The organism is Shewanella sp. POL2 (assembly GCF_000282755.1).
GTDB lineage: Bacteria > Pseudomonadota > Gammaproteobacteria > Enterobacterales > Shewanellaceae > Shewanella > Shewanella xiamenensis.
The window spans coordinates 57,145-111,775 of the sequence record NZ_AKZL01000002.1; the positions used below are offsets into that span (position 1 = coordinate 57,145).

Consider the following 54,631-nt stretch of genomic DNA (forward strand, 5'->3'; position numbering starts at 1 on the left):
CAAGAGTTTGTACTCGGGCGCCAACATAAGTTCATTACTCAATCGTAGTGATTTCAATCTTATTAATACCGACATCCAAGGTGAAAACACCTTTGTTGCCAGCAGTTATATTCCGTCGATGGATTGGTATTTGGTTGCCCAAGTACCTGAAGCCGAAGTCTTCGCCCTGCTGACAGATGCCGCCTATCAGATCCTAATTTGGACCGTAATCATTGCCGCGGGCTTTATCATGCTCGCCATTGTGGTAGCAGGCTCCGTGAGTCGCCCTATCGCCCAAGTCGCAGCAATGTTCCATGATATCGGCGAAGGTGAGGGTGATTTACGCCAACGCTTACCTGTAAATGGTGAAGATGAAATTGCCCAACTTGCCCAAGGATTTAATAGCTTTATCAGCAAAATCCAAGATTCCGTGATTGAGGTAGCACAGACCAGTGAACAACTCGGCCTCTCGGCGAAAGATGTATCTAATCAAGCGCAGCAAACCCTTGAAGATAGTCATGAACAAAAAGACCGCACTATGATGGTGGTAACGGCCATCAATGAGATGGGGGCAACCGTAAATGAAATCGCCAGTAATGCAGCCCAAGCCGCTGTCGCCGCGAAAGATGCCGATACAGAATCCAATAGCGGCCAAGTGGTGGTAACGCGTGCCCGTGACACTATCAATCAGCTCTCCCATGATGTGGAACAAGTAGGTGAAGTGATTGAATCCCTCGCGACTCATACCAAATCTATCGGTGGCATCCTCGATGTGATCCGTGCTATTTCGGAGCAAACCAATCTATTAGCCCTCAACGCCGCGATTGAAGCTGCACGCGCAGGTGAAGCGGGACGTGGCTTTGCCGTAGTAGCAGATGAAGTCCGTAATCTGGCATCACGTACCGCAGCCTCTACTAACGAAGTTCAAGGTATGATCGACAAGTTGCAATCTGAAGCAAGCCGCGCAGTTAATGCCATGGCACAGAGCCGTGCTCGCTCACACGAAGGTGTAACAGCGGTTGATGAGGCTAGCCAGTCTTTGGTTGGCATTAGCGATCGTATTGGTCTTATCAGTGATATGAACATTCAAGTCGCGGCGGCAACAGAAGAACAATCAACAGTGGTCGAAGATATTAACCGTAACGTGACCGAAATTAACGACATTACCCAACGCACCGCGAGCACAGCCCAAGCTGCGGCGCAGGCCAGTTTAGCGTTAAATCAACTAGCCCACCGCTTGGATACCTTGGTAGCTAAGTTTAAAGTGTAATTGTCAAACACAAAGATATTGATATAGAAACAAAAACGCCTTAGTGGATCTTCCTAAGGCGTTTTTATTACACAACTTAAAAGGCGATTAGTTATCGGAGAGAAACTTGATCGTCAGTGGATAGCGATAAACCTGCCCTTCACTGGCCTTAACTATGCCTAGGATAGTACAGACTAAGTCCAAAATGCCGAGGATGATAAGCAAGATAAATCCAATGCCTACAAACGCTAATATCCCACTGATGATCACGTAGATTAGTAGGCTTAGCTTAAAGTTCAGACAGCTGCGCCCACATTGGTCGACAAAAGCCGACTCTTCACGCTTCATGAGCCACAAAATGAGCGGACCAAGGATGGAGCCTAATGGTACTAAATACCCGATTAAACTAGAGGCATACACCAGTAAACCAAAATCTTTCTCGCTCTTCGTCACTGACTCTATCATGACACTTTCCCTGTATTATTGTTTGAAATAAAAAAAGTTATTAGCTCTTTGGGCCATACAAACGCATTTGCCAATCTTCGACTTGCTGCGTTGCTAAGCGGCGCTGTAGGCTATTCACCCAGCTTTGTGCCAGCCCTTCACAGGAGGCGAGTCTATCATAGGCTTTAGCGTTATATTGAGGAGAAAAATACAGCGCCATCGCCTCGGCAACGCTGATATCAGTTTTACGCTCGACTAATTCTATCTTGTCGCTTAACTGAATCACACCTGGGATTAATACTCTGTAAAACCAACCGCATAACTGACTCTGCTGCATGGCAAGGGCAAAGTCTCTATGGCCAAATTGCAGGTTCAATTTAAAGCAAGGTGAGCGCGGCTGAGTCACTTGCACTGTGACGGCACCGATTTGCAGGATATCGCCGATATTGACCTCGGTTTCATTTAAGCCAACCGTGCTGATATTTTCACCCATGCTCGGTGCATCTTCGAGTTGGGTGATTAAATCCCAACGACGGTATTGACCATAATGCTCACGGGGAAAATGATGCAATACTCGGTCAAGTCCGCCATGATGTTTAGGATCAGCCTGTGCATCGCCTTCCACATGGTCGACATTTACCACTAACTGCTGCGCCGATTTTTTACCGTCAATGCCAGTTGAAATGCCGCTAATTTCTTGCAGGCTCGCCCCTAAATACAAACCCGATAATCTGTTTACCAATAAGGTCGACATTGGTTACTCCCATCATTGTCACCACACGGGGCCAAATAAAAACGCTAAGTATTACATACTCTAAACAAATAGAGCGTGCTCTAAAATCTGGGTATCACTGATTTAACACGACTTGATTACGGCCAGCTTCTTTCGCTTGATATAAAGCTAAATCGGCTCGTTTTATTAAATCCTCTGCCGGTTCAAGCTTTTGATATTCTGCAACACCAATACTGACTGTGATAGCAATATGTACTCCATTGACCTTCAACTCGCGCTGAGAAATCGAATCACGGAAACGTTCCGCCAACTCTGCCGCATGGCTTAAATCCATCTCTGGCAATAACACCAAAAACTCTTCCCCACCCCAACGGCAAAGTATATCTTGCTGTTTTAGCTGGCTACGTAGCAGGTTAGTGACCGTTTTGAGCACTAAATCACCAATACTATGACCATAGCTATCATTCACTTTTTTAAAGTGGTCGATATCGACAAGGAGAACTGAAATAGGAGTTTGCGACAAATTAGCTTTGTCTAATGCCTGATGGAAATACTCTTCAAAGACTTGTCGATTAGCTGCACCAGTGAGTTTGTCAGTTGATGCCATAACCTCAAGTTTGCGCTGATAGCGCCCTAAGGTCATGTTTGAAATAAACAAAATACCTATGGTCACGACCAAACTTAGGGCTAAGTTCCCCCAAAAGGTATTAAGCAGTTCTTGTTCTTGCGGAGCATCTTCTTGCTCAACAATTAAATACCACTTGAACTCAGGCACTAATCGACTGTTTAAGTAGACCGTTTTACCGTTGCGCTGATAGCTAAATGCGGCGCTTGGGCTAGTTAAAATGCGCGTTGATAGTTGCTCCAAGCCAGTGCTGGCTTGCAGTGAATTAGCGCCATCATATTCATCACCATGGAGAGTGACATTCCCCTGTCTATCGGTGAAAAAAACCCGACGGTTATAACGCTTTTGATAGAGTTCAATCAGCGCCTTGACCTTTTCAACTGCAAGGCCAACGCCAGTAACCCCCATAAACTTACCTTCAAAATCAAAAACTTTATAGTTAACAAATACGGTTGTTTTAGTGCGATCAGCGGTATCAGCATCGATATTAATTTCATAATGTTCTGATTCTGGTAACGAACGGACACGAAAATACCAAGCATCATTAGACTCAATATCTTGGATTTTCTTTAACACCCCCGATGAGTGGTAGTAGTTGCGACTCTGTTCTGAAACAAAAAAACTGGTGACAGTATCGTACTTATCCTGGATTTCTTTCAGATAACGGATCAGCTTTTCAGGCTCTTGCTCATGGTTTAATGTCCAATCACGCACAAAGGTATCCTGTGCCATAAGGGAGGAAATAAAAATCGGACGTAGTAGATCTTGTTGAATTTCTGAATAAATATTATCGCTTGTTAAAGGTAAAGTATTACTTTCAATTTGCTGACTCAAAGAGTCATGGGCCACTTTATAGCTAATACCACTGGTCACTAAAAAGGCAACTAGCAACAACACAGAAAGTAGCCAAATAAACTTCTTTTTATCATTCCAAACGTGATTGCCCATTTCCAACTCCAACAGCAGTAGGCTTATTATTTTGTAGTAGCGTGGTGAGTTACCTAAATGTTAACGCAATCCCTCAATGACCGCACAATATTTCCGCTATATGAATGTTCTTCGACGAAATAACATTATTCGAGGTAAAAAAATGCCCCGTTGGGGAAACGAGGCAAACAAGCGAACCAACAAAATGGGAGAAAAGCGCAAGCAAACGTTAAAGGACAAGAGCTCTCCGTCACTGTGCACACTTTATCAATCCAAGATGACAGAAAAATGACCTCCAAATTGTTTAACGGTTGCAGCCCATTTCCACATTATGCTTCTAAATACTGCTTTAAAGCTGCACCAGGAATAGAACTGTCTGTTGCGACTGCAAAAGCCGCCCAAACAGCACCTTCAGACATTGCTTGAGTGATAGATTTGCCAGCACAGAGTCCATGAATAAGCCCAGCAGCATAGGCATCCCCTGCACCCGTGGTGTCGACAACCTCAGCAGGCACCGCAGGCACATGCTGCACATCATCTTGGGTATAAACCTTCGCGCCACGGACACCATCAGTCACCACAAAATAACGTAATGATTCACCACCAATGCTTACACCGTAATCCCAAGAGGCGACATCACATCGTCCATGCATATCACTCATAGAAGCAAGTAGTACATGGCAAGGGCGTGGTCTATCATCCTTGGCAAGTTGCGCGATCACAAGGCAATGATCCAGTGCAGTTTTAGCCCAACTTACAGTCCCTTCCGCTGATGTATTAAAATACAACGCATCCCAATGCTGCCATTTTGGTGGAACCGATAACTCAAAAACTGGCCGCTGCGGGCGGATAATGGTGCGCTCACCGTCAGGAGTCATCACCAGCAGCATCTCACAGGTATTCCCTGCGCGGCGCTGCACTAAACGACAATCAAGCCCTTGGGTACTAGCCTCGGCGATAGCCCAATCCCCCATTTCATCCCTACCCACTTGGCTGACTAATGCAACTCTATGACCTGCCCAAACAAGTCCAAGCCCCGTATTCGCCCCACCGCCGCCTAGGCGTTGACCGCCATCTTGATAATGAAAGCGACCACCGGTTTTTAAAGGTTTATCAAGGATTAACACACGGTCACAGTTAAGGTTGGCCACCAGCAAAATATTTGCCATGACAAGGCTCCATTGAAAGAGAATACCACGCCCAACCGAGACACGTTTGGGGCTAAAAGAGCCCCCAATCTAGACCAAAATGCGAGGTGGCACAATCTGAGTATCTAATACCTATTATTCATCAAATGTCAGCTTAAACGGGCTTTTATTGTAAGACCTTGACCATAATCAAATTCAGTAACACAACACATTCAGGCTAAACAATTAAAGACGATGTTCGATTAAGAACATGATAAATAATATGAATAATTTTAAAAACCATAAGCTTTACTCATGAAAATATAACAATATCACCAAGATTCAAGCGCCCCTTAAATTAGAAAAAGGTTAAACTTGGTGCCAAGGATAAAGACGAAAGGAATTCGTATGTTAATGGGCTGGCTACATCAGGATATGGATGGCGAAGAACAATTACGCCGTTATCGACAATGCGTAGAGGAATTTAATCTGCTGGACTTTCATGATGATTATGTAGCTAAAATCCAATACGAATATCGATTACTACAAATCTTGTTTGAAGAGCAGTCGATTCAACAAAGTGAGCCTGACTGCTCTGAAAAATAACACGAGAATTAGTCAACCGCCTTAAATGGCGAAAGTGATGCAAACTTGACCTCAAGTTGCCAATCCTGAATGACCATCTCCGACGGTTGCCAACTGTCATCAACCCATTCGTAAAGTAGGCCAGGATCTTCCTCAGCATTCACCAATAAACGACGGCCATCTTTTAAAACAATTGTATAATCAAGCCCCTGTGCATCCACACTTTCAATATCCCCCAAGACCTTGTGGTGAATGCTTGCAATTGCCCCAGTCGCCTTAACTGCTTCAGTTTTATTCGCTCCGCTGTAAAGTCTTAATACCTCATTGGTAGCGGGTTTATGAAATAAAAACTCTTCAGTCACGCCCACAACGATCGACGGATCAAGCTCATACCAAGCGGGTATCCATAATGCGTTCATTGCCATCCCGTTATATCCTGCATAATAATTTTACGGACGTGAACATTCTGCCCTAACCTTGGCCGATAAAATACTGTCCAAGGATAAAATAATTTTATCCTTGGGCAGTCCTGTAAACGGCAATTCCTTTATCAAATACAGATAAAGCTAGCCGAACAAGCCCGCTCTTAACCAAAACGGCTTATCTCTAAACCACTGGGTACAAACCCATTTTTGCCCTGATATCACCTCACAGCCGCGGTGCAATGAGGAAGGAATGGGTTTGCCAGTTTGATCCGTATTGTCAAAAACCAAAATCGCGGCGGTCTCCGGTTTAACTTGTATGTAAGGTGCCTTGAACTCTGTTTCTCCTCCTTCAAAGTCATCATTAAGATACAAAATAGCCGTTTTTGACCTTTGGCCAAAACGTGCCAATTCGGCTTCAATTTCAGCCGTATATGCATGTATTGCATCATAATGCCATTGATAGAACTGGCCAGACTCGTACCTAAGTACAACTATGGGTTCCGCAAACGCCAACTTAACCCCTGCAAACTTGGCAATGACTCTTTCAACACAAGCCATTGCAAGATTGTCATTAGGAATCGGTGTTGGGTAATGCATGTTGTTGCGGATACCACTTTCGACACTCCCCTTTCCCTGATGTCCATACACAGTAATAGGCCGCAAATGGGGCAATGAACATCTCTTAATATCGTCTAATAAATTCACTGGGAGTTGTGAGTGGGACAGCGTTGCCGATTGCAGTTGCTTCCCGACTGAAGTCGGCCTGCGCTCAAAAGCCAATAGCGCAGCAAACACACTGATCGCATCAGCGTGGCGGGGCGTAATCGTTTTTAGCCAAGGTACGAAATAACAAAATTTCGCTTTAACCTCTTGCGCTTGCAGAGGCTCTTCCATCAAAACATAGGAACCCCAGAACGATTGTAAACTCGCTAGTTCCTCTAACGCCCACTCAGCACTGAAAAACAAAGCGATGGCCAGCTCTCTTTCAGAAACCATGCTACGCATGCAGTGAACTAACCAAAAACGCACAAAATCAGCCGACTCAGTTGCCAACTTAAGTACTAACGCCTCAGGCAAACGATTGAAATAACGCTCTTCTAATAATTGAACAAATAACTGCTGCATATAAAGACCTATTCACAACTCAACCCAACTATGCTCATTAAAACTGAATCACATCAGCGATGAAACATTTTATTTACAATTAATCGTTTGTCGTCTTTTGTATCTATCAATCTTGAGTACAAAAATACAATCCAAGTTTCATCTCAGGCTTGGTTTCTGTTAGCTTGAAAACTCAGATAAATAACTGCCACATTTTGTTGGTAAAGTGATCCGATAACCAACCATGACGTATTGAGCCTGACAACCCATGGCAACAACAATGGCACCCGCTTGCCCTATGGAGAAATCGAACATGCCTGTTTTGCAAACACTCAAACTTACGGGTGATAATGAAACGCTAAAACGTCAAGCGCTTAAGCACTACTTCAACCAAACTTGGGCGCTCTATGAGTCGCTCTTCGAGTTGATAAAACACGACCATGCCTATTATTTAAAAGCCGAGCCTTTACGCCATCCGCTGATTTTTTACTTTGGCCACACCGCGACCTTCTACATCAATAAGCTCAAACTGGGCAAATATCTTGAGGAGAGAGTCAACGATCATTTTGAGTCGATGTTTGCCATTGGTGTTGACGAGATGTCTTGGGACGATCTCAATGAAACCCACTACCAATGGCCAACGGTCACCGAGGTAAAAGACTATCGAGACAAGGTGAATCGCGTTGTTAACCAATTAATTGATACTATGCCAATCACCTTGCCTATCACTCAGGACAGTCCTGCTTGGGTCATTTTGATGGGAATTGAGCATGAACGTATCCATTTAGAAACCTCATCAGTCATTATCCGTCAGTTGCCTTTAGAGGAAGTATCCCCAAGTGCTCACTGGCCTGAGTGCCAAGACTATGGAACGATAGACGCTAACCAGCTGATTGCTGTGGCGGGCAAAAAAATCACTTTAGGTAAAAAAGAGCAAGATGAAACCTACGGCTGGGACAACGAATACGGCAATAAGAGTTTTAAAGTGGCAGACTTTAAAGCCTCAAAGTATTTAGTGAGTAATCAAGAATATTTAAGCTTTGTTGAAGCCGGAGGCTATCAATCGCCCGAGTTTTGGAATGAAGAAGGTCGTGCATGGCTGGCTTACACTCAAGCCCAGATGCCACGTTTTTGGCGCCGTTATGAGGGCCAATGGTGGCAACGAAATCTTACCAGCGAAATTCCACTTCCCCTTAATTGGCCAGTTGAAGTCAATCAACTCGAAGCTAAAGCGTTTTGTTATTGGAAAGCGCGCCAGACTCAAAGCAACATCCGCCTTCTGACTGAGGCGGAATGGTATATTTTACGAGAAAATATTCCAACCGATGCCCCCGACTGGCAAGAAGTACCAGGGAATATCTCGCTGGCCTACTACGCTTCCTCTTGTCCGGTAAATCGCTTTAAACATAATGAATTTTACGACATTGTCGGTAATGTCTGGCAATGGACCGAAACTGCTATCGATGGTTTTAATGGCTTTGCAGTGCATCCACTCTACGATGATTTTTCAACGCCAACTTTCGATGGTAAACATAACCTGATTAAAGGGGGCTCTTGGATCTCGACGGGCAATGAAGCCATTGCAGCCTCTCGCTACGCGTTTCGCCGTCACTTCTACCAACATGCCGGATTTCGATATGTGGAGTCCCTGCAAAACCCAGAGCAAATGGCCGAGGTTAATGTGTACGAAACCGATGAACTGATTTCTCAATATTTAGAATTCCATTATGGCGCTCAATATTTTGGCGTCCCGAATTTCTGCGTTAATGGCGTTCAACAGGCGTTAAACGAAATCCAACTTGAGCATACCGCGAAGGCATTAGACATCGGCTGTTCGGTGGGCCGAGCCAGCTTTGAGTTAGCTAAAGTGTTCGACCATGTTGACGGTATCGATTTTTCGGCTCGTTTTATTCAACAAGCCTACGCGCTGACTGAACAAGGCGAAAAACGCTATACCATCCGCACCGAGGGCGATTTACAAGAGTTTAAGAGTGTCAGCCTTGCTAAACTGGGCTACCAAGAAGAAGCCAAAAAAGTCAACTTCATGCAAGGTGATGCCTGTAATCTTAAGCCGATCTACACAGGTTACGACTTAGTTTATGCCTCAAACCTTATCGACAGGTTGAACGATCCCAAACATTTCCTCACCAGTATTGGCCAACGCATTAACCAAGGTGGCTACCTAGTGATTGCATCACCTTATACTTGGCTTGAGGATTACACACCAAAAGAGAAATGGCTCGGAGGCATCAAAGTAAAAGGGGAAAACTTCACCACTTTAGATGGGTTGACCGAAACCTTGATCGGCCAATTTGAGCTAGTCGCGGTTAAGGAAATCCCCTTTGTTATCCGTGAGACTAAACGCAAGTTCCAACATTCCCTCTCAGAAATGACGATCTGGCGTAAACGATAACCGAAAACATTTAAGAAAAAATCCGCCAGAGAATCACTTCTGGCGGATGCATAACAGACAGCTCTGTGACATTCGCGACCTCCAATGGCAAGGATCTGCTTTTGATATTGCTTACCGATAACCAAGTTGATTTACTAAGCCAATAAACTCTCTCTTCAGGAAGCGGCTAGGCTTATCACAGCACTGTATTCCTCTACTAGGGCGTGTTGACGTTTCAGTAGAATAACGACACATCATTCCTCGTTTCGCGAGCACGTGCTTGCCAGAACGAACAAAATCTAATCTCGAAACGTGAACACGCCCTAATACCAATGGCATTAAACATCTGTTCATTCAGCGCAAGTTCAAAGTGCTTTAGGCAAGTCGAAGCATAATGTAGCTCTATCAGAAGTCTTTAACCTAATATAAAGTACTTCATCCAGCCATCACCTGCACTATGGTTGCTAAGCCAGATTATTTTATTGGGTATGCCAGCACCAACGAGTAATAACATAGAATAACTTAGAAAGTTTATGCACTTACACCCCAAACAAATCCTGTGTGCACAACATCCTATTTATTAAACAGCTACAGAGTAAAAATCATATTGACGACAGAATTAAAATAACTTTGAATTGCATACATATTCACAAAACATAAAGTAATTGGAGCACGGGATGGAACGAATTGAGCAAGTAGCAGTAGCCAAAAAAGCCAATATCTATTTTGGGGGTAAGGTCGCCAGTCGCAGTATATTTTTCAGTGACGGTAGTAAACAAACCCTAGGCGTAGTGCTTCCAGGAGAATACGAGTTTTCCACCTCTCAAGGGGAAATCATGCAGGTTACCAGCGGCAGTTTCGAGGTGTTACTACCAAATAACACAACCTGGCAAACCTTTAGCGAAGGCAGCCAGTTTGAGCTTGCGGCCAATGTCAGCTTTAAAATTCGCAATAGCGACATAGCAGAATATTGCTGCAGCTATCTATAGCGTTCAAGTCGATGGAATGCTTAGTCAACTGAGCATTCCTCTATTTACATAATACGTCTGTATAAAAACCAACCACTAGACGACTGGTCTAATTTGCTATAGACTCATGCGCCATGAAAACAGAAACCCAATCAACCCGTCAGCATATTCTCGACGTCGGTTACTCGCTGATCGTTAAGCAAGGCTTTTCGTGTCTAGGGTTAGCCCAATTACTCAAGACCGCCCAAGTACCAAAAGGCTCGTTTTACCATTACTTTGAATCCAAAGAGCAATTCGGTGAGGCACTGTTAACCAGTTATTTTGAGCAATACCAAACAGAGCTTGATAGCTTATTTGCCAACCCACAGCTCTCTGGCTTTGATCGCCAAATGCAATACTGGCAAAGATGGTTGCACGTGCAGCAGGACGGTTGTGTCGATCAAAAATGCCTAGTCGTTAAGTTAAGTGCTGAGGTGGCCGATCTCTCTGAGGCTATGCGCCTTGTGCTTTTAAAGGGGTCGGCTGGCATCATTGAGCGCTTAACCCAGTGCATTCAAGTGGGGATTGCCGATAAATCCATCTGTGAACAGGATGCTCAGGCAACAGCAGAGTTGTTGTATCACATGTGGCTCGGCGCCAGTTTGATGAATAAACTCGGCCACAGCCGCGCAGCTTTAGAGCGCGCCCTTGCAATGACCGAATCTATTTTAAAGACCAAAACCATGGGTTAATGCCAGCAACACTGGCACACCAATTAATCAGCAACCCGTTAATGAACAATGAAATATCGCCTCGTAGGCTTGATTTATCATTTAGTAGTCAAACAAATATAGACGACTGGTCTACTAAATTCATTTTCCAACCATAGGACAAATAGCAGTATGTTTAATTTCACCTACTACAATCCAACTCGTATTCATTTTGGTAAAAATACCATAGCTGAAATCGACACCTTAGTGCCTAGCAATGCCAGAGTTATGGTGCTATTTGGCGGCAGCAGCGCCAAACGAACAGGTACCTTAGCTGAAGTAAAACAAGCGCTTGGAAATCGTTTTGTGGTCGAATTTGAGGGGATCGAACCCAATCCAACCTACGAAACTCTGATGCAAGCGGTCGCGCAAGTACGTGAATTACATATCGACTTCTTACTCGCCGTTGGTGGCGGTTCGGTCATCGATGGCACTAAGTTTGTTGCCGCGGCTGCGGTATTTGAAGGCGAGCCTTGGGATATTCTCACGAGCTGGGGCACCAAGGTGACCAAAGCCATGCCATTTGGCTCGGTATTAACCCTACCGGCCACAGGTTCAGAGATGAACAATGCCAGTGTGGTGACCCGTAAATCTTTGAAAGCAAAGCTGCCATTCCGTAACGATTTAGTGTATCCACAATTCTCCATCCTCGATCCCACCAAAACCTTTACCCTACCGGAAAGACAAGTGGCGAACGGTGTTGTCGATGCGTTTGTGCATATCACCGAGCAATATCTCACTTACCCAGTCAATGCCGCGGTACAGGACAGATTTGCCGAAGGTTTACTGCAAATTTTGATTGAATTAGGCCCACAAGCACTCACAAAGCCTGAAGATTACGATATCCGCGCTAACTTGATGTGGGTCGCGACTATGGCACTCAATGGCACGATTGCCACAGGCGTTCCGCATGATTGGGCAACTCACATGATTGGCCATGAGCTCACCGCACTCTATGATATTGACCATGCCCGTACCTTAGCCATTGTATTGCCAGCATTATTACGCTGCACTAAAACGGCTAAGCGTGAAAAATTACTGCAATTTGCAGACAGAGTATGGCATATCACCACAGGCTCCGAAGACGAACGAATCGAGGCCGCGATTGCGAAAACCCAAGCATTTTTCGAAGCCATGGGCATTGCAACGCACTTATCTGGCTATGATTTAGGTAAAGAAGCTGTCGATGCGGTTGTTGCTCAACTCGAGAAACATGGCATGGTTGCTTTAGGTGAACATGGCAATATCGATCCCGCCATGAGCCGCGATATTTTAACCCTCGCCTTATAGTTCAATCTCACACCTCTGCAATCCCATGCTGCCGTGAGACTTTACACTATCAACGCACCATAATGGTGCGTTGATATTCCCTCAAACGGGGCAAAGGGTACTCACACTTAGGGGCATCAAGTTTTAAAGAAATATTTGTAATGGCGTTAGCGACATCATTCAGTCACACCTTGTCATCTTGTAAACCCGTTTATCGCCGATAAATCCTCATTACTGATGCACAAACACCATGATTTTTGATGAAAAAACGACTACTCTTGGATAATCTTATCTTACTGATAAAAGGATTTTTGCATGCGTTTCTTTACTCTCATCAGCTTAGTGCTGCTTAGCTTATTCGCGCAGGCAACAGTATATAAGTGGGTCGATAAGAACGGTAAAGTTCATTATTCCGATGAGCCACATCCAAATGCTGAGATTGTTGAATTAAAAGAAAAAACGCTAAACCAAATTACTCTTCCCCCCGTAAACCCTGATACAAATGACTCGCAAGCCATTGAACAAACCAAATACCAAGTCGTCATAACTTCCCCTGAAGAAGAGGAAACCGTCAGGGATAATAATGGCGATTTCCAAGTCACAGCCACAGTCACCCCTGAAATCAAGAGCCAATATTTGATGGCCCTTAAACTCGATGGTAAAGCCATCGGCCAACCCCAAATTGGCGGCACATTTCAGTTGAGCAACATCGACAGAGGTGAACATACCATTGTTGTCGATGCGATGACTCAAAACGGCAAAGTCTTTGCATCTAGCTCACCAAGAAAGATATTTCTTCATCAAGCGGCGATGATTCCAGCACCTAAAAAGCAACCAAAATCAAATTAAGTTGTTTAATAATAATTAGTTAGGTTGTAAGAAATACATTAAGCCGTTTGACGAAGTCGAGTTGCAGCATGCACCAAATCGGTGCAACATAAGGGTGCAACCCTATTTTCAGGAACGGTAGATGGATAAAGAGACTCTGCTCAATCATTTAGTGACCGCGGTACTGGTCATCGATAAGGATCTTAAGCCTTGTTATGCCAACGCCGCTGCAGAGCAACTGTTAGGTGTCGGTAGCCACAGGCTAGTCGAACAAGCATTACCCGAGCATTATCAAGCGCTAGGTGTCGACGCTCAGCTCCTTAGCGATGCGGTAAAGGCTGGGCAAAGTCTCACCGTTAACACCGCGACGTTAGTCACCTTAGATGCCCAGCATCACACCGTCGATCTGACACTGATCCCGCTCGAGGATGAAGCACAGCTGAGCCTGCTTGAACTTAGGCAAGTCGACCAACAACGACGTATCCACCAGCAACTTAGCCAAGATGCACAGCAGCAGGCGGCACAATTCTTAGTGCGTAACTTAGCCCATGAGATTAAAAACCCCTTAGGCGGCTTGCGTGGCGCAGCGCAATTGCTCTCGCGGGAACTCGACGATCCCGCGCAAAAGGAATTTACCAATCTCATCATCGAACAAGCTGATCGGCTGCGTAGCTTAGTCGACCGACTGCTTGGCCCGCAGCGCCCCACTCAACATAGTCTGCATAACATTCATCAAGTGGTGCAAAAAGTGTACAAGTTGGTGGAAATCGCACTGCCAGCCAATATCCAGTTGAAGCGGGATTATGATCCCTCGATTCCCGATATCGAGATGGACCCAGATCAAATGCAGCAAGCCGTGCTGAATATTTTGCAGAATGCGGTGCAAGCCCTTGAGCATACAGGTGGCGAAATCCTAATCCGCACCCGCACGCAACATCAGGTCACTATCGGTTCGCAGCGCCACAAGCTCGTACTGACCCTGTCCATTATCGACAATGGCCCAGGCATTCCGCCTGAGCTCATGGACACACTTTTTTATCCCATGGTCACCAGCCGTGAGCAAGGTTCTGGGCTGGGTCTATCGATTGCCCACAACATTGCCAGATTACACTCGGGCAGAATTGATTGCGTCTCCAGCCCAGGACACACAGAATTTATTATCTCTCTACCGATTTTAAGCGCAAAATAATTAAGCAAAACAAACGCATACCGTATGAGGAAGCAAAATGCGAATCAGTGAACAAGTGTGGATCCTCGACGATGATAGCTCAATACGTTGGGTGCTCGAAAAAGCGCTCCAAGGCGCTAAACTCAGCACCGCCAGCTTTGCTGCGGCCGAATCACTTTGGCAAGCATTAGAGATTGCCCAACCAAGGGTCATCGTCTCGGATATTCGTATGCCGGGCACAGATGGCTTAACTCTGCTTGAAAGACTACAAATCCACTATCCGCATATTCCCGTTATCATCATGACGGCGCATTCGGACTTAGACAGTGCCGTGAGTGCCTATCAAGCTGGGGCGTTTGAGTATTTGCCAAAACCCTTTGATATTGATGAAGCAATTTCCCTCGTTGAGCGTGCGCTGACCCATGCAACAGAGCAAAGTCCAACGCCAGCGGCGCAGGAAACTCAAGTCAAAACCCCCGAAATTATCGGTGAAGCCCCCGCGATGCAGGAGGTGTTTCGTGCCATTGGTAGGTTGTCACGCTCTTCAATCAGCGTGCTGATCAATGGCCAATCAGGCACAGGTAAAGAGCTAGTTGCAGGCGCACTGCATAAGCACAGTCCGCGCAAGGATAAACCCTTTATCGCCTTGAATATGGCGGCGATTCCTAAGGATTTAATCGAATCAGAACTATTTGGCCATGAAAAAGGCGCCTTTACTGGTGCGGCTAACGTGCGTCAAGGGCGCTTTGAGCAAGCTAACGGCGGCACCCTGTTTTTAGATGAAATCGGCGATATGCCGCTAGACGTGCAAACCCGTTTGCTACGGGTTCTCGCCGATGGACAGTTTTATCGAGTCGGCGGCCATAGCGCCGTCCAAGTGGATGTGCGCATCATTGCTGCCACCCACCAAGATCTTGAGCAATTAGTCCTAAAAGGCGGATTTAGGGAAGACTTATTCCACCGCCTCAATGTGATTCGTATCCATTTGCCACCGCTGTCACAACGCCGTGAGGATATTCCTCAGCTTGCTAGCCACTTTTTAGCCTCCGCCGCCAAGGAGATTGGTGTCGAAGCCAAAATCCTCACCAAGGAGACCGCCGCTAAGCTATCGCAATTGCCATGGCCGGGCAACGTTAGACAACTCGAGAACACTTGTCGCTGGCTCACCGTCATGGCCTCAGGACAAGAAATCCTGCCCCAAGACTTGCCGCCCGAGTTACTTAAGGAACCTACCAGTATTAATCCAATGGCGAAAGGCAGCCAAGATTGGCAATCGGCACTCACCGAGTGGATCGACCAAAAACTGTCTGAGGGAAATAGCGATTTATTAACCGAAGTACAGCCTGCCTTTGAGCGCATATTACTCGAAACCGCATTGCGACATACACAAGGGCATAAACAAGAAGCGGCAAAACGTTTAGGCTGGGGAAGAAATACTTTAACGCGAAAACTGAAAGAATTGTCTATGGATTAACCATCCATTTAAAAGCAAAAAAGGGATATCACTATCCCTTTTTTATTATTTAGATTTAATCTAAATAATTAGAACTGGTAATGCACACCAATCGCCAGTTGTTTAATATCGGTATCGATATCTTTCACATTTAAATAATTGTGGTCAGCGTCTAAATCACCGCTAGTAACATCGTAACTCAAGCGAACATTTAAATGCTCTGTCACAGCAGCGTTAATACCAACACCGTAGGTCCAGCCATAGCCTGTGAAATCTTCATCAAAACCAAAACCGTCAATATTCATAGCCATAGATGCAACACCGACCTTTGCATAAGCTGAGAACATATCATTGATTTGCATAGTAAACTTAGGGGTAAAAGTAAGTGCACCCGCAGAAATATCGACATCGTTATCGCCTAAATCGCCAGTTGCAAATAAATTCGCCTCTAAACCAAACCATTCGTTAAAGTTGTAACCACCGTATACACCGAAACCTGTCCCTGTTTCTCCATCATCAAGCACATCAACAGTCACGCGATTTAGTGCACCACCCACATAAAAACCTGTGGTGTCAGCTGCCGCTACAGCTTGGCCTGTCACTAATACTGCTAGTAAAGAACCCGCAACTAAAGATAGTTTTTTCATTACATTTCCCTAATGAGTTAACTTAAGTAGTAAACGCCGCGAATAATATAACAAACACAAAATAAGAGTAATAGTTTGTAAAGGTTAAATACACTTTATACAGAAAGCATTCAGCTTTAAATAAAACGAGCATGTATGAGAAGAGACTTAAGCATTAACTAACGACTCGCAATACATTCATAATCGCGAAATAACACCAACGAATAAGGGAACGACGTTTTCGCTCATCGAGGCATTCACTAATCATGACTTTTCCCGATTGTGCACAAATTACCCGGCTGCGCCACATTAATAATGGCCAAACATGTAGTCGATACTCCCGCTGCGCAATATTGAACGGAATAATTCTCGGCCAATAATATAAGGATTGACGCAGGATAAGCTCGCTCCAAACGCCCATAGGAAGATTCACTAGATTATGATCAGAGAGGTTTGAGTCATGTCCCCCGCTCGCGCTGGGGACATGCTCGGCAATCAACTCAAAGCGAGTCGACAATCGATGATAACGGCAGATGAGCCGCGTATGAGCATCAAACAGGTGAGACTGCCGCTGCATCCATGGCATAACCACTCCTTTGGTATGTCAATAATCGCTTTAGTGTTTTACCGCGGTTATTGAGTCATTGGCTCCACTTGTACGGGATCTTGGTGAATAATCACCTCGGCATCTTCAAAGGCGGCCTTTACCCTAAGCCCTGTGGTATCAGCAATACTGTGGGCCTCGTTTAGGCTTAAATGGCCGTCTATCTCCAAATGGAATTGAATAAAAATGGTTTTACCTGCTTGGCGCGTCCGTAAATCATGAAGCCCTAATACTCTTGGATCTTCCTTAGCAATTTGTTTTATCCGCTGACGGGTTTCTTCATCTAACTCACGATCTAACAATGCTTGAATCGAGCGGTAACCTAAATCAAAAGCCTGCCGGCCTATGTAACAGGCAATCAGTACTGCAAATAGACCATCCGCCCACCACCAGCCATATTGAGACAATATGAGTGCTAAAAGCACCGCGGCATTGAGAAATAAATCTGACTTATAGTGCAACGAATCGGCTTCCACCACAGTGCTATTCGTTGCCGCTAGCGCCCGTTTTTGCAGCAAAACTAAGGCGAGTGTCAGCACAATTGCGACTACAGAAACCACTACGCCTAAGGTGGCATTTTCAACGGGTGAAGGATTTAGCAAACGTTCGCCGCCATAAAATAGCAACAGAAATGCCGATCCCATAATAAAAGCCGATTGCGCTAGCGAGGCTAATGGCTCAGCTTTGCCGTGACCATATCTGTGGTCATGATCTGCGGGAACGAGAGCATAGCGAATGGCAATAAAATTGATAATCGAGGCAAGTGCATCGGCGAATGAATCCGTCAAGGATGCCAACATACTGGCAGAACCGGAATACAACCAAGCTAACAGTTTGATTGTGATAAGGGTCAAAGCAGTAGCCACGGAAGCGCGACTAGCTAATTTGACCCAAAAATCGTATTGGGAAGTTTCAGTCATAGGGGTCTATATCGGGAAGCTATGACCCTATTGTATATCAGCTTACAAGCTTAACTGCGAGGTTCTTTAGCAGCTTGTGCTTCAAATCGCGCTTTAAACTTAGCTTGTTGCTCGGGCGTCAGCAGATTGTAAATTTGATTCTGCATCTTCATCCTTTCAATCGCTTGCGTTAGACGTTTTTCCTGCTGAGCACTCAGCAGTGCCTTAGCTTGCGCCTCATCGAAGGTGGCCGAGGTGATCAACCCATGCATTTCAGTTCGGTGCGCTAAACGCTCTTCCTTCGAAGGTCTATCATCACTACGTGCTGCACGTTGCTCAGCAAACAGTTTTTTAATGTCTGCTTTTTGTGCATCAGTTAAGTCTAATCCTTCGAACATTCTATGCATGCCATCATGCTCCATGCGATCGCCACGTTTATGAAACTCACCACGAGAATGATCACAGCCTTGGCTAGGCTCAGCACTCACTGCTGTCGCCAATACTGCGGAGCTTGCTAAGATGGCAAATAGACCTGCTTTTAAAGGAGATAATGTTTTCATCATATTAACCTCAATAATTCAACTTCATGTTGTAAAGATAAGAAATAGTGACGACCCTTTTAAAAGCCGAATCACTTTCGACGATAACAGTCTAAAGCCTCATATGTAAGTGAGGTCGTGACCTGAGTAAATCAGTGTAAAGTTGCGCCAATAACCATACCCGAACCACCTTAAAGAGCAGAAACTCGACTCTTGAACTCGCTTAGGTAAAACAGATTCTCTATTCTTTACTTTGGCTTACATTGCTACACAGCAATTGACATCAAAAGGGGTATACTCAGGCAAAGTACTAAAAGTGCCTGCGATTTACTGAGCCCATGCCGGTCTGCAGCACCCGTTCACCCAGATTAAGGAACACTATGAGTCGGATATTATTAATCGATGATGATCTCGGTTTGTCAGAACTCCTTGGACAATTACTCGAACTCGAAGGGTTTAAACTCACGCTAGCCTACGATGGCAAGCAAGGCTTAGAACTTGCCTTGGCTGCAGATTACGATTTGATCTTACTCGATGTCATGTTGCCTAAATTAAATGGCTTTGAAGTGCTTCGCGCCCTGCGGCAACACAAGCAAACACCCGTGTTGATGCTCACCGCCAGAGGCGACGAGATTGACCGAGTGGTAGGGCTTGAGATCGGTGCCGATGACTATTTACCTAAGCCCTTCAATGACAGGGAGCTTATCGCCCGTATTCGCGCCATTATTCGCCGCTCACACTTAACCGCCCAAGAAATCCACGCCACCCCGGCGCAAGAGTTTGGTGATTTGCGTTTAGATCCCACTCGCCAAGAGGCCTATTGCAATGAGCAACTGATCATCCTCACGGGCACAGAATTTACTCTGCTGCACACCTTAGCGCTCCATGCTGGCGAGTTGATGAATAAAGAAGAGCTCAATGAAATTGTGCTGGGTAAAAAATTGATGCCATTCGATCGCAGCCTAGACATGCACCTCTCGAATCTACGTAAAAAACTTCCCGAGCGCAGCGATGGCAGACCCAGGGTGAAAACTATACGTGGCAAAGGTTATATCTGGTTACCATAACGGCGGGAACAACTGTGCCTAATCGCTTATTTATCAAATTACTGCTCGGATTTTGGCTCTGTAGTTCGTTGATTATTGCCTTAGTCGGGCTGTTGCCTTTGTTGCAACAAAATCACGACCGCGCCCCAATACCGCCCCACCTGCAAAAAGTACTGGCGACCGTAGCGCAGCGCATTCAAGAAAATCCAACTCTGCTTAAGTCCGATTTTCTGCGCCGCTGGGAGAGGCATCGAGATATGGAAGGCAAACCACTGCGGCTGTATCTCACCAATAGCCAAGGCCAAGTGATTAACAACAATAGAATCAGCCGTGGTGTACGCAGTTTTATTCTGATGGCCGATGAAGAAAAACAGCCAATTAGCCACCAATTTAAAGATGAATTAGTATTTGGCCCACACCAATTTACTCTGGAGGGAGAAACCTATTTTCTCTATGGTCGACTGCCAGATATTCATCCTCGGCCCTGGTTCTTCTTCTTTATCGAAAACAAACTACTCACCCTCAGTTTGGCCATACTGCTGTCGGGATTACTCTGCGCCCTACTCGCTTGGCATTTGGGTAAGCCACTCAGTTCACTCAAGAAAAGTGCAGATGCCCTCGCAGAAGGTGATCTCAGCAATCGGGTGGATAAAGCAACCACCCAACGTAACGATGAAATCGGCCAACTCGCCACTGCATTTAACAGCATGGCGGACTCGATTGAGGCCATGGTCAAAAATCAACAACGTTTGATGGGTGATATTTCCCACGAACTGCGCACCCCACTGACCCGCCTGCAATTGTCACTGGCACTGGCCCGCAAGAAAGGCCAGCAGACCACTGAAACCGACCGCATTGCCTACGAGGCCGAGCAATTAGAACAACTGATTGCCGAGCTGCTGGAGCTATCGCGGGTCAAACTTAGCACCAATGAGACTAAGGTACGCCTTGGCTTAGCCGAGTCGCTAAGCCAAGTATTGGACGATGCCGAATTTGAAGCCGATCAACAGGGCAAAAAGATCACTATCGATATCGATGAAGCCATCGAACTCAGCCATTATCCGAAATCCCTGTCCCGGGCGATAGAAAACCTGCTGCGCAACGCGATTCGTTATGCCCAGAGCGATATTCACCTGCGCGCGAGCCAAGCCAGCGGCCAAGTACAGATCACAATTAAAGACGATGGTCCGGGGATAGATCCTGCTGAACTTGAAGCGATTTTTAAACCCTTCTATCGCCCCGATTCGGCAAGACAGCGGGAAAGTGGGGGCTGGGGCCTAGGACTCGCCATTACCGAAGCCGCCATTAGCGCCCATAAAGGTAAAATCAGAGCCGAGAATCGTCAGCCACACGGCCTTGAAGTCAATATCAGTTTACCGACCTAAAAACATAAGCCCCGCTAACACCGTCAGCGGGGCTTATATTATCAACAGTCAACTACCGTTAATCCTTAATACCGAGCTGTTTTAATTTGCGATACAAGGCATTACGACTAATCCCCAAACGCTTAGCACATTGGCTCACATTGCCCTCGCAGGCGCGGTAAGCCTGCAACACGTTCAGATTTATGGTTCCATGGAGCGAGTCGATGGTGGCGGAGCTAGACTCGGCCAGTTCGTGCGGATGCGCCGTGGTTTCGGCTTCAACAACCTCAGTTAAGGTGTGCGGCTCAAACGCCAGATCCATTAGCTTTTGAGCAAGGTAATCGGGGAGATGATTGATCTCGAGTACAACCTCACCTTCGGCCATTAAACACGCCACCTGCATTAGGTTATCCAGCTCCCTTAGATTGCCGGGCCAATCGTAACGCATCAGCTGCGCCAATAATTCAGCACACAGGGTTTGTGGGCCGCTGCGGTGACGGCGGTGTAATTTATGGATGATGCGCTCAATATCCTGCCGCTCACGCAGCGCAGGCAAGCGCACCTGCAATCCATTCAGGCGATAAAACAAATCCTGACGGAACAATCCCTGCGACACCAGCGACTCTAAATCCATATGGGTCGCGGCGATGATCTGAATATCGACCTTAACACTTTGATTACTGCCGACAGGAACGACCTCACGCTCCTGCAGCACCCGGAGTAACCGGCTTTGCGCCGCCAGCGGCATCTCGCCAATTTCATCGAGGAACAAAAAACCACCGTGGGCTTGGCGGATCTTACCGATAAAACCAGTTCGATTAGCGCCAGTAAAAGCCCCTGCCTGATAGCCAAATAACTCAGACTCAACTAACTCCGCGGGCAAGGCGGCGCAATTCACCGCCACTAACGGCTGCGCGCGGCGGGCACTCTGGGCATGGAGCTTTTTGACAAACTGCTCTTTACCCACCCCAGTTTCACCGAGCACCAGCAAAGGGATTTGTTTAGTGATGACCTTGTTCGCTTGCTGCCAAGCCCGCTCAAGCAAGGGATCGCGAAACCTTACCCCCAATTGACTCTGCGGCTGATCTTGAATCGTCTTCGCACTTTTGGTCTGCGTAACACCCAACGCCTGAGTCTGTAAGTGCAGAGCCAAATCCCGATTGAAGCCCCCCGCTCGCGCCCAGCTATCTCCCAAATGCAGCTCTAGGCTATCGCCCAGCTTGGCTTGACTCAGCAATTGTTTTGCCATGGGATTACAGCCCACAATCCGTCCATCACTGTCGGCGATCACTATGCCTTGCCAGCCAGAACTTAATAAACTCGGCTCGGCGGCTAAATCAATCCGATAATGGCTATCGGGCAGATGACACAGCAGCGCCGTTTCGACCTGCTGCGCCAGACTCGACACTAACATTAAAGTCTGCTGTGAATGCCGCTGTTGCTCACTGGTGATATCGAGCACTCCGAGCATCTCGCCTTGGGGTGAAAAAATCGGGCAAGCAGTACAACTCATAAAACGATTTTGGCGGATAAAATGCTGCTCGCCAACCACTGAAACCGCCTGCTTGGCCGTGAGCGCCGTGCCTATTGCATTGGTGCCCTTATACTTTTCGAGCCAGTTGACCCCAATATCGAGCGCCACATCAGCTAACTTACTGGAATAACGACTCACGCCCCAATGTTTCAGCACATAACCGTCAGCATCGGAGAGCAATAATCGACTATTGGAGTGTGCCATCAGTTGATTAAACAGCGGTAAGGCATGGGATTGTACTAATTCGATGAGCTGCTGATATTGCTCATGTTTATGTTTGAGTTCCGCGCGAGTGAGCCTGAGATCCTCACCAGCATGAAACTCTGATAAGCCAGCACCTAAGCTGCGCTGCCATGAATCGGCTAACCATGCCTGTGTGGTTGGAAAATGCGGTTTTACTGTCATAGCCATGCTCCCCGAGCGCTGCTCCATTTCGGCACACCCATGGTGTGTCGTTGGATGACAAAATGACCACAGGGCAACTTTCCATCCTTGAATGCCCTATTGATTTGGATCTGCAAAATTAGCTTTTCATCATACTGTTAGCTCAACAAGTGTACAACTCCTGCCAGTTTGGCACTGTCCTTGCGATACCCGTTTATACGCAGTACTCAAGTGTTGCGTAAGAGAACACCAACTTAATCAACAACTTTGTCAGTCAATCCGATTGGCAAAGGATAAAAATAACAACAGTGCTCAAACCTATTTCAACAAGACCCATGCTGAGACGCTACACATTTAGCGTTTTCGGCAGCCACAGAAGGAATAACACTATGATTTATGCTCAACCCGGAACTCCTGGTGCCATCGTTAACTTTAAAGAAAAATACGCTAACTTTATCGGTGGCAAATGGGTCGCCCCAGTTAACGGCGAATACTTCGATAATCGCTCCCCCGTCAATGGTCAAAACTTCTGTAAAATTCCCCGCTCCGACTATCGCGATATCGAACTGGCGCTCGATGCGGCCCATGCCGCTAAGGATGCATGGGGAAAAACCTCGGTCACCGAGCGTGCGAATTTACTGCTGCGTATCGCCGATCGCGTTGAGCAAAATCTCGAATACTTAGCCGTTGCCGAAACCTGGGAAAACGGCAAAGCGGTGCGTGAAACTCTCAACGCCGACTTGCCTCTGTTTGTAGACCATTTCCGTTACTTCGCTGGCTGCATTCGAGCACAGGAAGGCAGTGCTGCTGATATTGATGGCAACACCGTCAGCTATCACTTCCCTGAACCTTTAGGTGTCGTCGGGCAAATCATTCCGTGGAACTTCCCGCTGTTGATGGCGGCATGGAAAATCGCCCCTGCGCTCGCCGCAGGTAACTGTGTGGTGCTCAAACCCGCCGAGCAAACACCCGTCTCTATCCTTGTGCTACTCGAACTGATTGAAGATCTGCTGCCGCCCGGCATCCTCAACGTCGTCAACGGATTTGGCGCCGAAGCGGGCCAAGCCCTCGCCACCAGCAAACGCATCGCTAAACTGGCCTTTACTGGTTCCACCGAAGTGGGTTACCACATATTAAAATGTGCCGCCGAATCACTGATCCCATCGACAGTAGAACTCGGCGGTAAATCGCCTAACCTCTATTTCGCCGATGTGATGGACCACGAAGACGAGTATTTAGATAAGGCCGTCGAAGGCATTTTGCTGGCCTTCTTCAACCAAGGTGAAGTCTGCACTTGCCCATCAAGGGTGCTGATCCAAGAGTCGATTTACGATCGCTTTATCGAAAAAGTGCTCGCCCGTGCGCAAACCATCAAGCAGGGCAACCCGCTGGATACTGCCACCCAAGTGGGTGCGCAGGCCTCACAGGAACAATTCGATAAGATCTTAAGCTATCTCGCGATTGGTAAAGATGAAGGCGCGCAGGTGCTCTTAGGCGGCTCGCTCTGCCAGCTCGAAGGCGATCAAAGCAAAGGCTATTACATCAGCCCAACGATCATGAAAGGCCATAATAAGATGCGGATTTTCCAAGAGGAAATCTTTGGCCCAGTTATTTCGGTCACCACCTTCAAGGATGAAGCCGAAGCCTTAGCAATTGCCAACGATACCGAATACGGCCTTGGTGCGGGTGTATGGACGCGGGACATGAACCGCGCCCAGCGTCTAGGTCGAGGCATTCAAGCGGGTCGCATTTGGATTAACTGCTACCACGCCTATCCTGCCCATGCGGCCTTTGGCGGTTATAAGAAGTCGGGTATCGGCCGTGAAACCCACAAAATGATGCTCAATCACTATCAAAACACCAAAAACCTATTGGTGAGTTACGATATCAATCCGCTCGGGTTCTTCTAACCGAGCAGAAACCTTGCCTTGATAACAAGAAAGGGCCATTGGCCCTTTCTTTATTTTTATCGGGTAGAACTATAAGAACATACCGCCAGATGCCTCGATACGTTGTGCGTTTATCCACGCCGCAGCGGGTGACAACAAGACACTGATTGCACCGCCAATATCCTCGGGTAACCCCACCCGCCCCAACGCCGTTTGCTGCGCTAAAAACTCATTCATCTGTGGATTATCCCGCACCACACCGCCGCCAAAGTCCGTTTCGATTGCACCGGGAGCCAGCACATTAACGCGAATGCCCCGTGGACCAAGCTCCTTCGCCCAGTATTTGGTCATGGTTTCGACCGCGCCTTTCATGGTGGCGTAAGCGCCAAACCCTGGGATAGCAAAGCGCGTTAACCCTGTAGAGACATTGATAATACTGCCGTTATCAGCAAGCAGAGGCAGCAGTGCCTGAGTTAAAAAGAAAGGCCCTTTGACATGAATATTCATCAAAGTATCGAACTGCTCCACACTGGTTTCAGCCATGGGCACATGGATACCAATCCCAGCATTATTAACTAGATAGTTAAAACTATCCCGCTGCCAAGTCTGTTCGAGTGCGGTTTTAACGCGTTGAGAAAAATCACTAAAGGACTGGCTATTACCCACATCTAACGGTAACGCGACAGCCTTGCGTCCGTGCCATTCAATTTCCGCTACCACCTCGGCGGCCGCAGCGGCATTACTTTGGTAAGTTAGAATAATATCAACACCTTGTGCGGCTAAGGTCAGGGCCGCATTTTTACCTAAGCCACGGCTTGCACCGGTGATCAGCGCGATGGGAGTTGTGTTCATTGTGTATCCTCTTCATTCATCTATGTTAATGCCGCCGCACAGCATGGCGATTCCACTGCACACAGCTTATTACTTGCACAAAGAGGGATAAACACACTATAAATGGCAAGACTGTTAGCTATTAGAGAACAATTGCAATGCAAGATAGACTACAAGCCATGCAAATTTTTATGCGGGTGGCTGAATTAGAGAGTTTTACTCAAGCCAGTATCAGCCTAGGTCTGTCGAAAACCCATGTGTCGAATGTCGTAGCTCAGTTCGAAACCGCACTAGGGGCACGCTTACTGCAACGCACCACCCGCACAGTGCGCCTCACTCAAGACGGTATAAGTTGTTATGAGCGCTGCAAAAACTTGCTCACCGACTATCAAGAATTAGAAAGCCTCTTCCAACTGCAGGCGGCGCAAGTTTCGGGTCGCTTAAGAGTCGATATGTCCACGGGGATTGCACGTAACTTAGTGCTTCCTCATCTTCCTGACTTTATTGAGCAATATCCCCAAATTGAGTTGGAGCTAAGCAGTACCGACCGCAAGGTCGATATCGTCGCCGAAGGTTTTGACTGCGTGATCCGCGTAGGCAGTGTGCAGCAAGAAGGTGTTATCGCTAAAAAGATTGGCCACTTTAAGATGCTTAACTGCGCAAGCCCAAGCTATATCGCAAAATACGGCAAACCATCGAATATAGAAGAGCTTAGCCAAGGGCATAAGCTCATCCATTACGTTGGCCAGTTAGGCGGTAGCGATTCAGGATTTGAGTATCTAAGCCAAGATAATCACGAACTATGCGCCCTAGCCTTACCCAAGCTAATCACAGTCAATAATGCCGATGCCTACAGCGCGGCCTGTCTGGCGGGTTTAGGGATTATTCAAGCGCCGAATATTGGGGTGGCAAAATATCTCCAAACTGGCGAACTGATAGAGATCTTGCCAGATTACCCTGCACCCTCAATGCCAGTGAGCTTGCTCTATCCCCATAGACGCCATCTTTCTAAACGCCTTCAGGTATTTATGGCTTGGTTAACCGAGTTGCTGACGCCTTTTTTAGTATCGCGTTAACGGTCAGTCTCGATATTCGCTAACCGCTGCGACAGTTCTGCCATCGAGCTTGCCGTGCGGGGATCACTCTCGGGCTCGGTTACTGGATTAAATTCGAGACGCGGACCGCCGAACCGACCGAAACGGCTCGGCAGAATATGCAAATCCCAAACTAACTGATCGTAGTAATGCAGCCGCAGGCCATTATCGGCAACTGGCCAATGGGCATAGAGTAAAAACGAATGATAGCTCTGCGAGAGGGAGCGACTCGCCACTAATTTAAAGGACGCATCGAGCAGGCTGCACTCAGTCGATTCTTCAAAGGGGCAATCGTAGGAGGTCAGCAGTAGATAGCCTTGGGTGCCATTGGGTAAAGTGCAGCGGTACTGGGCCTCAAGCTGCCTTCCCGCAATATTGACCCCAGTAGCTTGCTGATTGAAATACAAAGGCTGAGTGAGCGCCTCGGTATCAGATGCTCGCAGTGTGAAGGCTGTTATCGGCTGCATGCTGTATCCTTCCTGTGCCTTGAAATAGCTAATTTCGCTTCCAATACAAGCCTATCAATATCAGGTATCCCACAAAGTAAGCCAGCAAATCGAGTGGATCGAAATGGCTACCAATCACGATTCGCGCCAAGCGATTACCGCCAAGACCCAACTTGTCCACTAAGCCCCAATACTGACCAAATTCGATACCGAAGGCAAACAGCAACACAGCCAGTGCCAGCCATGGCGTGTGCCAAAAGCGATTGATTGACTCCCCTTTTGCATTCACGACGGGGACTAGCGTTCGCGCCATGCAAAACAACAGGATCACCACTAATACGTCACCGACAAAACCGCGAATAAACCCCGAAGGCACAAAACGCGCAATCAAGACTTCGATAACAAACAGCAACACCGCATAAATTAAAAAAGATTTTCGATCGGGCTGACGGCTAAAAACGTTAACAGGCATAAACAGGTTGCTCCCTTACCTCTCGAAGATGAAGCGGCAAAATCTAGCTTAATACCAATACCTTAACAAGCTTAGTTCGATGGATTTCTCACTTATTTGCCCAGTTCACTCAACAGAACAGCGGGCAAGTTCACTCCGCAAAATTTAAGCGTCGTTTAAGTTTGGCTTTAGTAGCCTGCAAGCACACCACCTTAGGAGCAACAGATCATGTCCTCAAATATGCAGCAAAACATCAACGTCTGGGATCCCTTGATCCGTATCTTTCACTGGTCATTGGTGGGCTTTTTTACCTTAGCCTACCTCACCGAAGGCGAAGACGAATGGATGAACATCCACAGTTACGCCGGCTACAGCATCTTAACCCTGCTGGTATTTCGCCTGTTGTGGGGCGTGATTGGCACTCACCATGCGCGTTTTATCAACTTTGTCACCCGTCCGAACATCGCTTGGACTTACCTGAAGGAACTCTTCACGGGCAAGGCTAAGGATTACATCGGCCACAATCCCGCAGGCGCACTGATGATAGTCGCCCTAATCCTCAGCATAGGGTTCACTGGCTTCTCCGGCATGGCACTTTATGCCACCGATGGCCAAGGTCCACTGGCCACAAGCTTTTTCGCTACTTGGCCCGAGGGCACACTGAAGGAAGTACATGAGTTTTTCGCCAACTTCAGCCTGTTTCTAATAGCTACCCATATCGGCGGCGTGATTGTCAGCAGCCTGCTGCATAAGGAAAACCTCGTCAGAGCCATGCTGACAGGTAAAAAGCAGCGCCCGCTGATCCAACAAGATGAACATCAATAACCGCCGCAACTCGACCGTTCAAAGGAGTCAGAAATGAACTACGTGAATAAACACAGCATCGGACTAGCAATCACTGCGCTACTACTCAGCAGTGTTAATGCCAGTGCCGCCAATACCAAGGTCGCCAGCTTGCCACTCAGTGCCGAGCGAATTGGCTTACAACTGCAACAATATCAAGCACAAGGTGCAGGCCCCTTTAGCGCAGATGCAGGACAAGCGCTGTGGCTACAGCAGAGTGAGGATCGCAGCTGTGCCAGCTGTCACACCGCCAAAGTGACAGACCCAGGTATGCATCAAAATACCCGAAAACCCATTGAGGCCATGGCACCATCGCTCACCAGTAACCGTTTAACCGATGCGGCCAAGATTGAGAAATGGTTTAACCGCAACTGTAACTGGACCTTTAAACGCGAGTGCACGCCTCAAGAAAAAGGAGACGTACTGCTGTGGCTAAGTTTGCAATAAAGGCGTTATCCACATCCATTTTAGTAAGCAAAACGTAAGGAAATACCATGACTAAACAAGCCCATCCCCTAAGCTGGATTGCTGGCTACACACTGACTGTCCTCGCCCTGGCGATAGGCGTCGTAGGGCTCAGCTTAACCTTTACCAGCACAGGTTATGCCGACGATGGTCGCGAGCTGAATCAAGCCATCCCACAAAATGCAGAGTATTCGGCAGAATGTGGCAGCTGCCATATGGCGTATCCCGCAAATTTACTGCCCGCAGACAAGTGGCAGGCAATTACCAACAACCTAAACAATCACTTTGGTGATGATGCCAGCCTGACGCCTGAAGCAACGGCGAGAATTGAGCAATATCTCGTTCAACATGCCGCGCAAAATGGTAAGGTGATGAAAAATAGCAAACCTTTAATTGCTGATATGGGGCCACAAAAAATTACCGAGCAGGCATTTTTTATCCGTAAGCACGATGAGATCCCAAGGCGCATGGTGCAAGATAACCCCAAAGTCGGCTCATTCAGCCAATGTAGCAATTGCCACAACCTCGCAGAGAAGGGCATATTCGATGAAGATACCGTTAATATTCCTGGCTTTGGCCGCTGGGATGATTAACAGCCCAAGCTGTCTAGCCCATGATGACGACCTCTCTAACAAAGTGGTCGAATGGGTGAAGGAGGGTAAAGTATTACCCTTCGACACCATCATGCAACGCTATGAATCACGGTTAAAGGGACGTTTGCTCGACCTTGAAGTCGAGCAAAAACACGGCCGCATCATCTATGAACTCGAAATCCTGCGCGACGATGGCATTGTCTATGAGATTAAGATTGATGCCAAAACGGGTGAATGGCTTAAGGAAAAGGTCGACTAATGCGCTTACTCTTGATTGAAGATGATGCCGACTTAGTAGCTCGCCTCATTCCCGCCCTTAACAAGGCGGGCTACACCGTTGAACATGCCAATAACGGCATCGATGGCGCCTTTCTCGGTGAGGAAGAAGCCTTCGAAGCGGTGATCCTCGATTTAGGCTTGCCCGGTAAGCCGGGTTTAAGTGTGCTGAGCCAATGGCGCCAAAAGGGCCTGCTGATGCCAGTGTTAATTCTTACGGCACGCGATGCTTGGCACGAACGCGTCGATGGCCTTAAGGCCGGCGCCGACGATTATCTCGGTAAACCTTTCCATGTTGAGGAGCTGCTCGCCAGATTAGAAGCGCTGATCCGCCGACACTTTGGCCGCGCCGATAATCTGCTGCAACATGCTGGCGTCTCTCTCGATGTGGATAAACAAGCAGTGACCAATGCCGAAGGGGAAGTTATCGAGCTCACTAAGATTGAGTATCGCCTGTTGCATTATTTAATGGCCAACCCGACTAAGATTGTGTCCAAATCCGAGCTGAGCGAGCGCATTTACGAAGAGGAACAAATCAAAGACAGCAATGTAATTGAAGTGTACGTCAACCGACTCCGCCAACGCTTAGGCAAAGATTATATCGAGACGCGGCGCGGCCAAGGTTATCGACTCAAGGATGCATAAGCGTGTATTCACTCAAAGCCTATCTCACTAGAAACCTGCTTATCACCCTCACCTGCGCCATGGCGCTATTACTGTATTTGCTATTTCAAGGCATTCAAATCTTAACCCAAGACTTTGTCGCCTCGCGCCTGCAACACGATGCCGATAGCCTGATCTCCGCCCTCGAACCGCAAGCCGATGGCACTTGGTCACTGAGTGCCGACAGGCTCCCCAATGTGTATCACAGGGTCAATTCTGGCCACTACTTTGCGATTAACATCGGTGAGCAGTTATTACGTTCCCGCTCGCTGTTTGATCATGCCGTTTCACTCCCCAATCTTAACGTTGGAGAACAACAACAGGCCACTCAATACGTGGGCCAAGAACACTGGCTGATGCTCAGTCAGACAATCGTCAAGAATGGGCAAACCATCACCCTCTGGGTGACCGAAGACATTAGCTCGCTCGAGCAAACCCAATTACGCTTTTTAGGCTTTGCCGCGGTTGTGGTGCTGCTAACCATTATGATCCTGCTATTTGCCCAACATCTGTTGCTCAAGCGGGGCTTTAAACCGCTAGAGCAAATGCCAGATGCCATCAGGCAACTGCGGCTCCAGGGACAAGAAATCGATACCCAGCACACGCCAACAGAAATTAGCCCTTTGATTGAGGAAATCGAACGCCTCATGAATCAACTGGGGCAAAGGGTACAACGCTCACGCAATGCCTTGGGTAATCTTGCCCACGAAATGAAACGCCCTCTGCAAGGGCTACAATCCTACCTCGATAGCCTAGCGCCAGAGCAAAGACGCGAAGGCAGCAAGGTGCTCGCAGATCTGCACCATATTATTGAGCGAGAGCTTAAGCGCACTAAAATCGTCGGGCTCTCCACTCCGGGGCGTTTCACCGTGCTCAATGACGATCTGCCGCCACTCATCCAAGTGATGCAGCGCATTTATCCAGAGCGCAAAATTGATTATCGGCTTGATAAAGCACTGGTGATTCCCTTTGACCGGGACGACTTACTGGAACTGCTTGGCAATCTGCTCGATAACGCCTGCAAGCATGCGCGTCGACAGATACAGCTTTGTATTGAACAGACAAATACCAGCAATCGAGCGTATCTGATTGAGGTCAGCGACGATGGCGAAGGCGTATCGGATACTAATTTAGAGGTGATTACTGAGCGAGGAATTCGGCTCGATGAGAGCATTCAAGGCCATGGTTTAGGTCTGTCGATTTGCAAAGATATTGTCGAGAGTTATCAGGGAGAACTTAGCTTTACGCATTCAACACTTGGCGGGTTAAAAGTTAGCGTGATATTACCTCAGCCGCATTAAACGCACAGCAAAGCAAATGCTCGCTGTGCGATGGGAATTACGACTTATAAGGCATAGGGCCGAGATAATCTTTCTTACCCACATCCACACCGTTATGGCGCAAAATCGCATAAGCCGTCGTCACATGGAAATATAAGTTCGGGATAGCATGTTCAATCGCAAACTCATATCCCGTTAAATACTTACCTTCCCAACGTGGTTGAGAGACGTGAATTGTTGACGCATCGGCAAAATCTGCCTCGGTAAATTGAGCTAAGTACTCGATAACAGAAGCAATACGCGCTTGCAACTCTGGCAGAGTCGTTTCAGTATCATCATGCTTAGGTACGGTATCTAAATTCCCCGTGAGACGCGCGACCCCTATCTTGGCGGTATCACAGGCAATCTGGATCTGACGGATCAGGTTAAATTGATCGGGTGCTAAGCGGGAATTCAATAATACCGCCATATCCACCTTCTTCAAGTTGGCAAAAATCTCACCCTTTTCCAGAATAAGACTCAAGTTTTTCAGCATCTTGCTAAATTGAACAGCCGTTAAATCATAAAGCATGACATAAACTCCTGTGATAAACGCCACCAGATTGCAGCACTAGAGACTATATTGGGGCAAAAGGGATGATTTCAACAGAGTTAAAATTTCAGCTTTGCTAGGGCGTGTTGACGTTTCGAGATTAAATTTTGTTCGTTCTGGCAAGCTCGTGCTCGCGAAACGAGGAATGATGTGTAGTTATTCTACTCAAATGACGAGCGGCTCTTATGACAGAAAGTAACATAAAAACAATTTCTTAGCATTTATCCAGAAGCTTAACTATCAATCTTCTTTATGCATCAATTAATCGTATTGCCTGAAAAATAAAAGGCCTCGCATTGCTGCGAGGCCTTTTACTTTAAAGAGGTTGAGTTGGCCGATAAGCCGGGTCCTGTCGTGGACAGTCATTCATCTAGGCCTGCAATCGCTCACAGGCTCAAGCGACCTACCCGGTTCCAACGCGAGCCACGCCATACGGAACCCTATTTGGTCTTGCTTCGGGTGGAGTTTACCTTGCTACGGACTATTGCTAGCCGCACGGTGCGCTCTTACCGCACCCTTTCACCCTTACCACCTTAGCCGAGGCTATGATGGCGGTCTCCTCTCTGTTGCACTTGTCGTCGGTTCACACCGCCCAGGCGTTACCTGGCACCCCGCTCTTTGAAGCCCGGACTTTCCTCCCCGTTCTTGCGAACGCGGCGACTGTCTGGCCAACTCGGCGCGGATTATAGCCTAAGCAATCTGCGCGTACCACTGTTAATCCAGCTGGTGTGCTCCTATCGGTTAGATTTGCTTATAAATCAGACTCTAAACCGAACTTATACAGAGCATTCTTTTTAAGACCGTGAATTTGCGCGGCAATGGCAGCGGCCTTTTTAAGCGGCAATTCTTCACAGAGTAACTTGAGTGTGTTGATGGCAACGGTTGGGATAGCTTCATCATCCTCGGCCGCGCGGTGACCGTGCACCATCAGCACTATCTCGCCTTTTTGCTGGTTAAGATCGCTGCTGACGGTAGCCAATACCTCAGCCACTGGGCCGCTAAGGAAGGTCTCGAAGGTTTTAGTCACTTCACGCGCCATCACCACTTGCCGCTCGCCGCCTAACACTTCAACCATAGTCGTTAGGCTATGTTCGATACGGTGGGGAGATTCATAAAAAATCAGCGTGCGCGGATCTTCCTTAAGTTCAAGCAACTTATCGGCGCGAGCTTTTTCTTTCGAAGGTAAAAAGCCTTCAAAGGAAAAACGATCCGACGGCAAACCTGAGGCACTTAACGCCGTAATCGCCGCACAGGGGCCAGGCAGGGGGATCACCTTAAACCCAGATTGGCGCACATGGGAGACCAAGTGATAGCCGGGGTCTGATATCAGCGGCGTGCCCGCATCGGAAATTAGCGCAATCGACTGCCCTGCGGCTAGCTGATCCACAATCCACTGGGCGCGAGCACGCTCATTATGGTCGTGCAGTGCGATGGTTTTAGTTGAAATGCCAAAATGACTCAATAACTTGCCGCTATGGCGGGTGTCTTCACAGGCAATTAATGCAACCTGGCTGAGCACGTCAATAGCACGTGGGCTCATGTCCCCCAAATTACCAATAGGAGTGGGAACGATGTAGAGTGCGACGCTTTGGTCCATATATACCTCTGTAATGACAGTGCCAAGACTTTCGTCAAGCGCAAGAGAAGGTTAAACTAGAGGCAGCATCTTACCAGAGTGAAGCCCAGTGTTAAAAAGCCTGAATACAACTAAGTTAGTTTCCGTGGCCATTTTATCCGCAGTATTGGCGGGTTGCGGCAGTCAAGCGCCCAGCAGCTCTACCAGTACAGCGCCCACCGTGGCCACCTCATTAGCCTCTGCTCCATTGGCGCCAAATGTGTATTTAGCACAGGCCGCTAATAGCAAAGATCCTCAGCAACGTGATACTTACCTGCTGCTGGCGGCACATGCGCATATTAATGCGAACGACTATGCGGCGGCGCAAAAGCTGCTCAAGTCGATGCTGCCAAGCCTGACTCAGGTCCCGACGCTAGTGGCTGAACATAAATACCTGACTGCGCGGGTGCTAGAGCATACATCGACGCCGCTTGATGCTCTGAAAACGCTAACTTACCCAAGCACTTGGGTATTACCCGGCTGGCAAATGGCAGCCTATCATCAATTAAGAGCGCATTTATTCCAACAGAATAAACAGCCTATCGAACAGGTGCGCGAATTAAGTTTATTGACCACCTATTTACCTCCCGCCGAGGCGAATGAAGTCAATAATCAGATCTGGCAAGTGTTGCAACCGATGCACGAGCAAACCTTGCTCGCATTCACCAAAGATGCCAAAAGCCCTGTTTTTGCAGGTTGGTTACAACTGGCGTATATCGCTAAGCATTATGCGGTCGATCCCAACCAACTGGTCCGTTATTTAGGCGACTGGCAAAAACAAAACCCTTATCATCCTGCGGCGGCGAAGTTGCCTGCGGATTTAGATCAAGCGTTAAACGCCAAACCTTATACCCCAAAAAATATCGCTGTACTCTTGCCGCTCACAGGCCAGCGCGCCACTGCCGCCAATGCGATTCGCCAAGGCATTTTGGCCAGTTATTTAGCCAAACCGAATGAGCAAGTCTCGGTGAATTTTTACGATACCGCTAACGATGCCGTTTCCGCCTATCAGCAAGCGGTAAATGCAGGCGCTGAGTTTATTATTGGCCCGCTACTGCCAAATGAAATCGATCAATTATTGGCATTAAACACTGGTACTGCGGCAACCAACACCACTGGCACGCCAGCAACACCTGTTGCGGCAAGCGCGCCGATCCCGCAACTGTTTTTAAATCAAACAGACAAGTTTGTCGCTGATGCTAATAAGTTTTACTTTGCATTATCGCCAGCACAAGAAGCAGCCGATGCTGCAATACGCATGTATCAAGATGGCGTAACTATGCCGCTGCTACTCGCCAGCAACGATGCTATCGGCAAACGTATGGCCGAGAGCTTTATTCAAGCCTGGAAAAAGAAAAGCGATACGCCCATCGAAGTCTATTACTACGACAGTGGCGATAAGATGAAAACCACGGTGCAAGATGCGCTCGGCGTTCGCGATAGCCAAGCCCGTATTGCGCGCATCAAGGAACTACTGGGCAATTCAGTACAGGCCGATTTTCGCTCGCGCCAAGATATAGATGCCATCTATATGATCTCGACGCCGCAGGAGTTAACCCTGCTCAAGGCCTTTATCGATGTCACCTTTAGCGTCTTTACTCAGCCCGTGCCGTTGTACACCTCGAGCCGTAGCCGTATCGATAATGAATCGAGCCAAACTGCACAGGATTTAAATAACCTCACTCTCAGTGACGCACCTTGGTTGATGCAAAATGGCGAAGAAAACCTGATGGTTAATACCTTATGGCCCGGCTGGAACAACGGCCAAAAACGCTTATTTGTGATGGGTTATGATGCGATGGATTTGATCAGCAAACTCGCACAAATGCGCTCATTTACCGGTTACCAGTTCAATGGTCGTAGCGGCGTGTTATCGGTCAATCCCGATGGCGTAATTAACCGCCAATTAAGCTGGGGACGCTATCAAAGAGGCAGTTTCCGCCAACTATGACACTCGGACAGCAGGCAGAGTCGCTCGCCCAAGGTTACCTTGAACAACAAGGTTTGACCTTTGTTGAGCGTAATGTCCGCTATCCCTTTGGTGAAATAGACTTAATCATGCGCCACAAAAAATACTGGGTATTTGTTGAAGTAAAATACCGCTCAGCAAATCAATTTGGCGGCGCAATACAAGCACTTAGCAAAGCACAAATCGGCAGGATCCGCATGGCGGCCAGCCATTATTTACAGAGCCATAAATTGGATGTACCCTGCCGATTCGACGTTGTCGCCATCGAAGATACGCAGATCCAATGGCTGGTCGATGCCTTTTAAACGAGGCTCTCGACTCAGCTAATCGAATAATTTTTAACGCTTATGCCTCAACTCCACCGTGGAAATATGGCATCATAGCCACACTTTATCCTGAAAGGATGTATCCATGTTAGAACGCATTAAAGACAGCTTTACTGAATCTATCCAGACTAAAATCGATGCAGCCGAAGCACTGCCAGAATCCATCGCCAAAGCGGCGGAGATGATGGTGCAATGTCTTTTGGGTGGCAATAAAATTCTTGCCTGCGGTAACGGTGGTAGTGCCGGTGATGCTCAGCACTTCTCGGCCGAGCTATTAAACCGCTACGAGATTGAACGTCCACCACTGCCAGCCATTGCCCTGTCGACAGACACATCGACTATCACGGCAATTGCTAACGATTACAGCTACGATGAGATTTTCTCAAAGCAAATCTTAGCCTTAGGTCAGCCTGGCGACATCCTGTTAGCCATTTCCACCAGCGGTAACTCTGGTAACGTGATTAAAGCGATGGAAGCGGCACTGAGTCGCGATATGACTATCGTAGCCTTAACCGGTAAAGACGGCGGCGCGATGGCGGGATTACTCAGCGTGGGTGACGTCGAAATTCGCGTTCCTTCGAACGTGACGGCACGTATTCAAGAAGTGCACTTACTGGTGATCCATTGCCTGTGTGACAATATCGACCGCACACTCTTCCCACAGGACGAACAGCAATGAGATATGCTGCCCCACTGTTAATGGTTTGCATGCTACTGCAAGGTTGCGCCGGTGCCGTTATGGTGGGCGCAGTCAGCGGCGCCATGATGGCCAACGATGAGCGTTCGGTAAAAACGCAGCTCGATGATACTAATACTGATTTTAAGATCACCAGTGCGCTACTTGAGCATGAAGATCTTAAGAAACAAACCAATATCACGGGTGTATCGGTAAACGGTAATGTGCTGATGATAGGCCAAGCCCCCAACTCGATGTTGAGGGATAAAGCGGTTAAGGTCGTACAAGACCTTAAGCTGGGCGGTAAAATCCACAACCAGATCCGCATCGGTAATCCAACGTCTTTCACGACTCGCAGTAACGACACTTGGGTAACAACCAAAGTGAAGGGACGGATGCTCAACGAGAAAGAATTGGATGTGACCCGAATTAAAGTGATCACTGAAAACGGTGAAGTCTTCCTGCTAGGGCTGATCCACCGCTCACAGGCAGAGCTTGCTGTTGACATTGCCCGTCATACTGCTGGTGTACGCAAAGTCGTTAAGGTTTTCGAATATATCGAATAACCGATTGAGCCTAAACACTTAAAGTTTAGGCTCGCCTTTTACCGCGGTATCAATTCCTAAAGACTTCACCTGTATGTTATCCATCATCTTGGGTGACTTCTCCACCAACGCTCCTATCCAAGGTAAAAACAGCGAAGGCAGCACAATCAAAGCGGCACCCAGCCAACTTAAGCTATCCAGCCATTCATCAAACAGCAGCCAGCCTAATAAGACGATAAATAACAAACCAGTATATTCGGCAATCGCAATATCACTCGCCTGCGCTTTACGGTAAGCCAGTACACATAACCAATGATAAATCAGTAAAAAGGCATTACTAAGTAGTGCAACCGCGAGCAATTCCCAGCTCAGTCCCTCCAGCCCCTGAAAGGCCGCAATGACTAAGGTCGCGGGGATTCCCAGCAAGTTATAGAGCATTAAGGTTAATACCGGATGCTCAGTATTAGGCACTTTTTTAAGCATCAACTGATTGATAGCAAAAGTAAATGCTGAAAATAACACCGCTAATCCAAACCAGTTCATCTCGCTCGGCCTGAGGATAATTAAGATCCCCACAAAGCCTAACAGTGTGCATATCACCTGCCCTGTGGTAATCCGCTCCTTTAAAAACCAGTATCCCATCAAAATAATCATCAGGGGGGCAGAATAAAACAGGGAACTGACTGTGGCTAAAGGCAATGCCATCAATCCAATAATTAAAAAAAGCGCGCCAACCGAGCCTATGTTGGCACGCCAAAGGTGAACCGAAATATATTCCGTCTGCGGTCGCTGCGAGTACAACCAAATCGGGGTTAACATGAGTACTGAAGTGATTTGTCTCACGAGTAGAAAAGTGGCTGCATTAGCATCTTCTGGCAACCATTTGATCGATACATCGTAAAAAGCACTAAATAGATTACCCACTATCAATAAAATCAAACCGATAACAACAGGGCGCTGCATTTTAACTATCCGTAAATCTCAATGCTGGCATGATAATCCCCGCAAAACTTAAGCTGAAATGATGCTTTCTCATGCTAGATGAATTAAATTCATACTAAATCGTTTAGACTTTGAAAATCATGAGAAAGCTTCCACCCTTACGTGCGCTGCAAGTATTTGAAACTGCCGCGAGGCAACAACATTTTTCCAAGGCTGCCGCCGAGCTTTGCATTACCCAAAGCGCGGTTTCACACCAAGTGCGTGTATTGGAGGAGTACTTTGGTGAACAACTTTTTGATCGTCAGGGACGTAAACTACAGCTCACGCCCAAAGGCCAGAGCTTATTTATTGAGTTAGAAAGAATTTTTAATGAGTTAAGCGATCTTAATCTCAAAATCCGCGACACCCCAAATCAACAACTCTGTTTGGCGGTATACAGCTCATTTGCGGTGAAATGGTTGATCCCAAGGTTAGCGGATTTTCGGCGCCAATATCCCAGCGTTAAAATTCGCCTCGAGATGATCACTCAAGACCCCGATCTCAGCACCAGCACGGCCGATATCTTTATAGCAGGCAAACTCAATCAACGGGGTTATTGGCAACAATTACTGCACAAGGAACGCCTGATCCCCGTATGTAGCCCTAGCCTTTATCCTAAATGGCGCGAGATTAACTTGGGCAATTTTCAGCAACAAGCATTACTGATTGTGGATGAAGGCCCACTTGGACTCGATTGGCATAAGTGGTCATCGGCCCATAAAATCCCCCTGAATAACGAACAACAGCATATTTTTAGCCACATAGTGATGGCAATTGAGGCGGCGATTGCCGGACAAGGTATCGCCCTCGCCCCTGATTTTATGGTGGCCGGTGATATCAGTACTGGACGACTGGTAGCGGTAAATCTACCCGATGTTCATACGGGTTTTGAATTTTGTTTTTTATGCAAACAGCGACGCCTAAATGAACCCGCCATTGCAGCCTTTGCATCTTGGTTAAAATCGCAGGCCTAAACGCTTAGCTACAGCCCAATAAATAACAGACATAAAAAAGCCGACCTAGGAATAGGTCGGCTTAATAACGTGTTGTGTAATGCGCTTTTTAGGGCAAATTACACCAATAAACCAATCTTCTCGTACACCTTTTTCAGCGTCACTTCGGCGCGAGCCTGGGCATTTTCAGCACCCGCTTTCATCACTTGATCAAGGTAAGCACGGTCGGCACGCAGCGCACGGTAACGCTCTTGTAGCGGCTCTAACATGCCCACTACCGCCTCACCTGCGGCACCTTTTAAATGACCATACATCTTACCTTCAAACTCGGCTTCGAGGCTGGCAATGCTTTGACCTGTAATACCCGACATTAAGCTCAACAGGTTAGATACACCAGGCTTGTTTTCCATATCGAAACGCACGACTGGCGGCTCATCACTGTCGGTCATGGCTTTTTTCAGCTTTTTCATGACCGCTTTAGGATCTTCAAGCAAACCAATTACGTTGTTACGGTTGTCGTCCGACTTAGACATCTTCTTCAGCGGATCCTGAAGCGACATCACCTTAGCGCCATGCTCAGGAATAAAAGGCTCAGGAATGGTAAATGTCTCGCCGTAAGCGTTGTTAAAGCGAGTGGCGATATCACGTGTTAACTCAAGATGTTGCTTCTGATCTTGACCAACTGGAATTTCATTCGCTTGATACAGCAGAATATCCGCCGCCATCAGTACAGGATAACCAAACAGACCGACGTTAATATTGTTGGCGTGCTTTTGTGACTTATCCTTAAACTGCGTCATACGGCTCAGCTCACCCATTTGGGTATAGCAATTTAACGCCCAACCCAGCTGAGTGTGCTGCGGCACTTGAGATTGGATAAATACCGTGCTCTTTTTAGGGTCGACGCCGCAGGCTAAATACAGTGCAAGTGTATCTAAGCAGGCTTCACGCAATGCTTGAGGGTCTTGGCGCACGGTAATGGCATGCAAGTCCACCACGCAATAAAGGCAGTCGTGGCTATCTTGCATGGCAACCCATTGACGCAATGCACCCATGTAGTTACCTATGGTTAATTCGCCGGACGGCTGTGCACCGCTGAGTACTATGGGTTTGGTCATTACGTCATTGCTCCAAATAAAGATAAAAAGATTCGATTAAACTGCCTGGCCGACATTTAGCCAGCTAAGGATCTCGGCAAACTGCTCGCACACCGCGTCAGGGCCAGTGAGCCCAATATCTTCACCGTAGTTGTAGCCATAGGTCAAGCCGATTGATGCAACACCTGCTGCTTTCGCCGCTAAAATGTCATTTTTAGAATCGCCTACCATCAACAACTCACTTTTATCGAGTTGCCATTGCGCTAATAAATGCTCTAGCGGTAATGGATCCGGCTTCATCTTCGCCAGCGAATCGCCGCCAAGCACTAAGCTAAAGAAATCATTAATCTTAAAGGCCTCAAGCAGCGGCAAAGTAAAGCGGTAGGGTTTGTTTGTCACCACTGCCAGCTTAAATCCAGCGTCAAACAGAGTTTGTAGCACTTGGTGCACATCGGCATAAAGTGCACTGTGCTTCTCAAGATTTTCTTGATAGTGATGCATAAAAATCGGCATAGCCGCATCTAATGCCGTTTGCTCAACGTCTGCGCCTAAAGCGTGGCTCATGGCACGGCGCATAAGCATTTCAGCCCCATTACCCACCCAAGTTCTCACCTGTGCCTCGGTACACGTTGCCAAACCTAACTCGGCGAGTGCCGCCTGTGTCGCGACCGCAAGATCGGGCACACTGTCAATCAGTGTGCCGTCGAGATCAAAGGCAATCGCCTTAATCTGTTTCCGCATCATTTGGCCTCAACTTTTGCTAACTCGGCACGCATTTCATCGACAACGGCTTTATAGTCTGGTTGACTAAAAATAGCCGACCCAGCGACAAACATATCGGCACCTGCGGCAGCAATTTCGGCAATGTTATCCACTTTTACGCCACCATCGACCTCTAAGCGAATATCAAAACCGCTCGCATCGATACGCTCACGCACTTGGCGTAATTTATCTAAGGTCGAAGGAATAAAGGATTGGCCACCAAAGCCTGGGTTGACCGACATCAGCAGGATCACATCTAACTTATCCATCACATGGTCAAGATAATGCAGCGGTGTTGCAGGGTTAAACACTAAACCTGCCTTACAACCGGACTCTTTAATCAGTTGCAAAGTACGGTCGATATGCTCAGAGGCTTCGGGATGGAAAGTAATAATAGAAGCGCCAGCCTTAGCAAAATCAGGCACGATGCGATCAACAGGCTTAACCATTAAATGCACGTCGATCTCCGCCGTAATGCCATAGTCGCGTAACGCTTTACACACCATAGGACCAATGGTTAAGTTCGGCACATAGTGGTTATCCATCACATCAAAATGCACTACGTCAGCCCCTGCATCTAACACGGCTTTAACGTCATCCCCTAAACGGGCGAAATCGGCGGATAAAATCGATGGAGCAATTAAAAATGGGCGCATAGGACACTCGCTGCTATTGAACAAAAAGTGCCTTATTTTACCCTTAGCTAGACCATGCCTCTATAGCAAATGCCACATTTATCGCGATTGAGGCCAGATGGAAGCTCAATTCCAGTACTCACAACCTACGGTAAGTCCAAGGAGAAGCTGAAGCGTTAGAAAGATTTTAGTGAAGATTGATAAATTATTGTTCATAAACTAAGCGAGTTTGTTATACTCGGGCAGCTAGCGTGGATCATTTAATGATTTCAAGGGAAGTATCATGAAAGGGCGGTTAACACAGTTTTCACACATTTTAGGCTCGGTGACATTTAAGTCGTCGATGATGTTGGCATTTACCGCAGTGGTAGTCGCCTCCTTAGCCTTTGGTGTCGAAAAACTGACCGCAGGTAACGATACCTCCGCCTGCGCTTGCAGTAGTGATACTCGTTACAACAATAGCTTACCTAGCAGCCATCCGAATAACCGTTGTGCTGAACAGGCGCAAACTTTAAGTTGGAAGACCTGGCTTACTGGCAAAAATCGCTCTAGCCAGTTCCATTTTGTCGACTTGCTTGAACTGCTCCATGGTCATCAAGATAAACCTATCGATGACATGAAACCTGCCAATTCACAACAGTCCTATTGATGCTAAGCCGGATCTGGCAAGTCTTTCACAGTACGATAGCCGCCTTCTTTGGGGTGCAGTCAGATAAAAATCGCCAAAAAGACTTCCAGACCAATTCACCATTACCGTACATTTTGATGGGAATCGTGTTAGCGATAGCATTAGTTGCAAGCCTTATTTTGCTGGTTAGCCAAGTCGTTAGCTAACTCGCGCGAGATCAACAATCTGCTAGACCAAAGTAATCAACTAGACCACAGTAATCACTCATCCTGCGGATCGTAAGTCTCATCGTATAAAGCAATCAACTCGTCAACTTTATTGCGGCCACTACCATTTTGGCTAATGTTGCGTTGCACTTGGATCTTAGCGAGATGCGCACCGCGATACAGTTCGCGCGTCAGCGGAATATCATGGTTGCTAATCACAACAGGAATGCGCTGTTCAAGAGCCATATGCCGCGAATAACGCGCGAGCAACGCCTGATCATCTAAGCTAAAGCCTGCACCGACATAGGTAGTAAAACTCGCCGTGGAGGATAATGGCGCATAGGGTGGATCACAATAAATCACATCACCAATTCGGATTTGTTCAAAGGCTTTTTCATAGCCAATGCACCTAAATTCGGCGCGTTGCGCTTTCTTTGAAAAGGCCAAAATTTCCTTTTCGGGGAAATAAGGCTTCTTGTAGGAGCCAAAGGGTACATTAAAGCCGCCTTTGCGGTTATAACGGCACAAGCCATTAAAACCATGACGATTCAAGTACAGAAAATAAACCGAACGCAGGAAAGGATCGCGAGATTTATTAAAGTCTGTACGCACGCGATAGTAGGCTTCCTTCTGATTCATCTCATCAACAAATAGCTTCTTAGCAGCCGCAATGTACTCCAAGGGCCTTTCTTTGACTATGTTGTAGAGATTTATCAGGTCTTGATTGATATCGCAGAGTAAATAGCTGGGGTAGTCAGTATTTAAAAATACCGAACCTGCGCCAACAAAGGGCTCAACTAAACGTTCACCCATGGGTAAATAGTTCGAGAGCTCATCCACCAATTTAAATTTTCCGCCAGCCCATTTCAGGAAGGCTCTATGTTTTTTGATCATTTAACTTGATGAATGCCGACAAAAATAAAGGCCATGATTGTACTCTGTTTATTCTGAAATTTCACCGCTTGGAAGCGCATCTTGTAATTGATAACCACCGAGCTCAGCCCATTTTTTTATCATGGGTTGACTCAAACGATATTGTTTGACCAATTCTGCGGCAGCCTGTTGCGCCGATTGACTGTCGCTAAACTGCCCCACCAGCACCACCCAAAATTGTTTGTATTTAGCGACTCGAATATCCGGCACAGAATGCAGTTTTTTCAACAGCGACTCAACTGTGTCACGCTGGGAGACTGTAGCTATTTGGATGGTATAACCGGACGTTGGCCGAGTTTTTACATTAGTTATTGATGCTGCCGTGATGTTCTTCGCTGGATGAACGTTATCGTTCTTAGCGATATCTTCATGTGATGTATTGTTACTAGCAGTCACAACATTGTTTTCGGCCTTACTTGTGGCTTCATCAATCGGTTGTGTTATGGCGGACTCATTCTCGGCTGGAGTCTCACCATGAAATCCCGCCAAAGGATCAGCTTGCTGCGCCGCTTGCAATAATAAAGACTGTGCTAACGACTCCTCACGTTGTTTAAAATAGGGCGTTAATATCCGTTGACCATGGGCTAAAAACTCGTCGGAATCCAACGCGGGATAAGTGACCACGTCAAGCACGGGCTCATCGGAAAAGGGTTGAGCCAATCCAAACCAAATCAAAATGGTAATCAACAAGCTGCAAAGTCCAATCAACGCTAGCTTATATTGTACCCAGGCTGACTTCTTCTCACTCTGGCCATGTAGCGCCAGTTCCAGCAAGGTAACAACTTCCTGAGGAGTACCCGTTTGTTTTTCAAGTTGTGCGCGAACAATGTCTCTTGGAGTAAATGGATTTTGGTCACTGTATCGCAGCAAGGTTTGATACAGTGCTTCCCGCTCAGGCAAACTTAGCGGTTCAATATTAATAGGCAGGATCTGCCGCCGGAGAGAATCGGGTAATTGTGGCAATAAATCGGCTAAAAATGCAGGAGGAACCGTCAAGGTCACAGCTATCCGCTGTCCCGCACACTGAATTTGATTGAGTATGATGCATTCTGCCCATAGCTCTTTTGAGAGCAAATGAGCATCATCGATGATGATATGTAACGGTTTACTTTGATTTTGAGCTACACGCAGAATAGTTTCGGCTAGGGGTATCTCATCATCAAAAATGGGGGATGACATCAACTGCACTAAAATCTTGCGACGAATCTCAGCGTTATCGGCATGCATGGGACAAATAACCAGCGCCGCATTTGAATCATCAAAATCGGTAGCTAATGCAGTGAGCAGCGTTGTCTTGCCCGAACCTTGGCCGCCAACAAGCACCAGCAATTGGTCGCTATAACTGGCAACATGATGCAATCTTTGTATGAGGGCTTCCTGTGAGGGAAGCAAGACTTGCCCCTGAAATGTCACTCATCCACCACACAAGGTTTATGCGCAGCAGATAACCTGTTCTAGGGTAGATTCAGAGACTTGACTAAATACTTCCGCTCGACCAATGGCCGTTGGAAGTACCAGCCGGATCTGACCGCCTAACACTTTCTTATCGCGACGCATATGTTGAATAAAACTGTCGAAATCCATTGATTCCGGCGCTTTTACAGGAAGATCGAAGGCTTGAAACAATTGCACAATACGACGGACAATTGACTCATCAACCAATCCTAAAGACTTAGCGGTTTGAGCAGCAAGGACTGTGCCAGCCGCAACGGCCTCACCGTGCAACCAGTTACCATAGCCCATCTCAGCCTCAATAGCATGACCAAAGGTATGCCCAAGATTCAAAAGCGCGCGCACGCCCTGCTCTGTTTCATCTTGGCTGACCACATCAGCTTTAATTTCGCAGCAGCGGGAAATCACATAGACTAAGGCTTGAGTGTCTAAGCTTTTTAGTGCTTGAACATTATGCTCAAGCCATTGAAAAAACTCAGCATCCCACATAATGCCATATTTAATAACTTCCGCCATCCCCGCAGCAAACTCACGCGCCGGCAAGGTCTTTAAACAGTCAGTATCAATAATGACAATTTGTGGCTGATAAAAAGCCCCTATCATATTTTTACCCAAAGGATGATTGACCGCCGTTTTGCCGCCAACCGAAGAATCCACTTGGGATAAAAGCGTTGTAGGGATTTGAATAAAATCGATACCACGTTGATAACATGCCGCGGCAAACCCCGTCATATCACCAATCACCCCTCCACCGAGGGCAACCAACACAGAATCTCGGCCATAATTACGTTGCAGTAAAGCCGAAAAAATAGCATCTAAATGCGTTAAATCTTTAAATTGTTCGCCATCGGGAAGGATGACACTAGATACCTCACCAAACGAAGCCATCGTGTCTTGAACCTGGTTTAGATACAAGGGCGCGACGGTTTCATTGGTGACGATAAGGATACGTTTTTTCAGCAGATAGCGAGACAAAGTCTCGCTATCACTCATCAAACTCTGGCCAATGTAAATGGGGTAACTACGTTCACCTAAATTAACCTGAATTTGTTGTGTCATTCTGCCTAGAAACCTAATTTCTCAACGATTTGATTCGCAACAACCTTTGCACTTTGATCATCAGTTTTAACGATCACATCAGCAATTTCTTCGTACAGAGGGTTACGGATTTCTGCGAGGCTCTCTAATACTTCTCGCGGATCATCTACTTGCAGTAATGGGCGACGCTTGTCTCTTTGAGTTCGCGCAACCTGTTTGTCGATAGTGGTTTCGAGATAAACCACAATACCGCGAGCAGATAAATGATTACGGATATCTTTGCTCTGAACTGAACCACCACCAGTGGCAAGGACAATACCCTGTTTTTCAGACAGATCAGCAATAACCTGAGCCTCACGACGGCGGAAACCTTCTTCGCCTTCTACATCAAACACCCAAGCAATATCAGCGCCAGTGCGTTGCTCAATCTCTTGATCTGAATCGTGGAATTCTAAATGCAGCATTTGCGCCAGATGGCGACCAATTGTGCTTTTACCTGCGCCCATTGGGCCTACCAGAAAAATATTACGTTTTTCAGCCATTTCTTGTACGTCTGAATCTTAATGAAAAGTATGCCTATATCGACTCATGATCAAGCCGACCTACTGTATGTTACCTTGCTCTTATGAGACTTGACCGAGGATTATCTCAGTTTAATGTCTAGTCTGGCAAGTGATGCTCGCTATTTATGGTAAGAATTGTATTTTATAAATAATAAAGCCAGCAAGTGGTGCTGGCTTTATCCGAACGACTACATAGAGTTAGAGTTTCTCATTCACAATTTTAGGTGTTACAAAAATCAATAGCTCTTGGCGCTCATTCTTGTCGGTACTGTTACGGAATAAGAAACCGACCAAAGGAATGTCTCCCAAAATAGGTACCTTGCTAACCCGGCTAATCAAATTCTGCTGGTAGATACCACCTAATACAATGGTTTCGCCATTATCGACAAGTACTTGAGTACCAATACGCTGTGTATCAATCGCTACTGCTGGACCTGTCGGCGTATCCACCGTTTTGCCCTGTGAGTCTTGCGTAATCTCAAGATCCAGAATCACACGATTGTCCGGTGTAATTTGTGGTGTCACCCTTAGTGACAACACCGCCTTTTTAAAGGTCACCGAGGTCGCACCGCTTGACGTGGATTGTACGTAGGGAATTTCAACACCCTGCTCAATATACGCCGATTTTTGGTTAGAGGTCGTGATACGAGGGCTCGCGATAATCTCACCTTTGTTTTCTTGCTCTAGTGCACTGAGCTCTAGATCCAAGATAGTACCGTCAGCGAGCTTAGCCACATGGAAGGCGATGCTAGTTGGGTTAGTGACGGCCGCAGGCAAGTTCACATTCAAACGATTATCTAAACTCGGTATCGTACCATTGGCAATATCACCGGCCCCTTCTAGAGAGCCAGAGGTCCCTTTATCACCCTGCTGATCAGTCACTCCCCAGCGGATACCCAAATCTTCGGATACGTCATCCTTTACGGTAACCATACGTGATTCAATCAACACTTGGCGGATCGGAATATCAAGCACCTCAACCAAACGATGAATATTTTCGATGATTTCAGCGGTATCTTTGACGAGTACCGTATTGGTGCGCTCATCAACGGCCACAGAACCGCGAGGAGACAATAAACTTGAGTCAGTGCCTTTTAATAGCTCGGCAATGTCGGTCGCTTTGGCATAGTTAATCTGCAGATACTCAGAATAAAGCGGCGCAAGCTCTTTAACTTCCTGTTTACTTTTGAGATTTTGACTTTCGCGAATCGCAAGCTCTTCACTCGGCGCCACCATCAAAATATTACCTTCGATGCGTTTATCGAGTCCTTTGGTTTGCAAAATCAAATCCAGTGCTTGGTCCCAAGGTACATCGTCAAGCCTAAGGGTAATATCTCCCTCAACAGTATCACTGGTCACTAAGTTAAAGTTGTTATAGTCAGCAATAATCTGTAATACGGTACGAACAGAAATATTCTGGAAGTTTAATGAAAGGGTCTTACCGTTATATTTCTTAATATCTTTAGTCGCTACAGTACGTTCAACCTTATTAATCGACAACCTAAAGAGGTTATCTTCCTGCTTATAATTGAACTCATAATTACCCGATACATCGACTATGATGCGAGTCGTTAAGTCATCTTTAAAGGTTTCAAAGTTTTTAACTGGCGTAGAAAAATCCTGTACATCCATCACATACAACAAGTCATTGTTGATGTCAGTGTTGTAAAGCTGAACCTCAAGTTTGGCACCAATTTGCTCAACGTTGGCCGCAACAGAGCGGCTATTTAGGTAGACTAATAAATCGCCACCGCCATTTTCATTACGTCGAAAATCAATATTTTTAATACTATTTACAAATGGGCTATTTGCTGTTGTCTGAGAATTCACAACCTCATCATTAATGGTTAAGCGATAAGAATTACCAACTACGCTACCTTGATAAGGTTTGACTTTGGATAAACCTAAAGTCACCGTCAAACGCGCATCTTGCTGCGAGGTCACTAGATCTTTAACACCGACCTGATTAATCGGTAAGCGATCTTTAGAAAGACCAGAAATACTATCATCAAAGGTCAATACCAGCTCAGCAGGCGATGCATTTGAATCAATTTGTGGAGCCGAAATCGCATCCTCAAATATTAACTCGACCTCTAACTGATGATCGACTAAAGCATGGTATTTCACATCCATTAGCCGATTTGCCGCAAAGCTCGATGGCAAAAATCCAAATAGTAATGCGATCCCAATAACAGACTTAACTAAGCCTGAAGATAAAAACGATAACGGGATTTTTATCGCGGCAGAAGATTTCATTGTTCCCTCATCCTTCGCTTGTTATTTTCCAGAAAGTTCGATGTTGTTTGTACGCTCTGACCAACAACCCGTACCATCTGGAATTAATTCTACAACTTCCACATTCTGTGGAGTCACTTTCGCTATACGTCCGTTAAACAACCCTAGATACTCACCCACGCCCATCCGATATACACTGCCATCATTCGTTTCAATCAGCGCCCAAGTTACATTAGCTTCACTTAACGTACCGCGCATTTTTAGGTTGTCTAAAGCATAAGTTTCTAAACGGCCTTTACGACGTTTTAAATCCGGTTGTAAGCAGTTTTTACTGGTATCAACGACTTCTTCGGTTAATTCGCGAGAAGGCGGAACAAAGGGACTACGCATTAACTCAGCCTGGTAGGCAAAATGCTCAAACTTAGGCGGTTCTTTTAAGGGTGGAATATGCGCCACATGCTGTGCTTTAGTTGTAGTAACAAATAGCTCTAAATCACTACGATCGCCAACACACCCCATTAAAAAAAGACTCATCCCTAACAGAGGTAAGAGTTTCATTATTTCTTCCCCTTGTTAGCAGGCTTTTCGAGGGGTAACTCTGCCCCTTCTTTAAAGCGATAGGTTTTAGCAAGAATGTCCATGGTTAAAGTACCGCTATCATCACGTTTGATCGTAAAATCATGCAAACTAACAATACGAGGTAACTTAGCAACACCACTCACCATATTGCCAATCTGATGATAATCACCAGTGACAGACATCTTAATTGGAAATTCGATATAAAAATCTCGCTGAATTTCAGCTTCCCAATTTAAACTTTTAATCCGTAAACCAGCATCCGTTGCTGCAAAGGTTAAGTCATCAAGCAAACCGGGCATCTCGTTTTCTGAAGGTAACATTTTCAGCAATTCGGCAAATTGCCCTTCCATTACGGCAAGTTGTTCACGATAAAGCTTTAAATTAGCGGCCAGTTGATATTTGTTTTGAAAATCTTCTCTTAGCTGTAACTCTTTGTTTTGTTCATTATTAATCACATCGATTGCATCAGACAACACCACAAAATATCCCGCTGCAAATACGCAAAGAGCCAGTAAAATAGCGAAAAATACTTTTACTTGTTTTGGCCAACTTCCGATATTTTCAAAATCGATATCATTAAACTGACTGAGATCGAGCTTCATTTACTCGCTCCTTTTGCCGCTTTTACGGGCTCTTCAGCAATGGCTCCTTTGATGCTCACCCTTAAACTAAAGCTCTGCAATTGTCTTAACTCATCATCTTGGGTAACGATCGATTGCATATTGGGATCGGTTAACCACTCAGACGCTTTTACCTTACGCATCATATTTGCTACGTTATTATTCGACTCACTACGACCTTCAATGAGCAACAAACTGCCTTTTTTCTCAAGACTTGATAGATAAATTCCTGGCGGAACAATACGCACTAGCTCGTCTAATACGTGTGTCGGCAAATTACGGGATTGCTGAAGATTTAAAATAATTTCAGTTCGACGCTCAATATCTTTTTTACGTTCAGTGATCTTTTTAATCTCGGCAATTTGAGCATCGAGCTGCTGAATTTCTGACTGTAAATAAGCATTTCTTGCTCGCTGCTCATCAGTCATCATCTCGAGTAAAGCCAGCGCTGCATAGACTAAGATTGCTGAGCCCAAAAATACCGCAGCCAATATGCCGATATAATCGCGTTTCTGCTTTTCTCTCGCTTCTTCACGCCAAGGAAGCAGGTTTATGTTCGCCATTGACCGTAGCTCCTCAGGGCTAAGCCACAAGCAACCATATATTTGCTAATGCTAGGTTGCAGTATATTTTTAACGGATTCATCCGCGTGCAGGCATCCTTGGAAAGGGTCGGCAATTATGGTGTGAACACCTAACTCATTGGTCAATAAGTTAGCCATGCCTTCTAGTTTAGATGTGCCACCACATAAGACGAGATAGTCGACTTTATCTTTGCCGCTTGAAGTACAATAAATTTGCAGCGTTCGCTTAATTTGCTGCAGTAATTGCGTTTGGAAGGGAGATAACACTTCAAACATATAATTACGCGGTAAATCACCCTCGATTTTTGCTTTTTCTGCCTGCTCATAAGACATGCCATAAAAAGACAGAATCGACTGAGTAAATAACTCACCACCAAAGGCTTGTTCACGGATAAATGTAGTTTCGCCAGACTCGACAACGCAGAAAGTAGTCATATTCGCGCCGATATCGACCATGGCAACTGCTTTCTGGCGAGCCCCTTCAGGTAATTGGCCTAGGACTAACTCAACCGCTCGACCTAAGGCATAGCCTTCAACGTCAACGACTTTAGTCTCTAGCTCGACTTCATCAAGCGCATCAACTCTGGCATCGATATTGTCAGTACGGCAAGCACTGAGTAATACATCGACCTTAGAAGGATCGGTACTGTTGACGTTTAAGGTTTCAAAATCAATGCTGACTTCATCAAGGGAATAGGGGATTAAGTTATCAGCCTCAATCTCAATTTGCGCTTCCATTTCCTCTTCGCTAAGCGAGGCATCCATGTAGATGACCTTAGTCATTACAGCAGAACCAGAAACCGCAACCGCAGCATATTTAACCGATTTAGGCAAAGCACGCTTTACCTGTTTGAGGCATTCAACAACGGCATCGGTATCACGAATATCATGATCGTTAATAGCACCCTTTTTTACGGGAACCGCTACGTGACTTAATATTTTGTATCCATCAGCAGTCTTACTCAGCAAAATGGCCTTTACTTCATGGGAACCAATATCAATTCCGACCATTTGCGGAGCCTGACGCTTCCATAAATTTGAAAGCATAATCCGTTGTCACTTTATTATTTATATTTCAGTATGAGAGATTAGCACAAAATCAACCCGTTATACGTATTTGTATAGAATGTTTCAAGATTTTACAAACGCTATTTTAGGGCCGTCACGTTTTTGCTTCACCCAAACGTTCGCGCCTTATATACTGTCGCACTTAACTGAACATTAGGATCAATTTAGGTGAAGTGGTTAAAACGTATTGTTATAGCTCTATTCAGTCTAGCCCTTTTGGGCGTAGGCGCCATTGTTGCAGCATACTTTTATGTTTTGCCGGATCTGCCGGATGTTTCGACACTAAAAAATGTGCAATTACAAACACCTTTGCGCATTTACAGTAGTGATGGCAAACTCATATCTCAGTTTGGTGAAAAACGACGTATTCCCTTAAAACTGGAAGAAGTCCCCAAACCGCTGTTACAAGCCTTCCTTGCCACCGAAGATGCGCGCTTTTATGAGCATGGTGGTATCGATCCTGTCGGGGTAATCCGCGCAGCAATCGTCATGTTAACAACCGGCGAAAAAAAGCAAGGAGCAAGTACTATCACCATGCAGGTGGCACGTAACTTCTTCCTAACCCGCGACAAAACCATTATTCGTAAGGTGAAGGAAATTTTTATTTCCTACCATATTGAGCAGTTGTTAACGAAAGATGAGATTTTAGAGCTGTACGTTAACCGTATCTATTTAGGCCAAAGAGCCTATGGCGTTGGCGCAGCCGCTCAAGTGTATTTTGGCAAAAACGTCCAAGATCTGACTCTGTCTGAAATGAGTATGATTGCTGGCTTGCCAAAGGCCCCCTCAACGCTTAACCCCATTACTTCACCTTCCCGCGCTCTCGCTCGTCGCAACGTGGTGTTGATGCGGATGAATGAAGTGGGGTATATCAGCAAAACGGAGTACCAAACAGCACTCCAGGAGCCACTCGTAGCCAAATATCATGGTGCCGAAATCGATCTCTATGCCCCTTATATTTCTGAAATGGCCCGAGATTACATGGTGCAAAAATATGGTGAAGAAGAAGCCTATACCAATGGCTATAACGTCTACACCACAATTTCATCCGATCTCCAGCTGTTAGCGCAGCAAGCATTACGCAATAATGTTTATGCCTATGATGAACGTCATGGCTACCGCGGTCCTGCTGCTGTTTTGTGGACAGGCGCTAAGCCTGATAATGCACAAATCAAAGCTGAACTGGCTAAAGTCACACCCGTCCAAGAGTTACAACCTGCCGCGGTATTAAGCATTGATGGACAGCAAGCCAGTGTATTAACCGCTAAAGGTGAAACCAAAGTCATCAAATGGGATGGCTTGAAATGGGCGCGTAAATTTATTAACGATAAACGCCAAGGTGCGGTACCTAAATCGGCTTCAGACATGCTGACAGTAGGCGAGCGTATTTGGATCCGCGACAATGGCCAGTACTTACAATTATCGCAAGTCCCCGAAGTAGCGAGTGCCACAGTGTCACTCGATCCGGAAAATGGCGCTATCCGTACTTTAGTAGGTGGTTACAGCTTTAGCCAAAGCCAATACAACCGCGTGACTCAGGCTAAACGCCAATTAGGTTCGAATATTAAACCTTTCATCTATGCTGCGGCATTAGAAAAAGGCTTTACGCTCGCGACTCTGATTAATAACGCACCGATTAATAAACCCGATATTAGCCAAGGTACTGCCTGGCGGCCGAAAAACTCGCCCGATATCTATGGTGGCCCAACGCGTTTACGTGTGGGCTTAGCGCAATCGATCAACGTCATGTCTGTTCGTGCCATGCGCCATATTGGTTTAGATGCAGCTATTGCCGAGTTAACTAAGTTCGGTTTTGACCCTAACGACTTACCACGCAACGAGTCCTTAGCACTGGGTTCACCTTCGGTAACGCCCTTACAAGTCGCAGCGGCTTTCAACGTGTTTGCAAATGGTGGCTTCTTGGTTGAACCTTTCTATATCGAACGAGTAGAAGACTCCTTCGGTAATGTCATTGAAAAAGCCAATCCAACCTTAGCTTGTAAGCCAAGTGGTAATCTAACCCAACCGAGTAGCGACCCAATGGGCTTTAGTGAGCCAACGGCGCAAACCGATGAGCCAGTTGCCCATTGCTTTGAACAAACTGGCCGTTACGCACCGCAAATTATCTCCGAACAAACGGCATTCCTGATCACCGAAGCGCTGAAGAGCGTGATCTGGGGTGGCGGCGATTGGAGTAAAGGTACAGGTTGGCAAGGTACTGCTTGGCGTGCGGCGCAATTAATTAAACGCCATGATATTGCAGGTAAAACGGGGACAACCAACGAATCTCGCGACACGTGGTTCAGTGGTTTTGGCCCGACGCTGACAAGCACCTTCTGGGTGGGATTTGACGATCATGGTCGGCAGTTAGGTAGAACCGCTTGGAACGCTAATGGTGAAAAAGATCAGATCACTGGGACCGAAGCCGGTGCTAAGACCGCAGGGCCTGGCTGGAACGAATTTATGAATAACGTGCTTAAAGGCGTCCCAGAAACCACGGCGATTCCACCGGAAGGAATCGTCTCGGTGCGGATCGACCTTGCAACAGGCAAGCTCACTCGTAAAACTGATTACACCAGTGATTTTGAATACTTTATCTCGGGCACTGAACCGAAGGAATATATCAGTGAAAGCCAAGATGAAAATAATCTCTTCATCGATGCGCCAGCGGATGACCTGTTCCAATAGCCGTAAATAGCAATAAAAAAACGCGACCTTGAGTC

General features: G+C 46.7%; 56 protein-coding genes and 1 other RNA gene (1 of these 57 cut by a window edge). 27 read left to right on the top strand and 30 right to left on the bottom strand.

Annotation, left to right across the window (positions count from 1 at the left end; all coding sequences use genetic code 11):
• Positions 1-1,249, top strand: partial view of a methyl-accepting chemotaxis protein gene (locus tag SHEWPOL2_RS00880; RefSeq protein ID WP_037425074.1) — the 3' portion only. 668 nt of this gene lie to the left of the window's left edge; 1,249 of the gene's 1,917 nt are visible here — the last part of the coding sequence; the start codon falls outside the window, past its left edge; it ends in the stop codon at positions 1,247-1,249.
• A gap of 87 nt (positions 1,250-1,336) precedes the next feature.
• On the opposite strand, the gene SHEWPOL2_RS00885 is transcribed toward SHEWPOL2_RS00880, so the two are convergent.
• From SHEWPOL2_RS00885 to SHEWPOL2_RS00900, 4 genes are all read right to left on the bottom strand, one after another.
• Positions 1,337-1,693, bottom strand: coding sequence for a DUF4870 domain-containing protein (locus tag SHEWPOL2_RS00885; RefSeq protein ID WP_037423127.1), 357 nt, complete (start codon positions 1,691-1,693; stop codon positions 1,337-1,339).
• A 40-nt stretch (positions 1,694-1,733) separates the two neighbouring features.
• Complete coding sequence (locus SHEWPOL2_RS00890; protein WP_037425077.1) at positions 1,734-2,426, bottom strand: MOSC domain-containing protein; 693 nt, start codon at positions 2,424-2,426, stop codon at positions 1,734-1,736.
• A 94-nt stretch (positions 2,427-2,520) separates the two neighbouring features.
• Complete coding sequence (locus tag SHEWPOL2_RS00895; protein ID WP_037425080.1) at positions 2,521-3,978, bottom strand: sensor domain-containing diguanylate cyclase; 1,458 nt, start codon at positions 3,976-3,978, stop codon at positions 2,521-2,523.
• A gap of 308 nt (positions 3,979-4,286) precedes the next feature.
• Positions 4,287-5,126, bottom strand: a complete 840-nt coding sequence (locus SHEWPOL2_RS00900) for a PfkB family carbohydrate kinase (protein ID WP_037425083.1) — start codon at positions 5,124-5,126, stop codon at positions 4,287-4,289.
• Between the two features lie 366 nt (positions 5,127-5,492).
• Here SHEWPOL2_RS00900 and SHEWPOL2_RS00905 point away from each other — a divergent pair, with 366 nt between their 5' ends.
• On the top strand, positions 5,493-5,690 hold the full coding sequence (locus SHEWPOL2_RS00905) for a hypothetical protein (protein ID WP_037423119.1): 198 nt from the start codon (positions 5,493-5,495) through the stop codon (positions 5,688-5,690).
• A gap of 8 nt (positions 5,691-5,698) precedes the next feature.
• Here the strand turns inward: SHEWPOL2_RS00905 and SHEWPOL2_RS00910 are convergent, their stop codons facing one another.
• Both SHEWPOL2_RS00910 and SHEWPOL2_RS00915 read right to left on the bottom strand, forming a co-directional pair.
• Positions 5,699-6,094 carry a hypothetical protein gene (locus SHEWPOL2_RS00910; protein ID WP_037423116.1) on the bottom strand — a complete coding sequence of 132 codons (396 nt, stop codon included), beginning with the start codon at positions 6,092-6,094 and terminating at the stop codon, positions 5,699-5,701.
• 141 nt (positions 6,095-6,235) lie between these two features.
• Complete coding sequence (locus SHEWPOL2_RS00915; protein WP_037425086.1) at positions 6,236-7,219, bottom strand: 2OG-Fe(II) oxygenase; 984 nt, start codon at positions 7,217-7,219, stop codon at positions 6,236-6,238.
• 292 nt (positions 7,220-7,511) lie between these two features.
• Between SHEWPOL2_RS00915 and ovoA the strand changes: the two genes are divergently transcribed.
• The 7 genes from ovoA to glnG all read left to right on the top strand — a co-directional run bounded on the left by ovoA (position 7,512) and on the right by glnG (position 16,046).
• A complete protein-coding gene (gene ovoA, locus SHEWPOL2_RS00920; protein WP_086023961.1) occupies positions 7,512-9,611 on the top strand; it encodes a 5-histidylcysteine sulfoxide synthase in 2,100 nt (699 codons plus the stop codon).
• Between the two features lie 656 nt (positions 9,612-10,267).
• On the top strand, positions 10,268-10,579 hold the full coding sequence (locus SHEWPOL2_RS00925; RefSeq protein ID WP_037425088.1) for a pyrimidine/purine nucleoside phosphorylase: 312 nt from the start codon (positions 10,268-10,270) through the stop codon (positions 10,577-10,579).
• A 113-nt stretch (positions 10,580-10,692) separates the two neighbouring features.
• A complete protein-coding gene (locus SHEWPOL2_RS00930) occupies positions 10,693-11,289 on the top strand; it encodes a TetR/AcrR family transcriptional regulator (RefSeq protein WP_037425090.1) in 597 nt (198 codons plus the stop codon).
• A 150-nt stretch (positions 11,290-11,439) separates the two neighbouring features.
• Complete coding sequence (locus SHEWPOL2_RS00935) at positions 11,440-12,597, top strand: iron-containing alcohol dehydrogenase (RefSeq protein ID WP_037425092.1); 1,158 nt, start codon at positions 11,440-11,442, stop codon at positions 12,595-12,597.
• A 294-nt stretch (positions 12,598-12,891) separates the two neighbouring features.
• Positions 12,892-13,425, top strand: a complete 534-nt coding sequence (locus SHEWPOL2_RS00940; protein ID WP_037425093.1) for a DUF4124 domain-containing protein — start codon at positions 12,892-12,894, stop codon at positions 13,423-13,425.
• 121 nt (positions 13,426-13,546) lie between these two features.
• Entirely contained in the window at positions 13,547-14,593 is a 1,047-nt protein-coding gene (gene glnL / locus SHEWPOL2_RS00945; RefSeq protein ID WP_037423098.1) for a nitrogen regulation protein NR(II), read from the top strand.
• A gap of 37 nt (positions 14,594-14,630) precedes the next feature.
• Positions 14,631-16,046: a nitrogen regulation protein NR(I) gene (glnG, locus tag SHEWPOL2_RS00950; RefSeq protein ID WP_037423096.1), complete on the top strand. Its 1,416-nt coding sequence runs from the start codon at positions 14,631-14,633 to the stop codon at positions 16,044-16,046.
• A 68-nt stretch (positions 16,047-16,114) separates the two neighbouring features.
• Here the strand turns inward: glnG and SHEWPOL2_RS00955 are convergent, their stop codons facing one another.
• From SHEWPOL2_RS00955 to SHEWPOL2_RS00970, 4 genes are all read right to left on the bottom strand, one after another.
• Positions 16,115-16,672 carry a porin family protein gene (locus SHEWPOL2_RS00955; protein ID WP_037425095.1) on the bottom strand — a complete coding sequence of 186 codons (558 nt, stop codon included), beginning with the start codon at positions 16,670-16,672 and terminating at the stop codon, positions 16,115-16,117.
• Positions 16,673-16,826: 154 nt separating this feature from the next.
• A complete protein-coding gene (locus SHEWPOL2_RS22340) occupies positions 16,827-17,237 on the bottom strand; it encodes a hypothetical protein (RefSeq protein ID WP_083848286.1) in 411 nt (136 codons plus the stop codon).
• Positions 17,238-17,284: 47 nt separating this feature from the next.
• A complete protein-coding gene (locus tag SHEWPOL2_RS00965) occupies positions 17,285-18,175 on the bottom strand; it encodes a cation diffusion facilitator family transporter (RefSeq protein WP_037425101.1) in 891 nt (296 codons plus the stop codon).
• A 50-nt stretch (positions 18,176-18,225) separates the two neighbouring features.
• On the bottom strand, positions 18,226-18,714 hold the full coding sequence (locus tag SHEWPOL2_RS00970; RefSeq protein WP_050991289.1) for a Spy/CpxP family protein refolding chaperone: 489 nt from the start codon (positions 18,712-18,714) through the stop codon (positions 18,226-18,228).
• A gap of 359 nt (positions 18,715-19,073) precedes the next feature.
• On the opposite strand from SHEWPOL2_RS00970, the gene SHEWPOL2_RS00975 reads away from it, so the two are divergent.
• A complete protein-coding gene (locus SHEWPOL2_RS00975; protein WP_037423088.1) occupies positions 19,074-19,760 on the top strand; it encodes a response regulator in 687 nt (228 codons plus the stop codon).
• A gap of 14 nt (positions 19,761-19,774) precedes the next feature.
• Positions 19,775-21,124, top strand: coding sequence for an ATP-binding protein (locus tag SHEWPOL2_RS00980; RefSeq protein ID WP_037425104.1), 1,350 nt, complete (start codon positions 19,775-19,777; stop codon positions 21,122-21,124).
• A gap of 58 nt (positions 21,125-21,182) precedes the next feature.
• Here the strand turns inward: SHEWPOL2_RS00980 and SHEWPOL2_RS00985 are convergent, their stop codons facing one another.
• Positions 21,183-23,042 carry a sigma-54-dependent Fis family transcriptional regulator gene (locus SHEWPOL2_RS00985; protein WP_037425180.1) on the bottom strand — a complete coding sequence of 620 codons (1,860 nt, stop codon included), beginning with the start codon at positions 23,040-23,042 and terminating at the stop codon, positions 21,183-21,185.
• 368 nt (positions 23,043-23,410) lie between these two features.
• Here SHEWPOL2_RS00985 and SHEWPOL2_RS00990 point away from each other — a divergent pair, with 368 nt between their 5' ends.
• Positions 23,411-24,931 (top strand): aldehyde dehydrogenase family protein, encoded by a 1,521-nt coding sequence (locus SHEWPOL2_RS00990; RefSeq protein ID WP_037425107.1) that lies wholly within the window; start codon positions 23,411-23,413, stop codon positions 24,929-24,931.
• 69 nt (positions 24,932-25,000) lie between these two features.
• Here SHEWPOL2_RS00990 and SHEWPOL2_RS00995 read toward each other — a convergent pair whose 3' ends face one another.
• On the bottom strand, positions 25,001-25,762 hold the full coding sequence (locus tag SHEWPOL2_RS00995) for an SDR family oxidoreductase (RefSeq protein WP_037425110.1): 762 nt from the start codon (positions 25,760-25,762) through the stop codon (positions 25,001-25,003).
• 137 nt (positions 25,763-25,899) lie between these two features.
• Between SHEWPOL2_RS00995 and SHEWPOL2_RS01000 the strand changes: the two genes are divergently transcribed.
• The gene (locus tag SHEWPOL2_RS01000; protein WP_037425113.1) at positions 25,900-26,817 is read left to right on the top strand and encodes a LysR family transcriptional regulator; all 918 of its coding nucleotides are present in this window, start codon (positions 25,900-25,902) and stop codon (positions 26,815-26,817) included.
• On the opposite strand, the gene SHEWPOL2_RS01005 is transcribed toward SHEWPOL2_RS01000, so the two are convergent.
• Together SHEWPOL2_RS01005 and SHEWPOL2_RS01010 are read right to left on the bottom strand one after the other, a co-directional pair.
• The gene (locus SHEWPOL2_RS01005) at positions 26,814-27,302 is read right to left on the bottom strand and encodes a hypothetical protein (protein ID WP_037425116.1); all 489 of its coding nucleotides are present in this window, start codon (positions 27,300-27,302) and stop codon (positions 26,814-26,816) included. The genes SHEWPOL2_RS01000 and SHEWPOL2_RS01005 overlap by 4 nt on opposite strands.
• Positions 27,303-27,330: 28 nt before the next feature.
• Positions 27,331-27,753 carry a DUF2809 domain-containing protein gene (locus tag SHEWPOL2_RS01010; protein WP_037425119.1) on the bottom strand — a complete coding sequence of 141 codons (423 nt, stop codon included), beginning with the start codon at positions 27,751-27,753 and terminating at the stop codon, positions 27,331-27,333.
• A 207-nt stretch (positions 27,754-27,960) separates the two neighbouring features.
• On the opposite strand from SHEWPOL2_RS01010, the gene SHEWPOL2_RS01015 reads away from it, so the two are divergent.
• Genes SHEWPOL2_RS01015 through SHEWPOL2_RS01040 form a run of 6 tightly spaced genes read left to right on the top strand, consistent with a single transcriptional unit; the run spans position 27,961 to position 31,873 of the window.
• Positions 27,961-28,557 (top strand): cytochrome b/b6 domain-containing protein, encoded by a 597-nt coding sequence (locus tag SHEWPOL2_RS01015; protein WP_037425122.1) that lies wholly within the window; start codon positions 27,961-27,963, stop codon positions 28,555-28,557.
• A 33-nt stretch (positions 28,558-28,590) separates the two neighbouring features.
• Positions 28,591-29,022 carry a DUF1924 domain-containing protein gene (locus tag SHEWPOL2_RS01020; RefSeq protein WP_037423065.1) on the top strand — a complete coding sequence of 144 codons (432 nt, stop codon included), beginning with the start codon at positions 28,591-28,593 and terminating at the stop codon, positions 29,020-29,022.
• 47 nt (positions 29,023-29,069) lie between these two features.
• A complete protein-coding gene (locus SHEWPOL2_RS01025; RefSeq protein ID WP_037425126.1) occupies positions 29,070-29,633 on the top strand; it encodes a diheme cytochrome c in 564 nt (187 codons plus the stop codon).
• Complete coding sequence (locus SHEWPOL2_RS01030; RefSeq protein ID WP_037423059.1) at positions 29,626-29,892, top strand: PepSY domain-containing protein; 267 nt, start codon at positions 29,626-29,628, stop codon at positions 29,890-29,892. The genes SHEWPOL2_RS01025 and SHEWPOL2_RS01030 overlap by 8 nt, the downstream gene beginning before the upstream one ends.
• On the top strand, positions 29,892-30,554 hold the full coding sequence (locus tag SHEWPOL2_RS01035) for a response regulator transcription factor (RefSeq protein WP_037423056.1): 663 nt from the start codon (positions 29,892-29,894) through the stop codon (positions 30,552-30,554). The genes SHEWPOL2_RS01030 and SHEWPOL2_RS01035 overlap by 1 nt, the downstream gene beginning before the upstream one ends.
• Before the next feature lie 2 nt (positions 30,555-30,556).
• Positions 30,557-31,873 (top strand): sensor histidine kinase, encoded by a 1,317-nt coding sequence (locus tag SHEWPOL2_RS01040; RefSeq protein ID WP_037425130.1) that lies wholly within the window; start codon positions 30,557-30,559, stop codon positions 31,871-31,873.
• Positions 31,874-31,910: 37 nt separating this feature from the next.
• Here the strand turns inward: SHEWPOL2_RS01040 and SHEWPOL2_RS01045 are convergent, their stop codons facing one another.
• From SHEWPOL2_RS01045 to rsmI, 3 genes are all read right to left on the bottom strand, one after another.
• The gene (locus tag SHEWPOL2_RS01045) at positions 31,911-32,423 is read right to left on the bottom strand and encodes a DUF1993 domain-containing protein (protein ID WP_037425133.1); all 513 of its coding nucleotides are present in this window, start codon (positions 32,421-32,423) and stop codon (positions 31,911-31,913) included.
• 343 nt (positions 32,424-32,766) lie between these two features.
• Positions 32,767-33,120, bottom strand: an RNA gene (gene rnpB / locus SHEWPOL2_RS22245) — RNase P RNA component class A.
• Positions 33,121-33,195: 75 nt separating this feature from the next.
• Positions 33,196-34,041: a 16S rRNA (cytidine(1402)-2'-O)-methyltransferase gene (rsmI, locus tag SHEWPOL2_RS01050; protein ID WP_037425136.1), complete on the bottom strand. Its 846-nt coding sequence runs from the start codon at positions 34,039-34,041 to the stop codon at positions 33,196-33,198.
• A gap of 88 nt (positions 34,042-34,129) precedes the next feature.
• Here rsmI and SHEWPOL2_RS01055 point away from each other — a divergent pair, with 88 nt between their 5' ends.
• The 4 genes from SHEWPOL2_RS01055 to dolP all read left to right on the top strand — a co-directional run bounded on the left by SHEWPOL2_RS01055 (position 34,130) and on the right by dolP (position 37,596).
• The gene (locus SHEWPOL2_RS01055) at positions 34,130-36,010 is read left to right on the top strand and encodes a penicillin-binding protein activator (protein ID WP_037425139.1); all 1,881 of its coding nucleotides are present in this window, start codon (positions 34,130-34,132) and stop codon (positions 36,008-36,010) included.
• Positions 36,007-36,333 carry a YraN family protein gene (locus SHEWPOL2_RS01060; protein WP_037425142.1) on the top strand — a complete coding sequence of 109 codons (327 nt, stop codon included), beginning with the start codon at positions 36,007-36,009 and terminating at the stop codon, positions 36,331-36,333. Before SHEWPOL2_RS01055 ends, SHEWPOL2_RS01060 begins: the two co-directional genes overlap by 4 nt.
• Before the next feature lie 106 nt (positions 36,334-36,439).
• On the top strand, positions 36,440-37,033 hold the full coding sequence (locus tag SHEWPOL2_RS01065; RefSeq protein WP_011070670.1) for a phosphoheptose isomerase: 594 nt from the start codon (positions 36,440-36,442) through the stop codon (positions 37,031-37,033).
• Positions 37,030-37,596, top strand: coding sequence for a division/outer membrane stress-associated lipid-binding lipoprotein (dolP, locus tag SHEWPOL2_RS01070; protein ID WP_037424203.1), 567 nt, complete (start codon positions 37,030-37,032; stop codon positions 37,594-37,596). The genes SHEWPOL2_RS01065 and dolP overlap by 4 nt, the downstream gene beginning before the upstream one ends.
• A gap of 18 nt (positions 37,597-37,614) precedes the next feature.
• Here dolP and SHEWPOL2_RS01075 read toward each other — a convergent pair whose 3' ends face one another.
• Positions 37,615-38,538 carry a DMT family transporter gene (locus SHEWPOL2_RS01075; protein ID WP_037425145.1) on the bottom strand — a complete coding sequence of 308 codons (924 nt, stop codon included), beginning with the start codon at positions 38,536-38,538 and terminating at the stop codon, positions 37,615-37,617.
• 119 nt (positions 38,539-38,657) lie between these two features.
• Between SHEWPOL2_RS01075 and SHEWPOL2_RS01080 the strand changes: the two genes are divergently transcribed.
• Complete coding sequence (locus SHEWPOL2_RS01080) at positions 38,658-39,530, top strand: LysR substrate-binding domain-containing protein (protein WP_037424198.1); 873 nt, start codon at positions 38,658-38,660, stop codon at positions 39,528-39,530.
• 98 nt (positions 39,531-39,628) lie between these two features.
• Here SHEWPOL2_RS01080 and trpS read toward each other — a convergent pair whose 3' ends face one another.
• Genes trpS through rpe form a run of 3 tightly spaced genes read right to left on the bottom strand, consistent with a single transcriptional unit; the run spans position 39,629 to position 42,024 of the window.
• Positions 39,629-40,627, bottom strand: coding sequence for a tryptophan--tRNA ligase (trpS, locus tag SHEWPOL2_RS01085; protein WP_011624823.1), 999 nt, complete (start codon positions 40,625-40,627; stop codon positions 39,629-39,631).
• Positions 40,628-40,663: 36 nt separating this feature from the next.
• Positions 40,664-41,347: a phosphoglycolate phosphatase gene (locus tag SHEWPOL2_RS01090; RefSeq protein ID WP_037425184.1), complete on the bottom strand. Its 684-nt coding sequence runs from the start codon at positions 41,345-41,347 to the stop codon at positions 40,664-40,666.
• A complete protein-coding gene (gene rpe / locus SHEWPOL2_RS01095; RefSeq protein ID WP_037424193.1) occupies positions 41,347-42,024 on the bottom strand; it encodes a ribulose-phosphate 3-epimerase in 678 nt (225 codons plus the stop codon). The genes SHEWPOL2_RS01090 and rpe overlap by 1 nt, the downstream gene beginning before the upstream one ends.
• A gap of 262 nt (positions 42,025-42,286) precedes the next feature.
• Here rpe and SHEWPOL2_RS01100 point away from each other — a divergent pair, with 262 nt between their 5' ends.
• Both SHEWPOL2_RS01100 and SHEWPOL2_RS01105 read left to right on the top strand, forming a co-directional pair.
• The gene (locus tag SHEWPOL2_RS01100) at positions 42,287-42,652 is read left to right on the top strand and encodes a hypothetical protein (RefSeq protein ID WP_037425148.1); all 366 of its coding nucleotides are present in this window, start codon (positions 42,287-42,289) and stop codon (positions 42,650-42,652) included.
• Complete coding sequence (locus SHEWPOL2_RS01105; protein WP_037424187.1) at positions 42,652-42,837, top strand: DUF2970 domain-containing protein; 186 nt, start codon at positions 42,652-42,654, stop codon at positions 42,835-42,837. The genes SHEWPOL2_RS01100 and SHEWPOL2_RS01105 overlap by 1 nt, the downstream gene beginning before the upstream one ends.
• Before the next feature lie 54 nt (positions 42,838-42,891).
• Here SHEWPOL2_RS01105 and SHEWPOL2_RS01110 read toward each other — a convergent pair whose 3' ends face one another.
• The 9 genes from SHEWPOL2_RS01110 to SHEWPOL2_RS01150 all read right to left on the bottom strand — a co-directional run bounded on the left by SHEWPOL2_RS01110 (position 42,892) and on the right by SHEWPOL2_RS01150 (position 51,887).
• The gene (locus SHEWPOL2_RS01110) at positions 42,892-43,731 is read right to left on the bottom strand and encodes a Dam family site-specific DNA-(adenine-N6)-methyltransferase (RefSeq protein WP_037425151.1); all 840 of its coding nucleotides are present in this window, start codon (positions 43,729-43,731) and stop codon (positions 42,892-42,894) included.
• 48 nt (positions 43,732-43,779) lie between these two features.
• On the bottom strand, positions 43,780-45,183 hold the full coding sequence (locus SHEWPOL2_RS01115) for an AAA family ATPase (RefSeq protein WP_037425153.1): 1,404 nt from the start codon (positions 45,181-45,183) through the stop codon (positions 43,780-43,782).
• A gap of 18 nt (positions 45,184-45,201) precedes the next feature.
• Entirely contained in the window at positions 45,202-46,281 is a 1,080-nt protein-coding gene (gene aroB / locus SHEWPOL2_RS01120) for a 3-dehydroquinate synthase (RefSeq protein ID WP_037425156.1), read from the bottom strand.
• A 5-nt stretch (positions 46,282-46,286) separates the two neighbouring features.
• The gene (aroK, locus tag SHEWPOL2_RS01125; RefSeq protein WP_037424170.1) at positions 46,287-46,802 is read right to left on the bottom strand and encodes a shikimate kinase AroK; all 516 of its coding nucleotides are present in this window, start codon (positions 46,800-46,802) and stop codon (positions 46,287-46,289) included.
• A 219-nt stretch (positions 46,803-47,021) separates the two neighbouring features.
• Positions 47,022-49,079 (bottom strand): type IV pilus secretin PilQ family protein, encoded by a 2,058-nt coding sequence (locus tag SHEWPOL2_RS01130; RefSeq protein ID WP_037425158.1) that lies wholly within the window; start codon positions 49,077-49,079, stop codon positions 47,022-47,024.
• Between the two features lie 21 nt (positions 49,080-49,100).
• On the bottom strand, positions 49,101-49,616 hold the full coding sequence (locus tag SHEWPOL2_RS01135) for a pilus assembly protein PilP (RefSeq protein WP_037424163.1): 516 nt from the start codon (positions 49,614-49,616) through the stop codon (positions 49,101-49,103).
• Positions 49,616-50,239, bottom strand: a complete 624-nt coding sequence (locus SHEWPOL2_RS01140) for a type 4a pilus biogenesis protein PilO (RefSeq protein WP_037425161.1) — start codon at positions 50,237-50,239, stop codon at positions 49,616-49,618. Before SHEWPOL2_RS01140 ends, SHEWPOL2_RS01135 begins: the two co-directional genes overlap by 1 nt.
• Positions 50,236-50,820 (bottom strand): PilN domain-containing protein, encoded by a 585-nt coding sequence (locus tag SHEWPOL2_RS01145; RefSeq protein WP_037425164.1) that lies wholly within the window; start codon positions 50,818-50,820, stop codon positions 50,236-50,238. The genes SHEWPOL2_RS01140 and SHEWPOL2_RS01145 overlap by 4 nt, the downstream gene beginning before the upstream one ends.
• On the bottom strand, positions 50,808-51,887 hold the full coding sequence (locus SHEWPOL2_RS01150) for a pilus assembly protein PilM (RefSeq protein ID WP_037424154.1): 1,080 nt from the start codon (positions 51,885-51,887) through the stop codon (positions 50,808-50,810). The genes SHEWPOL2_RS01145 and SHEWPOL2_RS01150 overlap by 13 nt, the downstream gene beginning before the upstream one ends.
• Before the next feature lie 189 nt (positions 51,888-52,076).
• On the opposite strand from SHEWPOL2_RS01150, the gene SHEWPOL2_RS01155 reads away from it, so the two are divergent.
• A complete protein-coding gene (locus SHEWPOL2_RS01155) occupies positions 52,077-54,596 on the top strand; it encodes a PBP1A family penicillin-binding protein (RefSeq protein WP_037424150.1) in 2,520 nt (839 codons plus the stop codon).
• The last annotated feature ends 35 nt before the right edge of the window (positions 54,597-54,631 follow it).

Coding starts and splice junctions, on each gene's coding strand:
- SHEWPOL2_RS00885 (WP_037423127.1), bottom strand. CDS start 1,693: ATGATAGAGTCAGTGACGAAGAGCGAGAAAGATTTTGGTTTACTGGTG.
- SHEWPOL2_RS01075 (WP_037425145.1), bottom strand. CDS start 38,538: ATGCAGCGCCCTGTTGTTATCGGTTTGATTTTATTGATAGTGGGTAAT.
- SHEWPOL2_RS01105 (WP_037424187.1), top strand. CDS start 42,652: ATGCTAAGCCGGATCTGGCAAGTCTTTCACAGTACGATAGCCGCCTTC.
- SHEWPOL2_RS01145 (WP_037425164.1), bottom strand. CDS start 50,820: ATGGCGAACATAAACCTGCTTCCTTGGCGTGAAGAAGCGAGAGAAAAG.
- SHEWPOL2_RS01080 (WP_037424198.1), top strand. CDS start 38,658: ATGAGAAAGCTTCCACCCTTACGTGCGCTGCAAGTATTTGAAACTGCC.
- SHEWPOL2_RS01000 (WP_037425113.1), top strand. CDS start 25,900: ATGCAAGATAGACTACAAGCCATGCAAATTTTTATGCGGGTGGCTGAA.
- SHEWPOL2_RS01140 (WP_037425161.1), bottom strand. CDS start 50,239: ATGAAGCTCGATCTCAGTCAGTTTAATGATATCGATTTTGAAAATATC.
- trpS (WP_011624823.1), bottom strand. CDS start 40,627: ATGACCAAACCCATAGTACTCAGCGGTGCACAGCCGTCCGGCGAATTA.
- rsmI (WP_037425136.1), bottom strand. CDS start 34,041: ATGGACCAAAGCGTCGCACTCTACATCGTTCCCACTCCTATTGGTAAT.
- SHEWPOL2_RS00965 (WP_037425101.1), bottom strand. CDS start 18,175: ATGACTGAAACTTCCCAATACGATTTTTGGGTCAAATTAGCTAGTCGC.
- SHEWPOL2_RS01065 (WP_011070670.1), top strand. CDS start 36,440: ATGTTAGAACGCATTAAAGACAGCTTTACTGAATCTATCCAGACTAAA.
- SHEWPOL2_RS01100 (WP_037425148.1), top strand. CDS start 42,287: ATGAAAGGGCGGTTAACACAGTTTTCACACATTTTAGGCTCGGTGACA.
- SHEWPOL2_RS01030 (WP_037423059.1), top strand. CDS start 29,626: ATGATTAACAGCCCAAGCTGTCTAGCCCATGATGACGACCTCTCTAAC.
- SHEWPOL2_RS01025 (WP_037425126.1), top strand. CDS start 29,070: ATGACTAAACAAGCCCATCCCCTAAGCTGGATTGCTGGCTACACACTG.
- rpe (WP_037424193.1), bottom strand. CDS start 42,024: ATGCGCCCATTTTTAATTGCTCCATCGATTTTATCCGCCGATTTCGCC.
- aroB (WP_037425156.1), bottom strand. CDS start 46,281: ATGACACAACAAATTCAGGTTAATTTAGGTGAACGTAGTTACCCCATT.
- SHEWPOL2_RS00975 (WP_037423088.1), top strand. CDS start 19,074: ATGAGTCGGATATTATTAATCGATGATGATCTCGGTTTGTCAGAACTC.
- SHEWPOL2_RS00970 (WP_050991289.1), bottom strand. CDS start 18,714: ATGAAAACATTATCTCCTTTAAAAGCAGGTCTATTTGCCATCTTAGCA.
- SHEWPOL2_RS01010 (WP_037425119.1), bottom strand. CDS start 27,753: ATGCCTGTTAACGTTTTTAGCCGTCAGCCCGATCGAAAATCTTTTTTA.
- SHEWPOL2_RS00905 (WP_037423119.1), top strand. CDS start 5,493: ATGTTAATGGGCTGGCTACATCAGGATATGGATGGCGAAGAACAATTA.
- SHEWPOL2_RS01060 (WP_037425142.1), top strand. CDS start 36,007: ATGACACTCGGACAGCAGGCAGAGTCGCTCGCCCAAGGTTACCTTGAA.
- SHEWPOL2_RS00990 (WP_037425107.1), top strand. CDS start 23,411: ATGATTTATGCTCAACCCGGAACTCCTGGTGCCATCGTTAACTTTAAA.
- SHEWPOL2_RS01015 (WP_037425122.1), top strand. CDS start 27,961: ATGTCCTCAAATATGCAGCAAAACATCAACGTCTGGGATCCCTTGATC.
- SHEWPOL2_RS00910 (WP_037423116.1), bottom strand. CDS start 6,094: ATGGCAATGAACGCATTATGGATACCCGCTTGGTATGAGCTTGATCCG.
- SHEWPOL2_RS00940 (WP_037425093.1), top strand. CDS start 12,892: ATGCGTTTCTTTACTCTCATCAGCTTAGTGCTGCTTAGCTTATTCGCG.
- aroK (WP_037424170.1), bottom strand. CDS start 46,802: ATGGCTGAAAAACGTAATATTTTTCTGGTAGGCCCAATGGGCGCAGGT.
- SHEWPOL2_RS00985 (WP_037425180.1), bottom strand. CDS start 23,042: ATGACAGTAAAACCGCATTTTCCAACCACACAGGCATGGTTAGCCGAT.
- SHEWPOL2_RS01035 (WP_037423056.1), top strand. CDS start 29,892: ATGCGCTTACTCTTGATTGAAGATGATGCCGACTTAGTAGCTCGCCTC.
- ovoA (WP_086023961.1), top strand. CDS start 7,512: ATGCCTGTTTTGCAAACACTCAAACTTACGGGTGATAATGAAACGCTA.
- SHEWPOL2_RS01045 (WP_037425133.1), bottom strand. CDS start 32,423: ATGCTTTATGATTTAACGGCTGTTCAATTTAGCAAGATGCTGAAAAAC.
- SHEWPOL2_RS01150 (WP_037424154.1), bottom strand. CDS start 51,887: ATGCTTTCAAATTTATGGAAGCGTCAGGCTCCGCAAATGGTCGGAATT.
- glnG (WP_037423096.1), top strand. CDS start 14,631: ATGCGAATCAGTGAACAAGTGTGGATCCTCGACGATGATAGCTCAATA.
- SHEWPOL2_RS00900 (WP_037425083.1), bottom strand. CDS start 5,126: ATGGCAAATATTTTGCTGGTGGCCAACCTTAACTGTGACCGTGTGTTA.
- SHEWPOL2_RS01090 (WP_037425184.1), bottom strand. CDS start 41,347: ATGCGGAAACAGATTAAGGCGATTGCCTTTGATCTCGACGGCACACTG.
- SHEWPOL2_RS00935 (WP_037425092.1), top strand. CDS start 11,440: ATGTTTAATTTCACCTACTACAATCCAACTCGTATTCATTTTGGTAAA.
- SHEWPOL2_RS01020 (WP_037423065.1), top strand. CDS start 28,591: ATGAACTACGTGAATAAACACAGCATCGGACTAGCAATCACTGCGCTA.
- SHEWPOL2_RS22340 (WP_083848286.1), bottom strand. CDS start 17,237: ATGCCATGGATGCAGCGGCAGTCTCACCTGTTTGATGCTCATACGCGG.
- SHEWPOL2_RS01135 (WP_037424163.1), bottom strand. CDS start 49,616: ATGAAACTCTTACCTCTGTTAGGGATGAGTCTTTTTTTAATGGGGTGT.
- SHEWPOL2_RS01005 (WP_037425116.1), bottom strand. CDS start 27,302: ATGCAGCCGATAACAGCCTTCACACTGCGAGCATCTGATACCGAGGCG.
- SHEWPOL2_RS00915 (WP_037425086.1), bottom strand. CDS start 7,219: ATGCAGCAGTTATTTGTTCAATTATTAGAAGAGCGTTATTTCAATCGT.
- SHEWPOL2_RS00890 (WP_037425077.1), bottom strand. CDS start 2,426: ATGTCGACCTTATTGGTAAACAGATTATCGGGTTTGTATTTAGGGGCG.
- SHEWPOL2_RS00895 (WP_037425080.1), bottom strand. CDS start 3,978: ATGGGCAATCACGTTTGGAATGATAAAAAGAAGTTTATTTGGCTACTT.
- SHEWPOL2_RS00955 (WP_037425095.1), bottom strand. CDS start 16,672: ATGAAAAAACTATCTTTAGTTGCGGGTTCTTTACTAGCAGTATTAGTG.
- SHEWPOL2_RS00925 (WP_037425088.1), top strand. CDS start 10,268: ATGGAACGAATTGAGCAAGTAGCAGTAGCCAAAAAAGCCAATATCTAT.
- dolP (WP_037424203.1), top strand. CDS start 37,030: ATGAGATATGCTGCCCCACTGTTAATGGTTTGCATGCTACTGCAAGGT.
- SHEWPOL2_RS01110 (WP_037425151.1), bottom strand. CDS start 43,731: ATGATCAAAAAACATAGAGCCTTCCTGAAATGGGCTGGCGGAAAATTT.
- SHEWPOL2_RS00930 (WP_037425090.1), top strand. CDS start 10,693: ATGAAAACAGAAACCCAATCAACCCGTCAGCATATTCTCGACGTCGGT.
- glnL (WP_037423098.1), top strand. CDS start 13,547: ATGGATAAAGAGACTCTGCTCAATCATTTAGTGACCGCGGTACTGGTC.
- SHEWPOL2_RS00995 (WP_037425110.1), bottom strand. CDS start 25,762: ATGAACACAACTCCCATCGCGCTGATCACCGGTGCAAGCCGTGGCTTA.
- SHEWPOL2_RS01130 (WP_037425158.1), bottom strand. CDS start 49,079: ATGAAATCTTCTGCCGCGATAAAAATCCCGTTATCGTTTTTATCTTCA.